This is a genomic window from Mesorhizobium sp. M1169, from assembly GCF_040318345.1.
Taxonomy (GTDB): Bacteria; Pseudomonadota; Alphaproteobacteria; order Rhizobiales; family Rhizobiaceae; genus Mesorhizobium.
The window spans coordinates 1-54436 of sequence record NZ_JAMYME010000033.1; the positions used below are offsets into that span (position 1 = coordinate 1).

Consider the following 54436-nt stretch of genomic DNA (forward strand, 5'->3'; position numbering starts at 1 on the left):
CGTCTTGAATTCGCTCTATCTGAACTACGGTTCGGAGAAGGAGACGTTGGTCGCCACGAAATCGGTGAACTCGTTTGTGACCGATATCGTCAAGATCGCGGTATTCACCGGACTCGGCGCGCTCGGTGGTCAGGCGGTCATGTACGGCGCAGCCGCGGGTTTGGGCGCTGCGCTTGCCAATCTGCTGGCCAAGCGCTGGCTCGAACGCCTAAGTGGACGACAGTTCCGCGGCCTTGTGGTCGCGCTCATGGCTGTGAGTGGAGCGCTGATGATCTGGAACCAGCACAGCTTCGTTGTGCAGGCCTGGCGCGCGGCCACAGGAATGTCTTAACAATGTCGATGTTGGCTGGAGCGCTGCGCCGTAGCTTGGTTGACCGGTCGCGCGATACGCAGAAGCTGGCAAAAGGCCTGCGCGCAGCCCTCGACAAGGTCGCCGTCAAAAAGAGCTAGCGCTTCCCGTCCGCGCGCATCATACAGGGCTCTTCGAACCAGCCGACCTAACCAGCTCAGCTTCGAGAAGCTTCGTGAGATTAGATCGCGCTCAGGGTCACGGCGGCAAGAACCAGATAGCGGCCGACCTTGGCGGCAGTGACCAGCAAAAGGAAAACCCGAAAAGGCTCGCGCGCAGGACGCCCGCGACGACAGTCAGCGGATCACCGACAACCGGCAGCCAACTCAGCAGGAGCGACCACTTTCCATAGCGGCGATACCACACTTGCGCGCGGTCCAGTTGCGCTTGGTTCATCGGAAACCACCGTTGGCCCCGAAAGCGCTCGATGCCTCGCCCGAGCCGCCAGTTGATCACCGATCCAAGCACGTTGCCGACGCTCGCGACTCCGATGAGCAGCCAGGGCGAGTAATCCGCAAGCACGAGCTCGACCAGCACTGCTTCCGATTGCATCGGCAGGATCGTAGCGGCGAGCAAGGCCGCCAGGAACAGACCAGCACAGGCCGCGAGATCGGTCATTGAACCGCATATCCGCCAGTCGACCTAATGATGGTGACCTTCGGGTTCGACCATCTTGAACGGCAGCACCTGTTCGCGGTCTTTCGCGGTCAGCACCAGACCTGCCTGGAACTCATGCGGTTCGGCAGGGGCGACGGTGCTCTCAAGGCGGTGATGGTTGTCGCCGACAGGTTCGAGGCGAAGCGTCTCCGGCCCGCCGGGCCGGTCGATGATCACCGTCGCTGCCAGATCGTCGGCCTGGCGATCGATGGTCAGCCGCGTCCGCTCGCCGGCCGGTGTGTCGACGATTTCCAACGTCCCCGCAGCCAGACCGCAGGCGACCTTAAAGGGCTCCGGCGCAGCGTCAGTTGCGATACCGATCCGTGGCCAGCGCAGCGCATCATAATTCTGCTGTTCCTTCAGCCTGCAAAGTCTCCGCGAGAATCGTGAGGGTCGCGCCGGTGAAAGCGGCCAAGGAACCTGCCGCCGATCAGATCGTTTCGCGGTATCTGGCTAAGGCCAACCGGAGCGGAGGCAGACATGCCGCATGCCCGCAATCGCATGGAACCGAACATCGGCAAAGTCTGCCGTGGATTCGGGCCTTGGCGCGATGCTGCGTGACGTCGATTATGTCCTGCAAAAACTCGACTGGATGCGCGGCGAAGGCATCTGGCCCAACGGCTTGCGGTATCTGTGGACCGATGCATTCGGGGTCGTGCTCTACGTCTCGCTTTATGCGGAAACTGGCGAAGAGCGCTGGCTGGACGAGGCCGAGCGGCTGGTCGCCGATGTCGAGCGTGTGCTCGGCCGCCGGCGCGGACTGAGGATCGGCGAAGCGGCCGATCGCGACGGCCAGTATTTCCACTATCTGGCGATGTGGCTGTTCGCCCTGGCGCGTCTCGGCGATCTGAAGCCGGAATACCGCAAGCGCGGCATTGCGCTGGCGAGGGACATTCACCCGGCGTTTGTGGTCCCTGGCCGCGGCGTGATCTGGAAGATGCAGGAGGATTTGAGCGGTCCTTACCCCGGCTACGGCCTCGGCAGCATGGATGCCTATGACGGCTACGTCTCTTACCGAATGCTCGACGACGAGGAACTGGCGCCCGAGATCGCGCAGATGCGTGCCCTGATGGAGCGCGATTGGCGCAGCCTCGACATCGACCAGGACCTCGGCCTCGGCATGATGCTGTGGCTCGCCCATTTCTCTCCCGACGAGCCGTGGGCCGAGGCCCAGACGAGGCGTTCGCTGCGAACCCTGGAAACGATGTGGGTCGACCCGCCCGGTTATTTCAGCCGCGCGCCATGGCTGCGCGATACCAAGTTCGCCTTCACCAATTACGGCGTTTCGCTCGGCCTGCAGGCCGCCGGTATCTGGCCGGGGCGTGTCGATAGGCTGAACGCCTTCTTCGAGGACTGGCGCTCCGGCGACGAATACGACCGCGAGGCGATCACCTGAGTGATGGCCTGCACCTCGCACCTTCCCGGCGCTTTTCTGACCCGGGGTGGCGAGACAATGATTGAAAGCGACCAAGCTCGGGAACGTTCTTCCGCCGGCGCGGTTGTCGATGGAAGTGCATGGAGACGCAAGGGGCGCGGTTGAAATGGCCATTCTCTTGGGAAAACCGGGAAGCTGTTGGGTGGCGGCAGCCGCCTCCACGAACTATCCCCAGCTCGAAGGTTCGATCCGTGCGGACGCCGTTGTCGTGGGTGCTGGAATTGTCGGGCTGACGACGGCGCTTCGGCTTTGCGAGGCGGGCCGGTCGGTGGTCGTCCTCGAAGGCCTGCGCACAGGCGGCCAGGTGACCGGCCGCTCGACGGCCAAGATCACCACGCAGCATGCGCTGATCTATCGTCATCTCATCGACAGCGTTGGCCGGGACCTGGCGCAGACCTATGCCGATGCGAATTCCGCCGGCGCGCGCCAAATCCGCGATTGGGTTAACAACTGCGCCATCGCCTGCGATTTCGAGAGCAAGGACGCCTATACCTACACCTGCAGTGAAAGCCGCTGCGCGGAGATTGCGGCCGAGGCGGAGGCCGCGCGCCAGGTCGGGCTGGAGGCCGAGATCTTCGACCGCGCGCCGCTGCCTTTCGTAACGGCCGCCGCGCTACGGTTCCCCGACCAGGCGCAGTTCAATCCGGCGATGTATCTGGTTGGCCTGGCGGAAGCGGTGACGGCCCGTGGCGGTCGGATCTTCGAAAACAGCCGCGCCACCTCGATCGACGAGGCAAGTCGCTGGCGCGTCGTCACCGATGGCGGCGCCGTTGATGCCGGGCACGTCGTCGTCGCCACCAACATGACGGTGAAGAGCCCCGTCGGCATGGCGAACCGGACGCAACCGCGCTGCCACACCGCCATGGCCTTTCGGATCGACGATCCCCTCCCTGTCGACGGCATGTTCATCGGCATCGACGACCCGACGCATTCCATCCGCACGGGCCGTGATGCCGAAGGGCCACTGCTGGTCACGCTCGGCCCCAAGTTCAACACCGGCTGGGACGGCGACGTGGCCAAGCGGTTTGTCGAACTGGAAAACTGGGCAAGAAAGAACCTTCCGGTCGGCGACGTCGCCTGGCGCTGGTGCAATGAGGACTATGATACGGCCGACAGGATCCCATATGCCGGCGAACCCTATCCCGCCAAGGCCGCCGGCTTCCACATTGCCACGGGCTTCAACGCCTGGGGCATCACCAACGGGACGGCCGTGGGCGAGATGATCGCCGACCTGATCTGCGGCCGCCCGAGCCCATGGCAAAAACTCTACGATCCGGCCCGGCCCTATCCTGAGGACTTCCACAAGAACGGCCGCAGTCAATCGATCGTCTCGAGCACCCACGACATTGCGCCTGGTATGGGCGGCGTGATCGTCAGGGGAGACGAAAAGATTGCGGCGTGGAGAGACACCGAAGGCGCACTCCAGGCGGTTTCGGCGATTTGCACCCACAAGGGCTGCACCGTAACCTGGAACAATGCGGACCACACCTGGGATTGTCCCTGCCACGGCTCGATCTTCGCCGCCGACGGTTCGGTCATCCACGGCCCTGCCCGAAAACCGCTTGCCCAGATTACATTGTGAAGGCGGCGACCGACACGGCCCGCGTCACGCCGGCCGTTCGTAGGTTCCGACCAGCTCCGTCTCCTCCAATGCGTGTTTCTGGGCTTGCTTCCAGACCTGATGCACGCCCGCCTGTCCTGGTACGCTGAGGCTCGGCACATCGAGCGCGGCCAGCAGGAAGTGGTAATGGTGGACGCCGTGCCCTGCAGGCGGCTGCGGACCATCGTAATACGCATTGCCGAAATCGTTGGTGCCTTGCCTGAGTGCCGACGGGCCGGGCTTGCCGTCTTCGGCCTCGGCTAGTCCCCCGGCATCCGGCGGGATGTTGAACACCGCCCAGTGCCCGAAAATCCCGCTTGGTGCATCGGGATCCCGCACGACAAGAACAAGGCTCTTGGTACCATCCGGGACACCGGACCACTTCAGCGGCGGCGAGACGTTCTGGCCGTCACGCGCATATTTTTCGGGAATTCTTCCGCCTGCCCGGAACGCCGGGCTGATAAGGGTGAGTGGCATTGCTATTTCCCCAAGGAGGTTGCGACCGAGAAGCCCGCGCCTGCGCCGTTCACGCCGCTTGCTGAGCTTCGGCGACGCGTCTTATCTCGCCCGGCAGGGATTCCCAGACCTTGTGCATCTGTCCTTCTCCGACGTGATGGGCGAGTACCTTGGACACGACCCTGAATGCATCCTTGGAATCGACCGGGCGGGTAAATTCCAGCTCCGCCTTGATCTTGGCCAGAAACTCGTCGAGCGACCGCATCTTCTCGGGAGCTTTGGAAGGCTGATATTGGTCATAGAAGGCGCCGCGCACCAGGATCGGCAGCTGCGAGCCGAGGTGGGCTGCAAGATCCGGCTGCATACGGTCGCGAAGGGCGTGCAGCACCGCTCCGAGAACGTGCCAGGCGACCTGCCGATCCGGTCCAATCTCGTCCATGATCTCGTCGAGCCAGATGTTCGTGGTCTGCAGTGTCTTGTCGAATACGTCGAGTCCGGTGGCATTCATCGAAATCCTCCTTCCGTTCAAATCCGACTAGGTGATGTGACCAAACAGCCGTACCTGCCCGTTGTTCCCCCATGCGCATGTCCTGATGCGCATTTATTGTCGGAGGTCCCGTCTGTTGTCGGAGGTCCCGTCATGAGGGAATTCGGGCCGGCTTTTTTGCCGCTGTTTTTCGACCACCTTTCTTGGCCGGCACCGGAACATCCTCATGGGTGGACGAGTTTTGTTTGCCGTCGCCGATCACATGGCGACGAGTGATGCAGACACAAAAAACAGGAGAAGAACCATGGCACATCACGATTTGGCGCCCCGGACGCCATCGCGCAGCCTCTACCCATCCGCGCGCGACCCGCTCACGTCATTCCACCGGCAGATTGACCGCCTGTTCGACGACTTCTTCGCGCCGATGGCCGAAGCGACTACGGCCGGCGATCTTTGGCCGAGCGTCGACGTACATGAAACAGACCAAGCCTATAAGGTCACCGCCGAATTGCCGGGGCTCGAGCAGAAGGACGTTGAGCTCAAGCTGCGCGAAAACACCCTCTTTATTACGGGCGAGAAGCGTTCGGAGCACAAGGAAGGCGAAGGCGGCCGCACCTACAGCGAACGCAGTTATGGCCGGTTTCAGCGGACCATCCCGCTGGAAGCGGAGATCGATGCCGACAAGGTGCAGGCCACTTTCAGAAACGGCATTTTGGCTGTCGAGCTTCCGAAGAACCCCGCTGCAAAGGACAAGACACGCCGCATAGAAGTGAAAGCGCGATAGTTGCCAAACTGAAGGCTGCCTGAGCAGGCGGCGTTCAGCCCAGATGGAGAAGAACGGCGAGCACGGCGGCAACCGCCCAGCGAGCGTCTAGCGCCGGGGATCGTCCGTTGCCTCGGAAACGCCTTCGAGAGCGATTTTGGCGGCTTCCTCATCGGTCCGCCCGAGGTCGGCCAGGGCGATGACGCCGACGAGGCGCTTGTCGTGATTGATCACCGGAAGACGACGCACCTGATGCTTGGCCATGATCTTCGCCGCATCGGTGATATCGGCGTCATCGAAGCACCAATAGACATGCTCGGACATGACCTCGCGAACGGTCGTGTTGCCGGCTGAGCGCTCCTCGGCGACGCCGCGCATCACGATGTCGCGGTCCGTCACCATGCCGACCAGCCTGTCATTCTCGCCGACCGGAAGGGCGCCGAGATTGTCGGCCCGCATTTTCCGGGCGGCATCCCTGATTGTCGTGTTCGGGCCGACCAGTTCGGTCCGACGGCTCATGATCTCCTGAACTTGCATGGGATCTTCCTTTCCCTGATTGCTGAGGCAACAAGTCGCCAGACGGACCTGTTGCGACGCATCGCTAGATTGCCAGCTGGCCGGACGAGGCATGTACGGATCACTATCTTCGATCTTCCCGATCCGCGCTGAGGCGCGTGCCGGTGCCGGCACCTCGCGATCGAAACTATTCTTGGAACGTCCAGGCAGCGAGCGAGTTCCAAAATGGTACCGGTGCCGCAGCCATCCCACGGAATGTGGACGCAGGCTGGTGAAAAAACATCCACCGGGAAAACAGATGCACGCGGATTGAAGGTCATGGCTATCATCTTTTCAGATCGCCGCGAGGCCGGGCGGCAACTCGCCGGGGAACTCGTTCGCTTTGCCGGCCGCGACGATGTGATCGTATTGGCGCTGCCCCGAGGCGGCGTGCCGGTCGGCTACGAGGTCGCGCAGGCACTCAAGGCACCGCTCGACGTCTTCGTCGTGCGCAAGCTCGGCGTCCCCGGCCACGAGGAACTGGCCATGGGGGCGATCGCGCCCTCAGGCGTACGTGTCCTGAACGACGAAATCGTCAACGGTCTCGCGATCCCGCCACATGTCATCGACGCGGTCGCTGCAAGGGAGGAAAAAGAGCTTCTGCGCCGCGAGCACCTCTATAGGGACGGGCGACCCCCACCGCAGTTGAATGGACGAACCATTATCCTCGTGGATGACGGGCTTGCGACCGGATCGACCATGCGGGCCGGGATCAAGGCGCTGCGAAAAAACCACGCCGCCCATATTGTCGCGGCCGTTCCCGTCGGTAGCCCCGACACTTGCGACGCGATGCGGGCGGACGCCGACGAGGTCGTTTGCGCGACGACACCAGAGCCGTTGCTGGGTGTCGGGCGCTGGTACGTGGATTTCTCGCAGACGAGCGATGAAGAGGTCCGCGCGCTCCTCGCCAGGTCCGGGCCCAAGCCCGCCGCTTCCGAAGAGGAATTGGCTGGGCGCGCGGGCGCGGGTCCGGCGCCTGGCACCAGATCGACATAGCGGAGATGGATATGGACCGGGATAGCGAGCACGTCGTGCATGTTCCCGCGGGACCTGTCACGCTTGAGGGCAATGTTTCGTTGCCCTCGGATGCTCGTGGCCTTGTGCTCTTTGCCCATGGCAGCGGAAGCAGCCGCCACAGCCCGCGCAACCGCTACGTGGCAGGAAGGCTGAACGAGGCGAACCTCGCCGCCTTCCTCATCGACCTGTTAACGGCCGAAGAGGAGCGGATCGACCAGGTCACGGCCGAGTTGCGCTTCAATATCGGACTGCTCGCCGACCGGCTGGTCGGCGTCACGGATTGGCTCGGCGCCTCGCCGGAAACATCGGGGTTGCGTCTTGGCTATTTCGGCGCGAGCACGGGCGCCGGTGCCGCCCTGGTGGCGGCGGCCGAGCGGCCCGACCAGGCCGCGGCCGTGGTTTCGCGTGGTGGCCGGCCCGATCTTGCAGCGCACGCCCTGCCGCGCGTCCGGGCGCCGACCTTGCTCGTCGTCGGAGGCGCGGACAAGCAGGTGATCGCGCTCAACCGCTCGGCGCTGGCGGCGCTCCACTGCGAGAAGGAGCTCGCCATCGTCCCTGGCGCGACGCACCTGTTCGAGGAGCCCGGCGCCCTGGACGAAGTCGCGGGCCTGGCGAGCCGATGGTTCTTGCGCCATCTGATTTCGGACAGATCGGCGTCGACGTCCTGACAGCTGGGGCTTGGATCACCAGTCCCGGGATCATTTGCGTCCTCAACGCGTTATGATCCTCATAAGACCGCGCGCAGCTGCAACCCGAATGGCTGTCGCAACCCGTATGAGGGAGAAAGACAATGCCGGACAAGAAAACCATCGAGAAGGCCCGAAAGGACAAGCGCGAGGGCAAATCGCCGAGCACACAGGCCGGCGAGTTCGTGCACGAGGAGATCGATAAAATCCGCCGCGGCGAGCACGGCGCGCGCTCGACGCAGCAGGCCATCGCCATCGGGCTTTCCGAGGCAAGACGCGCAGGCGTAGACCTGCCCCCGCCCAAAAAGGGCAAGGTGAAGGAGAGCACGCGCAAAAGCGCCGAATACGCCTATGAGGCCGGCCAGGGTGAACGCACGCCGAAACGCCGCCCGCGGGTGTCGAAAGCCGTCTCCAAGGTGCTCGAGCACGAGCCGAAGAGCACGGCTTCGCACGAGGCGCTGGCGCAGCAGGCGAAGCGTGCGGCCTCGCGCCGGACGGCTGAGGAGCGCTCGGCCGCCGCCAAGAAGGCCGCCGAGACGAAAGGCGCCAGCGGAAGGAAGGCGGCGGCGCAGAAGGCCGCCAGAACGCGCGCGCACCACGCATAGTTCAAAGACGGCAGTTCGCCTCCTGGAAATCCGATATGGCCCAAGCGACCGGTATCGAGATCTGCCCCGGCAGCGCGGGACAACGCCGCTGCCCAAGGCGAGCCTGCATCCGCGGGACAACATCGACTTCGAAATCACCGCTGACGAAACGGTGGCGCTGAGCGAGCAATACGCGTCGCTCGCGATGCTGCCTGACGCGTGACACCGACCGGAGGTACACGGCGGCAAGGGCAGCGGGAGACCGGTCAGGAAAGCGCAGCCTGTTTCTTGAGCATGATGCGTATCGCCCATAACGCGGAGAACTCTGATCATGACCTCAGCTGCCAGCACGACAATGCCGCGAGACACCATTCAGACGAGGCATATCGCTTTGCTCGGCGCGCCCTCTAATCTTGGGCTGATGCCGCAGCAGGGTGAGCCGGAGCTCGGCGTGTGGAAGGCGCCGGAGGCACTTCAATCGCTTGGTCTCGCCGACCGTTTGGGCGCCGGTCCGTTGCGCTCGGTTCGGGCTCCGCCTTATCGGCCTGAGGTGGATCCTGCGACGGGCGTGCGCAATGCCCAGGCCCTGCGCCAGTATTCCAAGACGCTTGCCGAAGCGGTCGACGAGGAGCTGAACTCGGGAGGGTTCCTGCTCATGCTCGGCGGCGATTGCAGTGTGTTGCTTGGCCCTGCGCTCGCGCTACGGCGTCGTGGCCGCTACGGCCTTATCTTCTTCGATGGGCACACCGATTTCAAATTGCCGGATACCTCGCCGTCAAAGGGAGCCGCGGGCATGGATTTGGCCTTCGTGACCGGCCATGGCCCGACGCTCCTGATCGATTTCGGCGAGCACACTCCTTTGGTCCGTGAGGCCGACGTAGTCGCGTTTGGCTATCGCGATGTGCAGGACCCCGCGACTTACACGTCCAAGGCCGTCTTCGACACCGATGTTCACCGGATGGATTTGGCTGAAGTGCGGCGGCGCGGCATCGCCGATGCGGCACGCATAGCGCTTGACGCGGTCGCAGGGCAGGACGTCGAGGGTGTATTCGTTGACTTCGATGTCGACGTGCTGGACAGCGAGATCATGTCGGCTGTCGATACGCCGGAGGCCGGCGGTGTCTTGCCCGACGAAGCTGTCGAAGCCCTTCGCACATGGTGCAACGATCCACGCGTGATTGGGATGGAGGTGACGATCTATGATCCCGACCGCGATCCGGATCGTCGCTGCGGCGAGCTGCTGATCGACATTCTGGTCGCTTCCCTTTGCGGCCGGTAGACCAATGGGAGTCCTGCACTTGTGCACAAATGCAATCCGCCGGCACGAATGGCCGTCGGTCTGACGGATCGCCGCGCGCACCCATTCTGTGGTGCTACCTCATCGGGAACCGTTCTCAACGAACATGGTTCGGAGTGTGCGACCGAAGCATTCGGCTTCTTCTACCCGGCTATCGCCAAGGAGATTCGCCATGACCGGCAAAACCCGTCCCACCGTCCTGATCACAGGCAGCAGCGGGTTTCTGGGCCAGGCCATCGCTCGCGGCTTGATGGAGCGCTACGACATCATCGGCCTTGATGTTGCCAGACGATCCTTGCCCAGCGTCGAGACGATCGAGATCGACCTTACCTCGGACGCGAGCGTGGCGAAGGCACTGGCCGAGGTGCGCGAGCGGAGCGGCGGCCGCGTTGCCTCGGTGATCCATCTCGCGGCTTATTACGACACGACCGGCGAGGATAATCCGAAATACGGCGCGGTGACCGTCGAGGGAACGCGCCGGCTGCTGAACGCCCTGAGGGGGTTCGAGACGGAGCAGTTCGTGTTTTCGAGCACGCTGCTGGTGCATGCGCCGAGCCCGGCAAAGGGCGCCAGGATCGACGAGCGATCGCCGATCGATCCGGCCTGGGCCTATCCGAGATCGAAGGCCGAGACCGAGACGCTGATCCAGAAGGAGCACGGCGACGTCAAGGTTGCGATCCTGCGACTGGCGGGTGTCTATGACGAGGATTGTCACGCGGCCTTCATCGCCCAGCAGATCGCCCGCATTTTCGAGCGCATGCCGACCGCCTATCTTTTCACCGGCGACATCACCACCGGCCAGCCCTACCTGCATCTGGACGATCTCGTCGACGCCGTGGTGCGCACTGTCGACCGGCGCAGCGCGCTTCCCGACGAGACCGTACTGCTGATCGGCGAAGAAGAGACGCCGTCCTACGACGAGATGCAGAAGCAGATCGGGCAGCTCCTGCATGGCGAGACCTGGCGGACCCTGTCCCTGCCGAAAGAGGTGACGAAGCTCGGCGCCTGGATGCAGGAGAAGGTTCTCGACCAGGAGACCGACATCAAACCATGGATGATCGAGAACGCCGACGATCACTACGAGATCGACATCTCCCGCGCCAGGCGCCTGCTTGGCTGGAACCCGCGGCACCGCCTGACCGCTACCTTGCCGGAAATGATCCGGCGGCTGAAGGCGGATCCTACCGACTGGTACAAGAAGAACAAGCTTGAACCGTCGGCGGCCGCCGCTTCCGCGCCCGAGCTCGACCAGGCCGCCGAACGGCTGCAGCGCCCGCTCGAGCGCTCGGACGACGAGGTCGAGGCGGAAACCGAACGCCACCGGGCCGCAACGCTCTGGGCGCCGCTGACCAACGTTGCGATCGGGCTGTTGCTCGTGGCGTCGCCCTTCACGCTCGGCCTGTTCGATCCCGCTTCAGCACCGATTCCGCCGGCGCTCGGACATGAGATCTCCTCGCCGGAGACGCGCGACGGCAGGCTCGGCATCAGTGAGATTGTATCCGGCCTCGCCATCCTGTCGCTGGCGCTCGTCGGCATGCGCCGGCGCTGGCACGGGCTGCAATGGATCACCGCCTCGATCGGGGTTTGGGTGATGTTCGCGCCGCTGCTGTTCTGGACCACCAGCGCCGGAGCCTACGCGACCGACACGTTGGCCGGCATGCTGATCGTCGCGTTCGCGGTGATGATCCCGCCGACGCCGGGTATCAGCCGGCGTGCCCTTGCCGCCGATGACGACCGCCCGCTCGGCTGGAGCTATTCGCCCTCCCTCTTCACCCAGCGCATTCCCATAATCGGCCTCGCCTTTGTCGGCCTGTTCGTCTCGCGCTATCTCGCTGCCTATCAGCTAGGGCACATCGACAGTCTTTGGGATCCGTTCTTCGGCCCGGGCGAAACACCGGCCGGCAATGGCAGCGAGGCGGTGGTCACCTCCTGGGTCTCCAAGGGTTTTCCGATCGCCGATGCCGGGCTGGGCGCCTTCGCCTATGCGCTGGATATCCTCGCGGGCGCGATCGGCGATCGCCGCCGCTGGCGCACCATGCCGTGGATGGTGCTTTTGTTCGGCTTGCTGGTCGTTCCGCTCGGTGTGGTCAGCGTCGGCTTCATCATCATCCAGCCACCGCTCATCGGGGCGCTGTGCACGCTCTGCATCGTCCAGGCTGCCGTCACCGTCGTCCTCATCCCTTATTCGGTCGACGAGGTGCTGGCGAGCTGCCAGTATCTTTGGCACGCGAAACAAGCGGGAGAGCCGTTCTGGCGCACATTCTGGTGCGGAGGTCCGGCACTTTCGGAGGACCAGACGCCGACGCCGGATCTCGACCGGCCGCTATCGGCAGTGGCGCGGGACTTCGTCACTGGCGGTGTGAATTTCCCCCGGACCCTTGTCGCCAGCACACTCGCCGGCGCCCTGCTGATGATCACGCCGCTTGTCTTCGGCACCAGCCCGCCGCTCTACTTCAGTGACCATGTCACCGGCTGCCTGGTCATCATGATCGCCGTTACGGCGATGGCCGAGGTGGCGCGCGCCGTCCGCTTTGTGAACATAGCGCTTGGAGCCTGGATCGCCCTCTCTCCGTTCATGCTCGCCGGCGGCGCGGCGGCGAGCCTCGCCAATCTGGCGATCGGAGCGCTGCTGGTCGGGCTCAGCCTGCCGCGCGGCACGCGCAGCGCTGCGCATTATGGCGGCTGGGACCGGGCCATCGTCTGAGAATGTTCGGCGGCGCAGGACGGTCGGCCAGGTGGCTGCAAAGATTGATCCGCATCAACCTGTCGAACACATCGAGCGGGAAGTCGGCGAAAGGCGCAAAGGCGGCCGTACCCTTCCAACTTGAATTTTCCGCGTATCTGCATTTCATAAGTCGGCAAATAAATTAGGGAGGAATTTCAACATGATAAAAGGGCAATTCTCTGCGCCGGCATCCTCGCCGCCGGTATGTGGGCCGCGTCGTCATCGGCGTCCGCCGAAAGCCTGACCATGTCTTGCGGCGTTGACGAGGTCTGGTGCCAGCAGACGGCGCGGGCGTTCGAGGAGAAGACCGGCATCACGTCAATATGACCCGCAAGAGCGCTGGCGAAATCTATGCGCAATTGCGCGCCGAGGCCGCCAACCCAAAGGGAGACATCTGGTGGGGCGGAGCCGGCGATCCGCATCTGCAGGCAGCCGAGGAGGGCCTGACAGTGGAATACAAATCGCCGCTGCTCATGCGGACCGGTTCTGATCAAAGCTTGAAGGATTGCACGCAGAGCTGGCGGACCTGGGCGAACACGCCGCTGCCGGCGCAAATCACCAGCGCGCCGTTTTCCAGCACCGTCTTTGGGTCGGGCTTGACTATAGTGCCGCCGGCTTCTTCCACCAGCAGCATGCCTGCCAGGCAGTCCCAGGCGTTCATATGCTCTTCGACATAGCCGAGCAGCCTGCCGGCGGCCGCATAGGCGAGCATCAACGCGCCGGATGCGTTACGGAAAAACACGCCGCCCTTTGAAAACAGCAAGCCGATGAGCGTTGCGACGTTCTGAATTTCGGCGCGGTTGGAAAAGCCGGTGCCCAACGAGCCGTCGGTCAGGCTGGTGGCCGCGCTTGCCCTGATCGGCTTGCCGTTGAGAAAAGCGCCGCCGCCCTTGCGGCAATGGAACGTTTCGCCGGTAGAGGGCTCGTGGATGACACCCACGACAGTGTCGCCGTCCTTGGCGCAGGCGATGACCACACACCAGGCCGGAATGCCCCGCACGAAATTCGCGGTGCCGTCGATCGGATCTATCACCCAGACATGCCCGCTCGATCCGGTGACCGAGGCATGCTCCTCGCCGACAATTCCATCGGTCGGGTAAGCGGCTTTCATTGCCGCACGGATGAACAGCTCGACCTCGCGGTCAGCCTGCGAGACCATGTCCTGATGACCTTTGCTCTCGATGGCGAGGCTGTCGAGGTCGCGAAAATACTCCAGGCCGAGCGCGCCGGCGCGCCGCGCGAGATCGATGGCGAACTGTTCGCGCGTTGCTGTGTCGGGTGTCATGAGATCCTTGGGATGGCGAATGTGATCTGAGGAAAATACCCCAGCCAAAGAAGCTTAGCGGTGAAGCTAAGAGCGTGCAAATGACGAGCCCTGCCTTTTGCGGGGCGGCCCCGAGGCCGACCGGTCTTCCATGCGCCCGACAGCGACAGTCGCGCTCATACGGGTCCGGGTCATGTCGCCTTCGATATAGATGATCTGGCCGGTCATGAAGCTCGACGCGTCGGAAACCAGGAAGATCGCAGCACCGCCCAGTTCATCGACCTCGCCCACCTTGCCAGCGGCCGACCAATGCCACGGCTTGCCGGCGATAAACGCCTATCCCCGCCAGACATCTTCGCGGCGCAGATCGTCCATCGCGCGCGAAATGCCTTCGCGCAGGATCGACACCATATCGTCGATCTACTGGCGCTTGATGATTAATGGCGGCGACATCACGCACATGTTGATCAGTAGCCGGACCAACAGGCCGAGCTCGTGGCAATGCGCGTCGATGCAGGTCGGCACCTCGATCCGCCTCGCTTATGACCCTGAGGCTCTGCTGGCGATAACCGACTGAATAATTTTTTGCGCAGCAGTGCGACCGGCGACGATCGCGCCCTCGACATAGCCCGGAAATGACGGCGACAGCTCCGACGAGGCAAAATGCACCGGCGGGGCGCCCGCCCGGATAATGCGTTCGGCATCCGTTGCCGTCGCATCGACGATCGAATCGCTGTAACCCCCGCCGCTCCAGTGATCCCCGGTCCAGTCGCGATGGCTGAGATCGGTGACGCCGGCGGCCTCGATACCGAGCGCATCTTGCAGCTTTGATGTCACCGTTGCGCGTAGCGCCGCGCTGTCCATATCCCGCCAGCGCTGCGCCAGCGGCCCGCCGATGAAGACGACAAGTGCTGCATGATCCTCATCCTTGCTGGCATCGCAGGCAAAAAGTCCGTGCGGCTCCCGCCACATCACCATGCCGCTCAAGCCCCTGTCGCGCCAGAAAGCCTTGGGATAGCGCACCAGCATTTTGATCACCGCGCCGCTTTGCCAGACGCCGAGGGCTCTCTCCAGCGCAGCCGGCAGCGGCGGCACGAAATCCACTCTCGAGGCCATCATCGGCGGTAGCGCGACCAGTACCGCTCGTGCCTCGGTCACGCCGGCGGGCGAAACGACGCGAACCCCTCCCGGCCCGTGCTCAATAGCCTCGACAGCTGTATTCAGCCGCAGTCGATCGCCGAGATCCCGCGCAAGATCATCCGCCAGCGAATGCATGGTTTCGCCCACGAAATACTGCAGCTCCGACACCTCGTTGGTGATGCGGCGATCATTGTCGATCAAGTACCACAGCGGCAGCCTTTCCATTGCCAGGCACCACAGGCCCTCGATCATCGACCGAAAGGCGGCCTTGGCATCGTCGGGATCGTTCTGGCGATCGAGCCATGCCGCGACTGTCAAGCCGGCGATGGCCGGGTCGGTCGGTGCGATCGCGTTCATCCGCTCGCGAATTCGCATCGCGGTGCCGTAAGTGCGCCCGGCTTGCGCCTCGCTCATTCGCGGCTGCGTGACGAATTCGCCTGCGACATGGGTCTCGACCAATGTCTTGCCGCGCGCTCGCACCAGCGCCATTAATTCCGGCATGTCTTCGCACAAGAACTGGCCGCCGCTGTCGATCCGCTCGCCGAGCCCGTTCTGCACGGCTTCGACGCGGCCGCCGACACGGTCGCGGGCTTCGAGCAGCACGGCATCGATGCCGGCGTGGTTCAATTCACGCGCGGCCGACAGGCCGGTGAAGCCGGCGCCGACGATGGCCACATCGGCTCGTTCGATCTTGAACTTCATTAGCCGGCCTTGATCTTCTCGAATGTCAGGCGCCGGATCATTGTCTTCATTGCTGGTCCACCCTCTTTTTGATGGTTCATGCCGGCCTGGCACCGCGGGCTGCTGAGTTCGGATAGTGCTTGGGGAATGCCGCAGACAGGAACTCGTTCGCGGCCTGCAGCGCCGTCTCGCGTGTGGCGTCCTCGGTGCCCATCATCAAATGCAGCCACAGACCATCCAGCATGGCGCTGAGCGCCAGCGCCATGACTTGCGGCTCATAGGCATAGAAGCCGCTCTGCTTGAGCGCCGCGCAAAGATCGATGAATATGTTCTGGTAGACGGCATCGCGTGCGCTGCTCAGCGCCTGATATTTCGGTCGCGATTTGGCCTCGCCCCAGAAGGCACACCAAGCAGCCAGCTTGCGCTTGTTGCAGATCGAGCGGTTGAAATCGGCTGCCACCAATGCCTGCAGCTGGCGGGCGGGATCATCGCCGGCCCTTTGCAAGGCGCTGCGCCAATGCGCCGAATACTCGTCATGCATGTACTGCAAAGTGGCGACGAGCAGCTTCTCCTTGCTCTCGAAATGGAAATTGACGATGCCGCGCGACAGGCCGGCGCCGTCGGCGACGTCGGCCATAGTCGTTTCCGAATAACCGCGCTTGGCCAATGAATCGATAGTCGCTTCGATCAGTTGAACCTGCCTTGTCTCTTTCGACGCTTTGCGGCCGCGCTTTTCGGAATCGCTTTTTCGCGCCGGTTCGAGGAGGGCTTCGCGCGCCTCTGTTGTCTTCATCGGGGTGATGGTCTCCAGCATCGCCGGCTAGCCGACCGGCATCGGCCGCGAAGATCAGTGGGACGGTGTTTGCCACTGTCAAGCACCTTCTGCATGGCTGCCCATATTCGAATGTTCTCGTCGAGATTGCATCCTTGGAGAAAACGTCGTCGAAGGCACCGTCGGCGAAGGGCAGCAGTCCCGGCGATGCAAACCAGATCAGCGCCGCCGAGCCCGCCTGCAGCGGACCTTGGCTCGAGATCCACGCCAGGCGCGAGCTGCAATATCAAAAGCTGCTGAAGCGTGCCAAACTGGTGCCGCGGCTGGTCGTCAGGCTCGGCCGCCGCACTGCCAATCCGCCTGCGGATTTCTAAATATGGCCGACGACACCGACAGTCCCAAACTCGACGCCGAAGCCGCCGAACAGTGGCAGCTGATCAACACACCGCTCGGCGAAAAATGGTCGGGCCGCACCCGCTATGCTGCGGCCATGTTCTTCTACAAACGCGGTGAGATGAGCGCTGAAACGCTGGAGGCCTACCGTATTTGTGCCAGGCTGGATTCGACCGATCCGCTGCCGATCATCCGCGACCGCGGCATTGGCCAGGACTGGCTTAAACGCATGGGTTTCGAATAGTCGGCCTCCAAATCGCATTCCGGTCAAGCCGGCATCACCCGCTTAGCCGATGGTCTTTTCCAGCATGCCGAGCCAGTTGCGATAGGCGATCTTCTCGATCAGCGCGCGCCCGAAGCCGCGAGCCGCGAAAGCGTCGAGCAATCTTGGCAGGCCGGCAACGTCGCCTATCACGGCCGGGATCATGGCGCCGTCCAAATCCGAGCCCAGGCCGACGCCGTCTTCGCCCAGCGCCTGCAGCAGCGAATCGACATGGCGCACCATGATGTCGAGACTGGTGTCGGCGTTCATCCTGCCGTCCTCACGCAGGAACCCGGTGGCGAAATTCAGCCCGACCATGCCGCCGGAGTCGCGGATCGCGCCGAGCTGCCATTCGGTGAGGTTGCGCGAATGGCCGCAGATCGCGTGCACGTTGGAATGGGTCGCGACCAGCGGTGCGTCGCTGATCTCGACGACGTCGCGGAAACCTTTTTCGTTGAGATGCGAAAGATCGATCATGATCTTCAGCTGGTTGCAGGCTTTCACCAGCGCCTTGCCGGCATCGGTCAGCCCCGGCCCTGTATCGGGCGACGACGGGAAACGGAACGGCACGCCGTGGCCGAAGGCATTGGGACGGCTCCAGACGATACCGAGCGAGCGCAGGCCGGCTGCGTGGAGGACATCGAGCAGGGTGAGCTCAGGGTCGATCGCCTCGACCCCTTCGATGTGGAAGACCGCCGCGATCGAGCCTTGCGCCATCGCCTTCCTCACATCGCCGGCGGTGCGGCAGACAGTGAGCGCCGAAGCCCGCTCCAGCCTGAACAGGATCGAGGCCATCGCTATGGTGGAGTTGAGCGCATCGGCGCGCGGAACCTCGGGCGGCATGGGCTCGCTGTCGCTCGGCGCCAGCGGCACCGCGCCGCGCTTGGATTTCTCGACAGGCGGCGGGAAGATCGCGAACATGCCGCCGGCAAATCCGCCTTTCTTCGCGCGCGGCAGGTCGATATGGCCACTCGGCGTCCCCTCGACGAACAGCTTTTCGACGTCCGCATCCTTCGACTGGTAGAGCCTGAGCAGCGTGTCGTTGTGGCCGTCGAAGACGGGAATGAGATCGGATTCGGTCATGGAGGGCCATTCGGTTGAAGTGGTCGGGCCGCGGAGGGCGAGCCGGTTGTTGCCAATACTTAGGCAAGGCGAGCGCTCTGCGCAAATCCCGCATGTTTGCCTTATGTTTGTACGCCGCCAATGGTCGAAGCGGCACGCGGTAAAGCCGCGCACCCTTTGTCCTGTCATTCATCGAGGGGCAGTCTCTTACCGCTTCAGCACGTCCGCCCATTCCGGATGGCGGCGGAACTGAGCATTGGCGAACGGGCAAAGCGGGATGATCGTCTTGCCCGCCGCACGTGCATCCTCGACGGCACGGGTGACGAGGCGAAGTCCCGCGCCCTGGCCGCGAAATGCATCCGGCACTTCGGTATGGTCGATGATGATCTGGTGCTCGCCGACCTTGGTGAAGGTCATCTCCGCCTCGGCGCCGCTCGGCCCACGCAGGAAGTAGCGGCCCTTCGAGCCGCGGTCCTCCAGCTCGATCTCCGGCAATAGGTCAGACATGGCTTGCGGTCCTTTCATCCGGCGCTACGGCGAACAACTGCCGCGCCGCCTCGATCTCGCTCGGCCGCACCTCATGGCCGCCGTCATGCCACTCGACTGTGACATCGGCACCATCGGCGCGCAAATAGGCTTCAAGCCGCGCCGTCAAATCAGGCGGACAGATCGGGTCTCGCCTGCCGGCGGTGACCAGGATGCGGCTGCCGTCAAGGCTGCCCTTGACCTCCGGCTCGAACGGGATCAGCGGATGCATCAGCACCGTTGCGTCGAACAGCGAGGGTTCGGCAAACAGCACCGAGGCCAGGATGTTGGCGCCGTTGGAATAACCGAGGCCTAGCACCAAAGATGGCTTTGCCGCCTCGACATGTGCCTTGACGAAGCCGGCCATCTTGTCCGTCGCTCGCGTGAGATCGCCCATGTCGTAAACGCCCTCGCCGGTACGGCGAAAGAAGCGTGCGGCGCCTTGTTCCGAGACATCGCCGCGCGGGCCGACGATCGTCGCTTGCGGCGCAAGATCGCGCCCAAGCGACAGAAGCTGATCCTCGTCGCCGCCAGTGCCATGGAAGACGAAGAGCAACGGTCCGCCCAGCGAACCGGGCAGCACCTTGTGAATATACGAATCCTTGCTCATAACCCTGCCCTCAGTCTTCCAGTTTCTGCAGATGCTGCTCGAGATAGGGCCGCAAATGCTGGTGTTGCGACGGCAGTTTCAGCGCCTCGCCGAGATGGGCGGTATCCTCGTCGCGGTCGAAGCCCGGCTCGTTGGTGGCGACTTCGAACAGCACGCCCCCCGGTGTGCGGAAGTAGATCGCCCAGAAATAATCGCGGTCGATCACCGGCGTCACCTGATAACCTGTGTCGAGGAGTGCCTTGCGCACTTCGAGCTGCTTGGTGCGGTTCTCGACGGCGAAAGCAACATGGTGGACCGAGCCGGCGCCGAGATTGGCGAAGCCGGCCCCTGGCAGCGATTCGATATCGACGACGTCGGCGCCGTTGCCGTTCTTCACCGCCAGCCGCCTGATGTTGCCTGACTTGTCGACCTCCTCATAACCCATGAATTTCAGCAGCTCTTCGGTGGCGCCGCCATCTTTCAGCCTGAGCGACACCGAGTGAAAGCCGCGGATCGCCACGTCGGTGGGAATGCCACCCTTGGCCCATGGCGCACGGTTGTCCGCTCTGTCTTCGACCAGCGCAAACCCGTCGCCGTCGGGACCGGCGAACGCAAGACGCTTCTCGCCGAACGTCTCCTCGCGGGACAGCCCGGTGACGCCTTGCTCGGCAAACCGTTTCTCCCAATAGCCGAGCGTGCCCTCAGGCACCGAGTAAGCGGTGGTGCCGACCTCGCCAACGCCATGGCGGCCCTTGCCGATGTTGGGAAACGGGAAATAGGTCATCACCGAGCCGGGTGTGCCGACCTCGTCGCCGTAATAGAGGTGGTAGACATCGGGTGCGTCGAAATTGACGGTTTTCTTGACCCGCCGCAGACCGAGCGTCCCGGTGAAGAATTCATTGTTCTGGCGCGCATCGCTGGCCATCGAGGTGACGTGATGCAGGCCCTTGACCTGGTCGAGCATGTTTCTGCTCCTTTCCTTGTGCCGGTGCGGCCCTTGCCGCTGTCCACGCAAATATGAGCATCCGCCTCCTGGCCGCAAAGGCGGCAAACACAGAATGGACTGTGCTGTTAAAGTGAACGACGAAGCAGGTTTTGTTCACCATTCGGCAAACTGGACCGGCTTGCATACTCGCCGAAATTGCGCTCCATGAGCGACGCATGTAGCCAGCATGAGGATACAGCGGTTGAGTGGAAAACGCCCCAATATTCTCCTGATCACCTGCGACCAGTGGCGGGGCGACTGCCTGTCAGCTGCTGGCCACAAGGTGGTAAGGACACCGAATGCCGACGCGCTGGCTGCCGAGGGCGTTTTGTTCCAGAAGCACTATGGCGGCGCCGCACCTTGCTCGCCGGCGCGCGCCTGCCTCTACACCGGCCTCTACCAGATGAACAATCGTGTCTGCCGCAACGGCACACCGCTCGACGCCCGCCACGGCAACATAGCCCTCTGGGCACGCGCCCTCGGCTATGATCCGACGCTGTTCGGTTATACCGACATGGCGCGCGACCCGCGCACGCTGGCGCCTGGCGATCCGCAGCTGAAAAGCTATGAAGGCGTGCTGCCCGGCTTCACCGTGCGCCAGCTTCTGCCCGAGCACCAGAAGCCCTGGCTGTCATGGCTCAAGGCGCGCGGCGTCGATGCCGGCGCCGGCTCCCCCGCCATTCACCGCCCGGCGGGCGAAATCCTGGAAAACGACGGCGCGATCAGCAACGGTCCGCCAATCTATTCGAAGGACGAGACGCCGTCGGCCTTCCTGGCCGGCGAATTCATCCGCTGGCTCGGCGAGCAGGAGCGCGATGCCCCGTGGTTCGCGCATCTTTCCTTCATCAGCCCCCACCCGCCCTTCATCGTGCCGGCGCCTTACAACGCCATGTACGATCCGGCCATCGGTCCAGCTTTTGACCGCGCGGAAAGCTGGCAGGCCGAAGCAGCAAGCCACCCTTATCTCGCCTATGAACTTAACCGGCAGGAACGGTCGAAATTCCGTCCCGGCTCGGAGGGCAAGGTGCGCGACTGGGGCGACGACAATTTTCGCCGCATCCGGGCGCTCTATTACGGCATGATCTCGGAGGTCGACGCGCAGCTTGGCCGTGTCTGGCAAGCGGTCAAGGCGGCCGATGCATGGGACGACACCGTCATCGTGCTGACCTCCGATCACGCCGAGATGATGGGCGATCATTTCATGCTGGGCAAGGGCGGCTTCTTCGACGGCAGCTTCCATATTCCGCTGGTCATTCGCGATCCGCGCCGCCACAAGGCGGCCGGCAGCAGTGTCGACCGCTTCACCGAGGCGGTCGATTTGGCACCGACCTTGCTCGAGCTCACTGGGCTCGAGCTCACTGGCGGCGAAGTGCTGCCGCATCTCGACGGCCGCTCGCTGGCACCTTTCCTGGACGCAACGGAGCCGGACAATTGGCGCGATGCGGCGCATTGGGAGTTCGATTTCCGCTCGATTGCGGATGGTGATGCAGAACGCTATTTCGGCATCGGTCCGCGTCAGTGCAATCTCGCCGTCATCCGCACGCAAAAGTTCAAATATGTGAATTTCGGCGGCGGCCTGCCGCCCTTGCTCTTCGACCTGGAAAAAGATGCCGGCGAGCTGACCAACGTCGCTGACGACCCAGCCTATCTGCCGGCGCGGTTGGAATTTGCCGAGAAGTTGCTCGCCTGGCGGGCCGAGCATCTCGACCAATCTCTGGCGCTCGCCGAATTGACGGACAATGGCGTTGCCGGCCATGTCGCGGGCTTCCCCTCGAGATAAGCAAAGCCCGCGCCGTTGCCGGCGCGGGCTTCTCTGTCGGCCTGTGTGCTGCTTAGCGCATGATCATGCGCTGTTTGTCGCGATTTTGCGCATAGCTGGCCTTGTCGTAGGGAGCCTGCGCCTCAAGCTGCTCCTTGGTGAAGTTCGTGTAGAGATAGCGCTTGCCGTTCTTGTCGGTCATGAATTTCAGGTTGTCCATGCCGACCGCCACCTCCTTCTCGCCGACGCCAAGGAAGCCGCCAACGTCGATGATGACTGCGTCGACCTTTTTGTCGCTGCCCAGCACGATATCGCCGATCTCGCCGACGTTGACATCGTTGGCGCCATAAACGGTGGTTCCAACCAGATCCTCGGCCCGGATTTCGCCCATCGGCATTTCGGTTAGCGTCGACTTGTCGATCGACCCGGTCTTGGTCTGGTCGGCCGTGGAATTAGCCGGAGGCGCCGCTGCCGGAGCGTTTTGAGCCGTCTTGCCGGCTTGGTCAGCGTTGTTGGTCGTTGCGGTGTTGTCGTTCGGCGCAGTGTTGCTGGCCATCACGGTGGGCGTGACGGTAGCAGGCGCATTGGCATCGTTCGACGCAGTGGTTGCCGGCGCCGGATCATAGGCCTTGCGGTTGAAGTCTGGCTGCGCCTGCAGCTCTTCCTTGGTCGTTTGCGCGACCAGCCAGCGATCGCCGTTCCTCTCGGCCCACTGCGCCTTATCGAACTCATAGGCGACGTTCTTTTCGCCGATGCCGAGGAAGCCGCCGACACCGATGATCAGCGATTGCGCCTTGGCTTCCTTGTTGATGACGATGTCGTTCACGTCACCGATGTTTTGGGCGTCGTCGCCGGTGCCGTTATAGACGGTCTCGCCGATGATATTGGTGGCGAGATTGCCTTCGGCGCGCTTCACTGGCTCAGCCGGCGCGGCAGGCGCCGGGGTTGTATTTTGCGCGCTGGTGGAAGGGGCGGCAGGCGCCGCATTATCCGCCGAAGCTGGTGGCGGAGTCGGATCGTAAGGCCTCCGGTCGAAATCCGGCTGAGCCGTCAACTCATCCTTCGTCGTTTGCGCTATCAGCCAACGGTCGCCATTTCTTTCGGCCCATTGCATCTTCTTGTAGTCGAAAACGACGTTCTTGGTTCCTATGCCAAGAAAACCGCCAACGCCGATGACGACGGATTTTACCTCGCCGCGCTCGTCGAAGACGACATCGGTGATCTTGCCGATATTCTCTGCATTGTCGCCGGTGCCGTTATAGACCGACTCGCCGATGATATTGGTGACAAGGCTGCCCTCGGCGCGTTGCACCGGAGCGGCTGGAGCGGAATTCTCTACGGCGGGTGGTTGCGCCGGCGCCGGGGTCGTCGCCGACTGCGCAAATGCACCCGTCGCAATCAATGTTGCGACTGCTGTCGTGGTTAAAAGGGTGCGGATCATCTTAGTGTCTCCTCGTCGGTGATTTCGTGCACGCCGTACCCGCCTGGCGTCACTGCGGGCGCAGCGTCTTCTGCATGTTCACAACGTTGTGACCACACTGTTGTTCCGAAAAAAGCCGTGGTGCACCCGGTGCGATGTCAATGGTTCTCGGATTCGCCGCGTTGGTCGAAAGGAACATTTTCTCGGCCGCCCCGTTCCACTCCCGGCTGGGGCTCCGTCCCGGCCCGATAGGTGCTGGAAAATGGAACGGCCATGCGGTTTGCAGCGGTGCTGAACAAGGACGGGGGCACCCTGCGCACCATCGATCTTGAGGCCTTCGCCAGTCGGATGCGCAGCACCCTTGAGAGTGCCGGCCACTCGATTGATATCGAAATCGTCGCCGGCAAGGATATCGTCGCCACGCTGGACGGCGTAGCTTCCAGGCGCGGCATCGACGTCCTGCTGGCTGGCGGCGGCGACGGCACCATTTCGGCCGCGGCAGCCCGTTTGATGAATGGGGAGAAGGCGCTGGCAATTCTGCCGGCTGGCACAATGAACCTTTTTGCGCGCGGCCTCGGTATCCCGCAGACCCTCGATGCGGCACTGAAATCGTTTGCCGACGGCGAGGTGATGGCGATTGACATTGCAACAGCCAACGGCCGGCCCTTCGTGCATCAATTCTCGATCGGCATGCACGCCAGGATGGTGCAACTTCGCCAGAAGATGGAATTCGGCTCGCGGTTGGGGAAGATGCGCGCCTCGGTGCGAGCCGCTTGGGCGACGATCAACAATCCACCGGCGATGAACGTAACGCTGATGATCGGCGAGGCCGAGATCAGAACCCGGATCACCGGTATCGGCATCACCAACAATCTGTTTGGCGAGGGCCACCTGCCCTATGCCGATAATCCGGCAGGCGGCGTGCTGGGCATCTATGTCACCGTGGCGCGGCGGCGCGGCGAATTGATCAGGTTCCTCTTTGACGTCGCCCGTGGGAAATGGCGCGGCAACGAGCATGTCGAAATCCATCAGGCAAACCGCGCCGTTTTGAAAATCCATTCGACTAACAGGAAAGTTCAGGCCGTCATGGACGGCGAACTGGTAAAGCTCGATCGCGAGACGACCGTCGAAATCCATCCGCGCGCGTTGAATGTTCTCGTCCCGGCGCGCGCTGTCGAGGCAAAGGTTGCCTGACGTGGGATGCGTGATGTGGGGTTGCGTGATGCAAACTGGCGCGAGCGATGGAGAGAACCTAGCCGCTGGGCGTGTTGCCCTGTTCGGTCTTCGGCGTCTCGATCATCCAGCCGTAGATTTCGGCGACGCCCCAGGCGATAAAAGCCAGCAACAGCGCGGCGATCAGGATACGAAGGACATGCCGACCCCGCCGCCCTTGACGGGCTTTGTTTTCAGGAATGGTTTTTGGCATTGTCTGGCTCCATATTTGGCGCCGGCAGGCGTAACTCGCGGGGCGTTGGCTGGTAACGGTCCCCCGCCGCGAAAGTTCCGGCACTGCAAGGCGGCAGACGGGCCGGTTGGCCTGACCAATCAGCGGAGCCGGCCTCCGGGGGCATAGTGGACGACAATAGCCAGAACACGCCGGGCCTGCCGGCCGATATTCGCCGTGTGGTGGGCGCCGCGGACCGTCTTGCCGTGCTGCACGGCCTCGACACGCTGGACGGGGCTGCCGACCCTGATTTCGATCGTATCGGCGGTCTTGCCGCTTCGGCTATGCAGACGACTGTCGCACTGATCACGCTGGTCGATGCCGAGCGGCAGTGGTTCAAGTCCTGTATCGGCCTCGACGAGACCGAAATCGCAACCGAGACATCGTTCTGCGCCTATACCATCGCAGCCGGCGACGTGCCGATGGTGGTGGCCGACGCGGCGGCGGATCCGCGGTTCAAAGCCAATCCGCTGGTCACCGGCGAGCATCATATCCGCTTTTACGCAGGCGTGCCCATCGTAGTCGACGGCGCGCTGATCGGCACGCTGTGCGTGCTCGACCGGAAGCCGCACGCACGTCCCTCCTCTGTCCAGCTCGACCAGCTGTCGGCGCTGGCCGGCCTCGCCGCCAGCCTGTTCACGCTGAAGGATGCAACCCGCAGTGCGGCGATTGCCAAGGCAGCACTGGTTCGAGAGGAAAAGCGGCGCGCTATCGCGCTCGACGCGGCTTCGCTTGCCAGCTGGGCATGGGATATCCGCAGCGATATGATCGACTGCGATGTCCTGCTGTCCGAATTGTTCAACCTGCCGAAGTCGAACAGGCTGAGGGCGCGCGACATCCTGACCGCCATCGACCCGCGCGACGTTCACCAGACCGAAACACGCTTTCGCGACGCGCTGACCGGCAGCGACGATTATTTTGGCGAATACCGTGTCAAAGGCCTCGATCCGCCGCGATGGATCGCAACACGCGGCCGCGTCATAGAACGCGACGGCGATGGCAAGCCGACGCTGATCTTCGGCGTCAACTACGACATTACCGAACGCAAGCTTGGCGACGAACGTCAACGACTGTTGCTGCGCGAGCTCAATCACCGCGTCAAGAACACTTTGGCAACCGTACAGGCGCTGGCGACGCAGACCGTTCGCCATGCCCGCCAGCCAAGCGAATTCCTCGAAGCCTTCAGCGCCAGGCTGCAGGCACTGGGCGTTGCGCACAGCCTGCTGTCGGACCGCGAGTGGCGCGGCATCGGCATCCGCGAGCTGGTGGAGATCGAGCTAAAGCCGTTCCAAGCCGCCGGACAATCGCGCATGGCGATCTCCGGCGCCGATGTCCTGCTCTCACCCGACCAGGCAGTCGGGCTCGGGCTGATCCTGCATGAACTGGCAAGCAATGCACTGCAATACGGGTCGCTCTCGGTTTCCTCCGGAAAGGTCGATCTCGATTGGAGGGTACAAGGCAGGAAGGGCGCACGCCGTCTGTTGCTGGCCTGGCGCGAAAGCGGCGGCCCGCGGGTTGCGCCGCCCGAACGCCATGGCTTCGGCTCGATCCTGATCCGCCGCAGCCTGGCCAAGGTCATTTCCAGCGAGGTGATCCATGAATTCCGGCCGGACGGCGTGGTCGCGGAAATATCGATTCCGCTCGAAGATTTGTGATTTTGCGACCGGCGCCAGAATCGTTTGCCCCGAACTATCCCCTCCGAACTATTCACGTTTGCCGGTATCCGGATCATCGGAGCCGCGCTTCACGTTCTCGCGGTAGATGGCGTAGGCAGCGAGTGCTATCGCCGGGCCGAGAATCGCGCTCAGTCTGGCCTTTCCCGGGCCATCTTTGCCCTTGAGCAGCGCCGGCAGCACGGCGAGTGCCGCAGTGATGCCGATAGCCTTCATGTCAGCGTTGCGTCGCTTCGCCCGGCGCCTGGCGCGCGAGCCGGCCGACATCCGGTAGACGAGCAGGATGAGACCGGCGATTGCGAGAAAGCCGATCCCGAAGCTCAGGGAAGCTGCCATCGGCCCATAGCGGGCCGCCGTCCAGATATAGGCCGCCCCGACCAGGAAGCCGAGGCCGCACAGCGCTACGACCGCTGCGACCGAATAGACAATTGCAGCCACACGCGCGCGTTGCACCGCCGCAATGGTTTCGCCCGAGGCGAGGCCCGAGATCAGCGATGCAAGCATTCCCATGCGTGCAGAACTAGCGGCGCGCGAGAAGCGCGAAGAGGAACCCGACACCGGCGGCGATCGCCAGCGACGTCACCGGCTTCTCGCGCATATGCGCTATCATCTGCGCCTCAATGTCCCTGGCGTTGCTGCGCAGGCTGTCGAAGGCTGCCTCGCCCTGGGTTCGCAACTGCTCGACGCTTTCGGCGGCGGCTCGCCGCGCTGCCCCGTAGCCATGTTCGCCAGTTTTGGCCAACAGCTTGGTAAGTTGGTCGATGTCGGCCTTCAGTTGTGCGATGTCGGCCTCAATATCGGAATTCGTGCGGGCTTCGTTCGCGGCCTTTCCTGCGGCAGTCGCCATTGCTTCACTCTCCATGCTTTTGCTCGGTCGAAACGCCCGACAGACCCCAAGGTTCCGGCACGAACCTCTTCTAACCCTATCTCCGGCAGCGCGCGTTGCAAATGCCTTGCATGGGCCGAGGCCGACGCATCCGCGCCAGCGCGTCTTTTTTAAATGACAGCATGCCAAATAACGATCATGACTTCCCCCGTTTCACGATCGAGACGAATTTAAGGAGATATTGCTGCGTGCGCGCATCACTTGACGGTTTGCGGATTCTTATCCTGGAAGATGAGTTCCTGATTGCCATGGATATCGAGCAGCTTTGCCGCGACTACGGCGCGCTCAATGTGGTCATCGCCCGTGATCTGACTGAGATCGAACAGCAAGACGTTGCCGCGCAGTTCGATGTGGCCATCGTCGACCTCATGCTGAGCGGCGTTTCGACGCTCCAATTTGCTTCGCGGCTGCGTGAAGCGGGCATCCCGTTCGTCTTTGCCTCGGGCTATTCGGATACGGACGAGATCAAGAGATCCTTTCCCAGCGTCAGACTGGTCACCAAGCCCTATTCGGGAGACGATCTCGTCGAGGCAGTGGCGGCGGCCTGCAGGCGAACGCATCTCCGCTGAGGCGCGGAGCGGTTCGAACACGCCGCGCTTCACGCAGCCGTCGACCCGGTTACCTGAGCCGAAATTGCGTCCGGGCCATACTCGTCTTCACCGGAGATCTTCAGAATTTCCTGCAGCCGTGTGCGGGCGCGGCTGACGCGGCTCTTGATCGTTCCGACGGCGCAGCCGCAGATCTCGGCCGCTTCCTCGTAGGAGAAGCCCGACGCGCCGATGAGGATAATGGCTTCGCGCTGGTCTTCTGGCAGCAATTCGAGCGCGCCGCGAAAGTCCTCGAGGTCAAGTTGGCCGTGCTGGGCCGGGTGAACGGCAAGCCTGGCCGTCATGACGCCATCGCTGTCCTGCACCTCGCGGCCGCGCTTGCGCATCTGCGAATAGAATTCGTTGCGCAAGATCGTGAACAGCCATGCCTTCAGATTGGTGCCGGGCTGGAAGCTTTCATGCTTGTCCCATGCCTTGACCAATGTTTCCTGCACCAGGTCGTCGGCCTTGTCGGCGTTTTGCGTCAGCGACACGGCAAAAGCCCGCAGGCTCGGGATCGAGCCGAGCAAGTCGGTCTTGAAGCCCTGGGAGACGGCCGCCATGCCTCAGTCCTTCTTTTGTACAGGTTCGGCTTTTTCCAACTGGCTGAGCAGTTGGGCGAAGCGATCCGGCACATTGTCGGAGACCAGCTCGTCGTAGTATTGTTTGAGTTTGCGGCCGATTTCCGAGTTCGGCCCAAGCGGGTCGCGGGAAGCAGCCCGGCGCCCGTTGCCAACGCCACCCATGGTAGCTTTCGTCATGTTCTTCATTTCGCCCTTTTGTCCCAGCCTTAAGCCGCCCTTCAACACATAACGCAAGGCAAGCGGCAGCCTCGTCTGGTTGCCCAACCCGCCCTTAAACGCCAGCCCATATATTTAGTTCCGCATGATCGGAACTTTTTCGCAGAACCCGCGTTTTCAACTCTGGGCTTGCGAACCGTTTTTTAGCTGTAACATGCAATCACGTCATATGAGGGAGACGTCCAATATGAGCCTATCAGCAACCATCGCTCCGCACCTGCCGTTCCTGCGTCGCTTCTCGCGCGCAGTATCCGGATCGCAGGAGAGCGGCGACGCGCTGGTCGCCGCAATGCTCGAGGCCATCATTGCCGATGTCGACATCTTTCCGAACGCATCGAACGACCGCATCGCGCTCTACAAGGTCTTTGCCAAGCTCTTCACCTCAGTGGCCATTCGCGTTCCGCAGGAGCATGCCCAGTCGGCATGGGAACAGCGTGCCGCGGCCAATCTGAATGCAATTGCGCCTCGCCCCCGCCAAGCCTTTCTGCTGGTGGCGGTCGAAGGCTTCAGCGAAGACGAGGCGGCGGAGATTCTCGACGTCGACGAACAGGAATTCTCCGAACTCCTCGCGCAGGCGAGCAACGAGATCTCCCGTCAGGTGGCAACCGACGTGCTGATCATCGAGGATGAGCCGCTGATCGCCATGGACATCGAGGAAATGGTCGAAAGCCTCGGCCACCGCGTCGTCGGAACGGCGCGCACCCACGCCGAGGCGGTGGCGATGTTCGGCAAGGCGCGGCCAAAGATGGTGCTTGCCGATATCCAGCTTGCCGACGGAAGTTCGGGCATAGCGGCCGTGAATGAGATCCTGTCGTCGACCTCGGTACCGGTGATCTTCATCACCGCCTTTCCCGAGCGCCTGCTCACCGGCGAGCGGCCGGAACCGGCATTCCTGGTTACCAAGCCGTTCAATCCGGACATGGTCAAGGCTCTTATCAGCCAGGCCCTGTTCTTTGACCGGCACGCGAAAGCCGCGGCATGAAACAGCGGGCGGCCGAACTGCGGCCGCCGAGACAGCCGCTCCCCAGGATCAGAGGGGAGTGACGCCGGCTCAATTCACTGGCAACCAACTGGGGCAACCAACTGGACCTTTCCACACACCGCGGCAATTCGGGCCCTGAAGATTTTCAGCATCGTCTTTTTCGGAAAATGGTGGAACAAACGGAGGCGAATCACGTTTTCACCGCAGCATTGGAAGGAGATCGATCATGCTTTACTGGGCGCTCGTATTTCTCGTCGTGGCGATCATCGCCGGTGCGCTTGGTTTCGGCGGCATCGCTGGCACCTCGGCCGGCATAGCGCAAATATTGTTCTTCATCTTTCTCGCCTTCCTGATCATATCGCTTATTGCCGGCCTGATCAGACGAGCGTGAATGCCAAGCGGCCATTCAAGCGAACACTGGAAGCCGCACCCCTCAAACGGTTTCCAGCCACCGCCGGGCAGTGTCCTCCAACGGGATGCCGCTCGGCGGACCGCTTTTTAAGGTTTGATACGAACCTCCTCCTTTTGGAACCCATTTTTCCGCGAACCGTTCAGCCCGACATGGGTTGAGCAAATTGACCGATGCGTTCCAGAGTCGGAAAAATGAAAGACCGCGGCCAGAGTGATGAGATCATCGCTTTGCATCCCGCCGAAAGCGGGATGCAGCTTGGTCGGGCCCTTCTCCATGCACTGCACAATGCCGGGATTTCCGTCCTGTACCAGGATCGCGAGATGAAGACGGTGTGGGCGCGCAACATGCGCGCGCCCTGGACTTCCGATGCCTCCGACAACAACGGCATCTTGCCGCCGGCGCAGGCGGAGCGTATCGGCGCCGCCAAGCACGACGTCATCGTCTCCGGCAATCCTCAACATCTTGAGCTCAGCGTGCCGGCCGATGACGGCGCCCGCTGGTTTCAGGTGTGGATAGACGCCGACCGCAGCGAGACCGGCGCGGTGCAGGGCGTCGTGACCACCATGGTCGAAACAACCGAGCAGAAACGCCGGGAGCAGACGTTGAAGGCGCTGCTGCGCGAAGTCAGTCATCGCTCCAAGAACCTTTTGGCCATCATCCAGAGCATCGCCACCCAGACGGGCCGTTACTCCGGCAGCATTGACGATTTCCTGACGCGCTTCCGGGGCCGATTGCAGTCGCTGGCCTCGTCGCAGGATTTGGTTACGTCATCCAACTGGCGGGGAGCGGCGCTGCGCGAGCTGGTTTCCGGTCAGGTCGGCAGGTACGGCGCGGATCCCGTGCACAGCCTACGCTTCCGCGGCGCAAATCCATATCTCAACCCCAATGCCGCCTTGCACATCGGCTTGGCCATGCATGAGCTCGCCGTCAATTCGGTCAGCTATGGCGCACTGTCGCGCAGCGACGGTTTCGTCGAGGTGACGGCCGATCTGACGGCAGCTTCCGCTGGCGAGCCTGCGCTGTCGCTGACATGGGCCGAAGTGATCGGAGCCAACGACAATCAGCGCAGCGAGAAGCGTTTTGGCAGCGTCGCGCTCGAACGCGTCGTGCCCACTTCATTGAATGGAACGGCGACACTTGAGATCACCGGGAACCGCCTCGAATACCGCCTTGTCGTTCCTCACGGCAATTTCGAGACGGATTGAGGAGCGGCGGTCGCCGCGCGAAGGCTTGCTGCGCATCGCCGACTTTAACCGACCGTTCACCATAAAGTCCGATCCTGTCCGAACGTGCCGATCCACCGGATTGAGTTTGGCACAAAATGAAGGGAATGGGCCTTGACGGCTGCCGACTTGGACAGACTGGAACAGGCCGCTCGCGTCTCGATGGGCGGTTTTCAGGATCCCGACGCGCCCGCAACGCCCGCGCCTCGTGCTTCGCCCCTCCGCTTCGCCGTCGTCGCGCTTATGGCCGCAATCGTCCTGACCGCCGCGTCCCAACTGATCTGAATCGAACTCACCTCTGCGTGATCGCTTTGAAACGACTGCCCGAGTGCTCGGCCGTGCCCGTTCGCGGTCACCGACCTGCAGGGCAGGCCCAACATGTCGTCGCCAGATGCCTTGCCGTCGACCGGCGCTCGGGGACGACTATGACAGGATCGTCTGGAACGTGCGTCCCAGCGGCACGCTCGATGCGTCCTTGGAGATTTCCGGGTTCGTGGTAGCATCAAACGGCGCACGCCCCGAAAAAGACTATCTTAATCAACAATGAAATCGTGCAGGCAAAGGCCGTACTTTCATGCTAAATGGCGGCTGGAGCTTATTAAAGTGAGGACAAAAGTGAGGATGACTCCATGCGGAAGATGATTATTGCCATGGTTGCCGTGGTTGCGGTCAGCGGCTGCACCACCACGGAAGAGAACGTGGGTATCGGCACTGTGGGCGGCGCGCTCATTGGTGGCGCTGTCGGCGGCGGCAAGGGCGCTTTGATCGGCGCCGGCGCTGGTGCGATTGGCGGTCTGCTCGTTCGCCGGCTGCAAAATGGCTACTGCCAGTACAGAGATCGTCACGGCCGGATCTACACAGCTCGCTGCAACTAGTTTCGAGCTCCAGGCGAACAGCAAACGCGGAGGCAGGCCACCTGCCTCCGCGTTTGCCCTTTAAAGCGCTGTTGCGACGCGGCCCACGAGACGGGGCTTCAGGCCGGCAGCGGAACCCTGATTTCCACGTTCAAGCCATCTTCGCGAAAATCGCGCCTGATTGTGCCACGCAATTCGCGCGTGACGTTGAGATCGATCAGTCTGGTGCCAAAACCGCTCTTTGCCGGTGTCTCGAGCTTCTTCTGACCGGCCTCGCGCCAGTTGAGAGCCAATGTCCGGGTGCCGCTACGGGCTTCGAGCGACCAGTCGACCTTCAGCGCGCCGACTGAATTGCCGGCTTCGCCATGCTTCAGCGCATTCGTCGCCAGTTCGTGAAAGACGAGGCCGAGTGCCTGCGTCGTCTTTTCATCGAGAAGAACCTGCGGTCCCGACAGCAGCCCTTCAGGAAGCTCGCTGCCGAACACCTGGCCTAGCTCGATGCGCAGCAGGTCGCCGAGATCGGCTTTCTGCCAGCGTGAGCGCGTCAGCATGTCCTGGGAAGCCGCCATCGCCTGCAGCCGGGCCGAGAAAGAAGCCGAGAATTCCTGGACGTCGGTGGTGTGCGATGCTGTCTGGCGCGCGATTGCCAGCACCCGCGTGATCGAGTTCTTGATGCGATGCTTCATCTCCTGCAGCATCAGGTCTTTTTCCAGCAGGCTCTTTTCGGTCGTTTCGTGAAGCAGCGAGACCGCCTCATAGGCCCGCTCCTGATAGCGGGCCACCAGCGCGATGGCGCCCGCAAGCAGCAGTCCGAACAATCCGAGCATCACCGGGATGGCGCGCGAGGAAGGTTGCGAGAAAGCACTTGTCGGCCTGAACAGGACGACCCACGGCCGGCCGGCGACGGTGACCTTGCGGGTGACCAGCAGCCTGTCGCCGAGGCTCGAAACAGGCGGCGTTTCCGATTGGAACAGCAGGTTGTCGCTGTCCACCGTGCCGTCATAGATCTCGGTGTTGACCGGCAGCAATGGTGCCCGGCTGAGCGCAGCCTGGAACAGATCACGGGCGCGGAAGGCCGCATAAAGGAAGCCGGCAGTCGAGGATCTCGTCGCGTTCACGGCGTCCGGCGCGGTTTCGACATTGAGCCGGACGAAGACGAGGAACCCGGTAAAGGTCTGCGCGGCACCCGTATCCTTGCCGAACTGCACGAGCCCGCTGGCGTGCTGCTGGTCGTCGGCCATCGCCTTTTCGATTGCCTCGCGCCGCGCCGGCCCGGTGAACATGTCGTAGCCGATGCTGGATTTGTTGGACGGATCCAGCGGTTCGAACAGCACGATGGGCGTACGCCACGGTAAGTTCGTGTCGGGATAGATCGGATGGCTTGCGCCGTGATCGTGCAGGATGTCGCGCTCGACCGCCGCCTCGTTGCCAGTTTTCGCCAGGCGGAGGAAACCGATGCCGCGCAGGCCGGCGAAATTATTGTCGACGTCGAGCGCGTTGAAGAAAGCCTTGAACTCGCCCTGCGAGATACCGCCATTGCGTGCGTCGAACAGCGCCCGGGTCGAACGCAGCAGCGACAGGTCCAGGTCGATGCGGCTTTCGATCCGGTTAAGCGCGTCGTCTGCCGTCGCCTCGAATTTAATGCGGGCCGCCTCCTGGGTGGCAAAATAGGCAAAACCCGCCATCGTCAGGCTGATCAGCGCGACGGCGATAAAAGCGACGGTCGGAAAAAGCTTCTTCAATTGCTGATACGTCCCATGGACGGTTCGGCATCTTTATGGGCAAGTCCTGACGCCAACACAATGGCGAGGCCAAAGCATGGTGACGGCTGGCACATTTTGGCGGCGTGTGATTAGCCGGCTAATTCTCGTTCATGCGGCGATCTTCAGCGCGCCCGGCCCCGGAATGGCGCCGGGTGGGCACTTGCCGAGGATGATCATGCCGAGCACCTCGTCCTGGGTGACGTCGGTTGTGCGCGCCGTTCCGACAACCCGACCGTTCTTCATGACGCAGACACGGTCGGCAAGCTCGAACACGTCGTGAATATCATGGCTGATCAGGAAGATGCCGATGCCGTCGGCCTTGAGCTGCCTGACCAGTTCGCCGACCTGCGCCGTCTCTTGCGGCCCGAGTGCCGCCGTCGGCTCGTCCATGATCAGGATGCGAGCATTGAACAGGATGGCGCGGGCGATCGCCACCGACTGCCGCTGGCCGCCCGAAAGCTTTACCACCGGCTCCTTGAAGCGTTGGAAACGCGGATTGAGCCTGCCCATCACTTTGCGCGCCTCGGCCTCCATGGCGACATCGTCGAGCGTCCCCCAGCCGGTCATCAGCTCGCGGCCGAGAAACAGGTTGGCGGCCGCATCGACATTGTCGGCCAGCGCCAGCGTCTGGTAGATCGTCTCGATGCCGTACTTCTTGGCGTCGCGGGGATTGGAGATCGAAGCCTCCTCGCCGTTGACGAAAATCTGGCCCGCATCGCGCTTGTAGGCGCCGGACAGGATTTTTATCAACGTCGATTTGCCGGCACCGTTGTGACCGAGCAAAGCCATCACCTCGCCCGGGAAAAGGTCGACAGAGGCATCGTCGACGGCGCGAATGCCGCCGAAAGCGATGGAGATGTTGCGCATGTCGATCAGCGGCGTGCCCGTGGGAGCGGTTTTGTCTGCCATGATCGTTCCTCCTCCCTAAACGCGTTTGCGATAGACGGTATCGAGCCACACCGCGAGCACCAGCACGGAGCCGACAACGATGCTCTGCAGCGGTGAATCGATGCCGAGCAGCACCATGCCGGACTGCAGCGACTGCATCAAAAGCGCGCCGAGCATGGCGCCGAGCACTGTGCCGGAGCCGCCGGCGAGCGACGTGCCGCCGATCACCGCCGCCGCGATGACCAGCAGCTCGTCCAACGTGCCCAGCGCATTGGTCGACGAGTTCTGCCTGGCTGACGAGATCGCCGCGGCGATCGTCGCCAGCACGCCCATGATCATGAACACCTTCATGGTCACCCAGCGCGTGTTGATACCGGCAAGGTTGGCTGCTTCCGGATTGCCGCCGATGGCGAAGACATAGCGGCCGAAACGGGTACGCTTGGCGATGAAGGTCATGATCAGCCCTACGGCTACAGCCATCAGCACGGGTATGGCGATGCCATGGGCGATGAACAGCCCGCCTTCGGGAACCGTTATATTGTTGGCCGCCGCATATCTGTTCACGATGCCGACCGGCCAAGGATAGGAATTGGCAAGCCATATGGCGCCCATGATGACAGCGCAGGTGAGGACACCGAGGAACGTCTCGGCCCAGATCGGGCGCAACGGAAAGCGGAACCGCTTGCGCTGCACCCGCCCGTTGAGCAGCATGAACACAACCGCTAGGCACGCGACAATTCCGACGATCCAGCTCCATCGCGCGCCGATCGAACCCGCCGGCCCGCCCCCCATCAGCTGGAAAGTGGCATCAAGCGGCGCAATCGTCTGACCGCTGGCGACCCACCATGCGGCACCCCGCCAGACCAGAAGGCCGCCCAGCGTCACGATGAAGGCCGGCACCTCGAGATAAGCGATGATGTATCCCTGGAACGCTCCGATCAGAAGGCCAAGCGCCAGGCCGATGGCCAGTGCCAGGATCCAGATCCAGGGATTGCCTAATTGCAGACCGATCATTCGCACCAGGAAATGCACCTGCGCAAAGCCCATGACCACGCCGATCAGACCTTCGGCGGAACCGACCGACAGGTCGATATTGCGCATGACGATAACCAGCACCATTCCGGCGGCCATTATGGCCACGGCGGAAGTCTGCACCGACAGGTTCCAGAGATTGCGTGGCGTCAGGAAGGTCCGGCTGTCGAAGTCGAACGGATTGACGCCGAGCCGTACGCTGGAAATGACATGCAGACCGACCCAGATGACCAGCAGCGCGCCGACCATGCCGAGCATGCGCGTGTCGAGTTCGGTTGCCTTGAGAAATCGGGCAACGATGCCGAGCTCGGATTCCCGTGCCCGGTCTGCCGTGCTGTCGACCGGCGTGTTGGACGTCGTGTCGGTCATGATGTTTCTCCCGCCGGGTTGCCGTCTGCCGCGGATGCCGGAAGCAGCCTAGAAGTTATCCGCCGGAAGCGGAAAAACAACTCTTGTTGAAAAACGCCGCGGCGAGCGGCCGCGGCGTTCGGACTTCTCGGAAACGTCGGCTCAGTTGCAGACTGCAACAGTGCCAGCCGTCACGCCGGCGCAGACCTCTTCTTTCTTGATCCAGCCGGCGTCGATGACGACGTTGAGGTTGTCCTTGGTGATGGCGACCGGGGTCAGGAACAGCGACTTGACGGTATTGCCGCCGGGCGTGGTGAAATCCTTCACGCCGGCAATGTCGGTCATCTGCTTGCCGTCGGCGAGCTGCGAGGCGATCTCGGCGGCATTCTTGCCGAGCTCGCGCGCATCCTTCCACACCGACACGGTCTGTGTGCCGAGCGCGATGCGGTTCAGCGCGGCGTGGTCGCCGTCCTGGCCCGAAACCGGAACCGATCCGGCCAGCCCTTGCGCTGTCAGCGCGGCGACGACGCCGCCGGCAGTGCCGTCATTGGCCGCGACCACGGCATCGACCTTGTTGTCGTTGGCGGTCAGGAACTGTTCCATGTTCTTCTGAGCGTTGGCCGGCAGCCAGCCGTCGGTATAGGCCTCGCCGACATTCTTGATCTTGCCGCTGTCTATTGCCGCCTTCAGCACCTCCATCGAACCGGCAAACAGGAAATCGGCATTCGGATCGGAACCCGAACCCTTGATGAAGACATAGTTGCCTTCCGGCTTCACCTTGAAGACTTCCCGGGCCTGCATGCGGCCGACTTCCTTGTTGTCGAAGGTCAGGTAAAAGACGTCCTTGTTCTCGATCAGCCGGTCGTAGCCGACAACCGGAATACCTTCGTCCAGCGCCTTTTGCACGGCCGGCCCGATGGCCGAGGCGTCCTGCGCCAGGATGATCAGTGCGGTGGCGCCCTGCGAGATCAGGCTCTCGACGTCGGTGAGCTGCTTGCCGGGGTTGGACTGTGCGTCGGCGGAAATATACTTGTCGCCTGCGGCCTCGATGGCCGCCTTCATTGCGGCCTCGTCGGTCTTCCAGCGCTCTTCCTGGAAGTTCGACCAGGAAACGCCGATGACCTTGTCTTTAGCCTGCGCCACCGACGCCAGCGCCAGCGTCATGGCGACACCCGCCAGAATGGCGGTCGTGAATTTCTTCATCATATCCTCCCTGCGCCGCGTACGGCGTGACCAATTGGCTCAAAGACCAGCTTAGAAGCTCTAATTTTTTCGAGCCTCGAAAAAATACTGGCCCGATCTCCGGCTGCTGTCAACATCGATTCTGATGGATTTTGATGACTCTGCGAGTTTTTTCGAGCGTCGGAATAAACGATGACAGCGCCACCTGCATCTGACACTATTTGCCTCATCCGACACTATTTGTCGGACATTACCGACGGCTTCCGGTTCATGAGCGGCCGCGGCAACCGGGAGGAAAGCAAAACAATGTCGGTCGGAATCCGCCATGACGATTTGCGCCGGCGCAACCGGGCGATCGTGATCTCGGCGGTGCGCCGGGCCGGCCAGCCATCGCGTACTGAGATCGCAGCTACCACCGGCCTCAGTCATTCGACCATATCGGCGATTTCTTCCGACCTGATACGGGAAGGCATCCTCGCCGAGAGCAAGCCAAGTGAGCCCGTTTCGTTGAAACGCGGTCGTCCGCAAGTCGGCCTCGCCCTCAACCCGGAAGCGGCGGCGGTGCTGACCGTGGTGTTGTCGCTGAATTTCCTTTCGGCCGCCATTATCGACTATACGGGACAGGTGGTCGCCGAGGAACAGCGCCGGCTGGACACGCTGACTATGCCGCGCGACGAGCTGATCCGTGAATGCATGGCCATCGTCCGGCGCCGGCTGCAGGATCCAGATCTTGACGTCCGCAGTGTCGCCCGCATCGCCCTGGCGATTCAGGGCATTACCGACTCCCCTGCACGCGCCATGCTGTGGTCGCCGATCACGCCGCAGACCGACATCGCCTTTGCCGACATGCTGGAGGACGAATTCGGCATCCCGGCAACGGTGGAGAACGACTGCAACATGATGGCGGTGGCTTTGCGCTGGCGCAATCCGGATCGCTATCGCGATGACTTCATCGCCATCCTGCTTTCGCATGGCATCGGCATGGGGCTGGTGCTGAAGGGCGAACTGTTCACCGGGACGCATTCCTCGGGCGGCGAATTTGGCCACATGATCCATCGTCCGGGCGGCGCGCTCTGCCGTTGCGGGCGGCGCGGCTGCATCGAGGCGTATGCCGGCAACTACGCCATCTGGCGCAACGCCAGGCAGATGAGCGAAGACAGCGAACCGGTCGCCGACGTCAGCGACGCCGACATGCGCGCACTGGCGGCCCGGGCGCGCGAGAAAGATGGGCCGGAACGCGAGGCCTACCGCAAGGCCGGCGAAGCGCTGGGTTTCGGTCTCGGCTCGCTGTTCGCGCTGATCGATCCGGCACCGGTCGCGATGGTCGGCGCCAGTGCCGCCGCCTTCGATCTGATCGAGCCGGCCTTGCGGAAGGCAATCGCCCAGACCGCCGGCGGCCAGCATTCAGGCTCGATCTCCTTCGATACAGAGCCGAACGAATTGCCTCTGATCCGCGAAGGCTGCGCGATGCGGGCGTTAAGCTTCGTCGACCAGGAGATTTTCGCGCCGGGCGCGCAAATGAGGCCCAGCGTCAGAAAGAACGTAGCCTGACCAGGCGGGTCAATCTTCCCTGATCGCATAGCCGGCGCCGCGGATGGTGCGGATGACATCCGGCATCCGGCCGTTGTTGACGGCTTTGCGCAGCCGCCCGACATGCACGTCGACGGTGCGTTCGTCGATGTAGATTGTCTCCCCCCAGACATTATCGAGTAACTGGCTGCGCGAGAAGACACGGCCCGGATGCCGCATCATGAACTCGAGCAGCCGGAATTCGGTCGGCCCGAGCCTGATTTCGCTCTTCTTGCGATAGACCCTGTGCGATTCGCGATCGAGCACGATGTCGCCGACCTTCAGCACGCTGGACAGCACTTCCGGCTTGGCGCGCCGCAGCAGCGCCTTGACCCTGGCCATGAATTCCGGTGTCGAAAACGGCTTGACCAGATAGTCGTCGGCGCCGGTCGAAAGACCGCGCACCCGGTCGCTCTCCTCGCCGCGCGCGGTCAGCATGATGATCGGCAGCCGCTCGGTTTCGGGGCGCACCCGCAACCGACGACAGAGCTCGATGCCGGAAACCGCTGGTATCATCCAGTCGAGCACCAAAAGGTCGGGCACATTCTCCTGCAAACGGATCTCGGCTTCGTCGCCGCGTGTCACCACCTCGACCTGGTAGCCTTCGGATTCGAGATTGTAGCGGAGCAGCACACCCAACGGCTCCTCGTCCTCCACCACCATTATGCGTGGTGCGATCATCGGCTGGGCACCCCCATCATGTCACCGGTGCGGACATTGTCGTTTCGTCCTGCTTCGGACGATTGACCGGCAATTGCTCGCCGGTCAGCACATAATACGCATTTTCGGCGATGTTGGTGACATGGTCGCCGATCCGCTCCAGATTCTTGGCGCAGAACAGCAGGTGCGTGCAAGCGGTGATGTTGCGCGGATCTTCCATCATGTAGGTCAACAGCTCGCGGAACACGGACGTGTATTTGACGTCGATGCGCTCGTCGGCGGCACGCAGCTTGGCCAACGCGGCCGCATCGCCTGCAGCATATTCCTCGATGACACCCTGCACCTGGATGAGAACCAGCTGCGCCATCGCGTCGATGGAATGCGACAGGTCCCGCGGCGTGGCGCTGAGGCCGACCGCACTCACGCGCTTGGCGATATTCTTGGCAAGGTCGCCGATGCGTTCGAGGTCGCCCGCCATGCGGATCGCTCCGACCACATGGCGAAGATCGTGGGCCATCGGCTGGCGTTTGGCGATCAGGGTGATGGCGCGGTCGTCCAGTTCGCGTTGACGCGCATCCATGATGGCGTCGTCGGAAACGACGCGTTGCGCCAGCACGTTGTCGGAATTCAACAGCGCCTTGGTCGCCCCGCCGACCATCGAACCGGCGAGGTCGGCCATGTCGCGGATCAGCTTGCTGATCTGCTCGAGATCCTCGTCGAAAGAAGCGACTGTGTGTTCGCCCATGGTCCTGTCCTCATATGCATGATCGGAACGGCTCAGCCGAAGCGGCCAGTGATGTAGTCCTGCGTGCGCTTCTCGCGGGGCGACGTGAATATCTTCTCGGTCCGGTCGAACTCGACCAGTTCACCCAGATACATGAAGGCCGTCTGGCGCGACACGCGCGCCGCTTGCTGCATGTTGTGGGTGACGATGACGATCGTGTAGTCGGCTTGCAATTCGTCGATCAGTTCCTCGATCTTGGCAGTCGACAGCGGGTCGAGCGCCGAAGCCGGTTCGTCGAGCAGAATGACTTCCGGCTTCACCGCCACGGTGCGGGCGATACAGAGCCGCTGCTGCTGGCCGCCGGACAGGCTCAAGCCGCTGGCGTTGAGCTTGTCCTTGACCTCGCTCCACAGCGCGGCGCGCTTCAACGCCTGTTCGACGCGGCCGTCCATCTCGGACTTGCCGAGGTTCTCGTAGAGCCTGACGCCGAAGGCGATGTTCTCGTAGATCGACATCGGGAACGGCGTCGGCTTCTGGAACACCATGCCGATCTTGGTCCTGAGGAGGTTGAGATCCTGCGACCGGTCGAGAATGTTCTTGCCGTCGAGCAGCACCTGGCCCTCGGCCGTCTGTTTTGGGTAGAGCTCATAGATGCGGTTGAACACACGCAGCAGCGTCGATTTCCCGCAGCCCGAAGGGCCGATGAAGGCCGTGACACTGCGCTCAGGCAGCGACAGGCTGATGTCCTTCAGCGCCTTGCTCTGGCCGTAGTAGAAGTTGAGGTTCTTGACCTCGATCTTCGTCTTCTCGGCGACCGTTTCGGCCATCGTCATGTCTGGGGACAACATCTGTGTCATCTGTCCTCTCTGCGTCCGGTAAGGCTGCGGGCGAGGATGCTCAAGCCCAGAACCGTCAGGGTGATTATGAGTGCGCCGGTCCACGCCAGTTGCTGCCATTCCTCGTAAGGGCTGAGAGCGAACTGGAAGATGGTCACCGGCAGGCTGGCCATCGGCGCGTTGATATTGCTGCTCCAGAACTGGTTGTTGAGCGCGGTGAAGAGCAGCGGCGCCGTCTCGCCGGAAATGCGTGCTATCGCCAGCAATATGCCGGTGACGATGCCGGACAATGCGGCGCGGTAGGCGACCGAACGGATCACCACCCAGCGCGGCGCGCCGATCGCGGCACCGGCTTCACGCAACGCGTTCGGCACCAGGTTGAGCATGTCTTCAGTGGTGCGCACGACCACCGGAATGACCAGGATGGCAAGCGCAACGGCGCCGGCAATGGCCGAGAAATGCCCCATTGGCCGTACCATCAGCTCATAGACAAACAAGCCGATGATGATCGACGGCGCCGACAACAGGATGTCGTTGATGAAGCGGACGACGGTGGTGATGCGCGAAAAGCGTCCATACTCGGCCATGTAGGTTCCCGCCAGCACGCCGACCGGCGTGCCGACGACAACGGCGATGATCGTCATCAGCAGGCTGCCCGCGATGGCATTGAGCAGGCCGCCGGCCTCGCCCGGTGGTGGCGTCATCTCGGTGAAGACCGCGAGCGAAAGCCCGGCTGTGCCCTTATAGACCAACGCGCCGAGAATGAGCGCCAGCCAGGCAAGCCCGATGCCGGCGGCGACGACGCAAAGCGCCATCATCACCGAATTCCTGGCTTTGCGGCGGCTGTGGAGCGATGAGGATGTCGACATCGGTCAGGCTCCCGTACGGGCGTCGATCCGCATCAGCATATAGCGGGCGGCGGCGAGGATCAGGAAGGTGATGACGAAGAGGATCAGGCCGAGCGAAACCAGCGAGGAGGTGTAGAGGTCGCCGTCGGCCTCGGTGAATTCATTGGCGATGGTCGCCGAGATCGTCGTGCCCGGCGCGAACAGGGAGGCACTGATGCGATGTGCGTTGCCGATGACGAAAGTCACCGCCATGGTTTCGCCGAGTGCCCGGCCGAGGCCAAGCATGACGCCGCCCATGATACCGATGCGGGTATAGGGAATGACCACGCGCCGGGTCACTTCCCAGGTCGTGCAACCGATGCCATAGGCCGATTCCTTCAGCACCGCCGGCACCGTATCGAAGACGTCCTTGGTGATCGAGGTGATGAAGGGCAGCACCATGATGGCGAGGATCAGCGCCGAGGTCAGAAGGCCGATGCCGTAAGGAGGGCCGGCGAAAAGGCTGGATAGTCCCGGCACGCCGTGGAAGATGTTGATGATGAAGGGCTGTATCGTCGTCTGCAGGAACGGCGCGAACACGAACAGGCCCCAGATGCCGTAGATGATCGAAGGAATGCCGGCCAACAGCTCGACCGCTATGCCGATAGGACGCCTGAGCGGGCGCGGGCAGAGCTCGGTGAGAAAGATTGCAATGCCGATGCCGATCGGAACCGCGATCAGGATGGCAATGGCCGCCGTCACCAGCGTGCCGTAGATCGGCGCCAGTGCGCCAAATTTTTCCGTAACGGGATTCCAGCTCTCAGTCGTCAGGAAAGAAAAACCGAACGACGACAGCGCCTGCCATGAGCCGGCAAACAGCGAGATGGCGACACCGCCGAGGATGACCAGCACAAGAATTGCGGAAGCGCGGGTGAGTCCGCGGAATATGGCATCTGTGAGCGCGAAGCGCCGCACAGTAGCTTCCCTGGCCCGGGCTGCTGCAGCTGATGGCACGGCATCGGAAGCGATGGTCATTGGGTCCTCGCGATTAAAGGCAACAGGGAGGGCGCCGTCGACGCCCTCCCTGGAGGAGATTACATAGCCGAGTAGAGCGGCTTGCCGTCGTCGCCGACGACTTCCTTGGCCCACATGGCCTTGACGCTCTCAACCACCTTGTCGGGCATCGGAACGTAGTCCAGCTCGCCGGCCATCTCGTCGCCCTTGTCGTATGCCCAGGCGAAGAATTTGAGCGCTTCGCCGGTGGTCGCGGCATCATCCGGCTTCTTGTAGAGCAGGATCCACGTTGCCGCCGTCATCGGCCAGGACTCGGCGCCCGGCTCGTTGGCGAGGATGACGCCATAGCCCGGCTGCGAGCTCCAGTCGGCATTGGCCGCTGCCGCCGAGAACCCCGCCGCGGTGGGCTCGACCTTCTTGCCGTCCTTGTTGATCATATCGGTGTGGGTGAGCTTGTTCTGCTTGGCGTAGGCATATTCGACATAACCGATCGCGCCGCCGGTCTGGGAGACATTGTTGGCAACGCCCTCATTGCCCTTGGCGCCGATGCCGACCGGCCATTCCACGGCCTTGTCGACGCCGACCTTTTCTTTCCAGTCCGCGCTGACGTCGCCGAGGTAATAGGTGAAGTTGAACGTCGTGCCCGAACCATCCGAACGGTGAACGACCGCGATCGCCTGCGAAGGCAGTTTGACGTCGGGATTGAGCTTCTTGATCGCCTCGTCATCCCAGCTCGTGATCTTGCCGAGGAAGATGTCGGCCAGCGTCGGGCCGTCGAGAACCAACTCGCCCGGCTTGATGCCCTCGAGATTGACGACGGGAACGATGCCGCCCATCACCATCGGGAACTGAGCCAGTCCGGACGCTTCAAGCTCGTCGCCCTTGAGCGGCGCATCCGAAGCGCCGAAGGTAACGGTCTTGGCCTTGATCTGCTTGATGCCGCCGCCGGAACCGATCGACTGGTAGTTAAGGCCAACGCCGGTGTCTTTCTTGTAGGTGTCGGCCCACTTCGCATAGATCGGGTAGGGGAAGGTGGCGCCGGCGCCGGAGATGTCCGCGGCGAGCGCGGCGGACAGGGTGAGGGTGGTCGTCGCCGCAGCCATTGCAATCGCAACGGCCGCCGAGCGGATGAAATGTCTCATGTGGCCTGCTCCTGTTCGGAATATGGTCTCTCGGCGCCATTCCTCCGGCGCCCGCTGAGGCCAATAGCCCCCGATTATTACAGTCGCATGACAGTTTCATGTCGCTCCGGTAACGACGTCCAGCCGGGTTAAGAAGGAGCGGCCGCGGGCTTTTGTCGGCATGGGCCGCGGTTTGCCGCTGGAATCAGCAGCTTGCGTGAATTCCGGCCGGCATCGTCTGCTCGGCGATCGCAGCCACCGGCTTTAAAAGAAAAAAGCCGGACGGGAGCGCGTTGCATGCAGCCAGAACGTGTCATGGCCGCGCCATCGCCGAAACAGGTCCGTTGGGGTAAATCTGACCCTGTTTCTTGCCGGCGGTCGCTGCTCCCGCCCGTAACTGGAGGAGCGGAACTTCGAATATCCCATTGTCGCCACTGAGCGCGGCTTTGGTATGGTGCGATCGCACCATGGCCTTACGCTGGAAGCGTTGACGAATCGCAAGGTTCTAACTCGCGCTGGACCTCCATCCGCGCCCGACCCGGCGCTCGATCTTCGAGCAACGCCTTCCACTGGAAGTGCGACGACTTCTACTTCACGGTATCTACTCCCTTCGCCCTATTCCGCCGGTTGTCGGTTAGGCCGAAGCAGCGTTATAAGCTTGCAGGGGTATTGCTGATGTCTCGACGGATTCTGCCTGTCTTCCTGTGCCTGGCGCTGCCTCTGGGAAGCGGCTGCGCGCGCAGCTATGACGGCACCGTCATCATTCCCAAGCCGCTCGATGTTCGCCGTTTCTGGGACAGGCCTTCGCCGCAGGCGCAAGCCGAACAGTCGCAACTGGAGACCGACGTCTTTCCAGTGGCGCCGCAAACGCCGAAAAGGCCGGCGGTGCGCAGGAGCGCGGCTTCCGTTGCAACGCCTCGGAGGAGGGTCACCAACAACCCGCCCATGCTGTCGCCGGAGCCGACGAAGCCGCTAACTTGCAAGAATGTCAGCGAGCCCGGTAAACGGGCCCGCATGGTCTGCGAATAACCAGCCGACGTCGGTCGATGCGCACGGCTCCAGGCCTTGAAGCGGCTATCCGGCCAGCCCTCTCGGAACATCGCCCGCCCTGGTCAGTCCGCCGGGAAAAAGGCCGGCCCGACCACTCTCACCGGCCGCGCGCCGATCGCTCTTTCGATCGACTGATGCTGGGCAGCCCCCTGCACTTCGGCAGCCTGCGTTTTTGCCTCTGCCGGAGCGGCACCGGCGGTTTCGATCCCGGATTCAGGAATTTCCGCGACGACGCCAAGATCCGGCTTTGCCGTCGGCAACGGTATGATGGCGTTGGTCATGTTGGCCGGTGTCACGGTTCGTGCCCTGAGCTCGGCGACGCGCCGGTAATAGCGCTTGACGTCGCAGGCCTTGAAGTTCGCGTCGTCGCGGTACCGGAACGCGGCAGGTAGCTCCACATAGGGTTTTCCCGACTCGAGCGCGACCATCTCCTCGGTCTCGCGAGTGGCGTCGCTCAGCGTATAGAGGTCGACGCCGGCATCGTCGCAGATGTAGCGACACTGATCGACCGTTTCCTTCTGATCGTCGCTCTTGGCGAACTGCGATTTTGGCGCGGGGAAGAAATATCCGTCCGACAAGCGAACGCAAAACAGCATCCGATTGCCGCCAATTGTTGTGCCTGCGGACTGGGCCTTGGGTGCCGTGCGTTGCTGCGCCGGCTGTTTCTTGGCAGCGGGGGCGGCGCAGCCCAGCGCGACAAACCTGGCCTTCAGTCCGGACGTGTCCCTGCTCGAATTCGACAGTCTGGCGATCTGCCGTTGCACCTCCGCCTTGCTGCTGACCAGGTCGGCGCAGGGATTGAAGAAGAAGCCGGCGGTTTTCGCTGCGCATCTGCGTTGTCTCTCAAGCTTTTGAATCGCGGCGAGTTGCCGGCGCAGTTGGGCAAGCTCGGGGCTGGTCCCGCCGCTGCGCCCCGCCGAAAGCAATTGGCTCCTGATGGCACCGCAGCTATCCGCGTAGGAGAAGGATGTGCCGAGCGCAACGGCTATTGCCGACACCAGCATCAGAATCGTGAGGGGCCAGAAGCGTGTCATTGGAACGACCATCATCCTTGTTGCACCGAGAACAGGATTTCTTTGTCGACTATGGATAAGTACTAGCTAAATCAGTTTTTCCTAATTGAAGTAGATCAAACCGCCACCATAGACTTTAGCTCTAGTGTATTAGATCGACTCGTGTAAATTCAATATTACATTTTTATTTCAAGATTGAGACGAACCGGCAGCAACGCCGGCGGACGCCCGCCACGGCGAAGTTTGATGCGCGCGGCGGGTTCGGCATCGCGATCAATCCGGCGTTACCGGCCGGCCGTCGCTGAAACCTTAGCCCTGGGATCGGCGTTGAGCGGCCAAAGGAGGAGACCGCAAATGTCGATCCACTTCACTGTCGCGGACCTGACCAGGAATCTGTTCCATTCACTTTGGTTGGACCATGAACGCGCACCGAGGCCACTCGACCACGAGCAGAGGCTTTTGCTGGAGTGCTATCTCGCCGGCCAGATACCGGAATCGGCTTGGAGCGACTATGTCTTCGAGGTGCCGGAACTGGCGCGACATGTCGAGGCGAGACGAAGGCGCCACTAAAGCGCATCGCGGTCGACCGGGCGTCATGCGACGCGCTTAGGTTCTTGTCTAATGCATGTCGTTGTCGCAAAACCGCTGCACGCTTTTGCGCGACATGCATTAGGTCCCGAAAAGTGGAATCCGGTTGTCGGAAAAGATCAAGGCGAAGCCTTCACTCGCGGTGCAGCCTGTTCTTGTTTGGGCGAGTTGAATTGCAGAGTGAACACCTTGCCCGGGATGCCTTCAGCCAGCGCCGGTGAAAAGCTCAACGGCAGGCAATGGTCCACGGCCGCGACCGCGGCGTCGACAAAAGCTTGGCGCATCTTCTCCTCGCCGGCGACGCGGATGGCGGTCGGCTTGGGCCGGCCGATCAGCGTGCCATCGCGCCTGAAGCTGAAGCTCAGGGTGACGGTGGAATTCCCGGCATTCGCCGGAGGGGTCCAGCACGCCTGGATGGCAGCCCCGACCTCGGGCATGGTGTTGAGCGTCGCTGCATTCGATTGACCGGTTGCGCCCACCAGCATGGCGCCTGCGATCACGATCATTCCAGCAATGCTTTTCATGGCAGGGCCTCTGTCCTTGAACCGCCCTCGAGGACGGGACGAACTTCGATGGTAGGGCCGACAGCGGCGATGACAAGATGGCGGCGACGCGTTTCATCAGCCATGCAGGCGTCGTGAAACGCCGTCTGGCGCAACTTCGGCAGGGGCTGAAATAAGCAAAAGGCCGGCGCGCAGCCGACCTTTGCTTCCCATCCGCGCCAGTACATCCGTGGTCGCGGGCTGGAGGTGGATTCAGTAGAAAGGGTTTAGGTTAACGAAACCTTAAGCTCCCGACATCGTGCAAACAGGGGAGATTAAAAAAATCCCCAGTTCATTACCGGCTCCTGCAGACGTGCGGACGACCGCTATTGGCATGTGACTCAGGCGTTGGCCTGCGACCTCACATAGGCGATATAGCCGCGCACGTCGCCGGCCGGCTCGGCATAGGCCTTGCCGAGCTTCTTCTCGATCGCCGCCATATAGTCTTTTGCCCATTGGGGCAGCGCATAGTCGATGACGGCGAGGAATTCGAGCGTCGCCGCCAGACGGATGTCGGCGATCGACGGGTTCTTGCCACCGATGAACGGCTTGCCGTTCCTGAAGAAGCTGTGAAACACCTCCAGCGGCTCGGCTATCGCTTCTATAGCGGCCTTCTGGGCTTCCGACTTCTTGTCGGGATGAGCGTCGCTGTGGCCGACCTCGCCGGCATATTGCGGGAAATTCAGCACAGGATATGTGGCGCGCGCCACATAGGGGTAGAGCGTCCCGATCAGGTAGAACATGGCACTGTCGATCATTGCCCGCTTGGCCGGCGCCTTGGGATATAGTTTCTCCAGCCCGTGCTTGTTGGCGAGGTACTGCATAATGGCGCAGCTTTCCCACAAGACACCTCTCGGCAGGCCCTTGTCCTCGATCATCGGCGTAAGATGGGCCGGGTTTCGCGCCATGTATTCCGGCGAGCGCGTGAGACCCCATACGTCGGTCTCGGAATGGTCGAGCCCGGCGGCGCGTGCAAACACCCGAACGCTCATATTGTTGACGCTGGGCTTCAGCATGCTGAGCGAGAGCGCGGGCTTTTTCGCCGGTTTCGCCTTGGCCTTCGGCGCCAGCTTCTTGGCGGAGACCTTGGCCGCCGGCTTTGCCACTTTCGCCGCTGACTTGGCGGCGGCTTTGGCCGCCGGCTTCGCTCCTGGCCTGGCTGCCTTGGCGGCGGGCTTCGTGGCACTCTTGGTTGCTGTCTTCGCCATTGTATCCTCCCTTTGTTCGGCGTGTCGTCAGTATGGATTTTTCGGTGCGCGATCCTCCGACAAGGTCGTGCGCGAGCGCTCGACAAGCGCCTGGATCGCATCGGCAAGGTGCACTTCGGCGATGTTGTAGTCGCCGCGCGCGACGCGGATCTTGTGCGCCTGCATCAGCACGTCGGCATGGGTGAAGCCCGCCGGCGGTTCGAAACGGTAGGAGGCGAGTTCGATCAGCAGGCCGAGCGGATCCTCGAAATAGATCGAGTCCATGAAGCCGCGATCCTTGACGCCGCTGTGCTTGATGGCGCGCTCGTCGAGCCGGGCAACCGCCTGCAGAAAGGTGACGCGCGACACCGCGAAAGCGATATGATGGACGCAGCCGGTGTCGGTCGGCGTGCGCCGCTTGACCGGCGTGCGGCTTTCGTCGGTGAAGACGGTGATCAGCCGGCCGTCGCCCGGATCGAAATAGAGATGGCTTTCGCTCGCCTTATCGAGATTGGGCTGCTCGAAGATGAAAGGCATGCCAAGCACGCCCTCCCAGAAATCGATGGAAGTCTGGCGCCCGGCCCCGACCAGCGTGATGTGATGAACACCTTGCGATTGCAGCTTTTGCATCTGACTCCTCCCGGCCACGCCGTCTTGCCGCCGAACGGAAGTTCGGATGCCCAGTCGCGCTTGGCATGTGACCGCGCCCGGCCTCGCTCGCCTGCGCTCCGCATTCCGCATCCTGCAGGAGTGCGGCCGGAGCTTTGATGAACGGATGCTAATTCAATCCGAGGCGTTGCGCCAGAAGCGCTGAGTTTCAAGAACTCCACGCAGGCGCCAAGAGCGGCACCGAGATCGCGGACGCCTTCGCCGAGCTCGCTGAAACGACCCGTCGCCGGCAGCTGTAATGGTGCGGCGGCCCGCAGGTCGCTGGGTTTCCCGAGCGGCCGGTTTGGCGACGGCAGGTCAAAGGGGGCCTCGTTGACGCATGCCGCGCCTGGTTCGGATTACGGGCATCCGCGGCCCTTAGATGAAAATCACATATTCTTCATCGGCACGTCGGGATCGACATGTCCCCCATCGGCAGTGATCTTGAGCCTTGAGAGGTAGTGCTCCCATCCCCTTCGGTGGCTGTCACGCTCCTTTGCGTTCGGCAGTCCGCTGTGCGTGAAGCGGATCAGTGTCCCCGCATCCCTCGCGATCAGGTCGATCTCGACATGACTGGAGCCGGGCGGCACGGTCTCGTTGTCTTCCCAGCCAAAACTGTAGGCAAGACGGTGGACCGGGATCACCTCGGTGAACTCACCGCGCGCCATATGGCGACCACCGACATTGACGAGGAACAGACCGCCCGGCGTTGCATCCAAATTCGCTTCGGTCCCGATCCATCGCACAATCTGGTCCGGATCCGTCAAAAGCGCGAACACGGTCGCTTGTGGCGCCGCGACCTCAATCTCTGTGTAAACCGATTCCGCCATCGCTCACTCCAGGTCACATCCGCAGCGAATACCTGCATGATTGAAGCGAATGTGGGGAGTTGCAAGAAGATGTTCGAGGCGTAAGCATAAGCCGGTGCTGAGTGACCTTCTACCCATGCTTCTCGCAAAGTCGCTTTCATTCCTTCTGGACGACGCCGCGCATATTGGCGACGGTGGGCGACTTCTATTGCAGCTCTCAACGCATTTGATTGAAGACGGCTTGCCGATCATCGCCGGCGCGCTGGCGCAGGATGCTCCCGACCCGATTATCTCACGCCGCATCTGGCTCTGGCGAGCGCCTGGGGGTGAAGTGGTCGAGGCTTTGGGGATAGGCGCCGACCGCCAGAATGCCGATCCCCGGCTCGTGCTGCGGGAGTGGCTTGGCACGACGCGGGCGATCGTGTTCGACGAGCGAGCGGGCGGTGTCGCACCGACTTTGGTGTGGGCGTTCGATCATACTCCGGATGAGGCGCAGTCAGAGCTGCTGCGGCAAATCTCCCGGTTTGCTGCGGCTCCGATGACCGCACTCGCAGAACGGTCCGCGAAACGCGCATTGCTCGAGGCATATTTGGGAAAGCGCAGTGCAGCACATGTGCTCAACGGTCATTCTCGTCGAGTAAAGGGAGAGACGATACGGGCTGCGCTTCTGTGCGCGGACCTTCGAGGTTTCACCGATCTATCCGAGGTTCATGATGCAGACGAGATCGTATTGGTACTTGATGCCTGGTTCGATTGCGTCGCCGGCGCGGTGCACGCATTTGGTGGTGAGGTTCTCAAGTTTATAGGTGATGGCGTCCTCGCGATTTTCCCGATTGGCGAGCGCGATGCAAATGCCGCATGTGACGCGGCGGTACGCGCCGTGAAGGCCACGCGCGCCGGGATAGATCATCTCAACCAAACTCGGCGCCGCAATGGCGGCCCTGAGCTCGGATATGGCATTGGCCTGCATGTCGGCGAGATACTCTGGGGGAATATCGGCACTGCCGGCAGGTTGGACTTCACCGCGATCGGCAAGGCTGTAAATCTTGTCAGCCGCATCGAGGGGCTGTGCAAGCCGTTGGGACGGACGGTGCTCGCGTCGACAGTGTTCGAGGCAGAAACTACCGAGCGGATGATCGCCATGGGCAGTCATCCGCTCGGAGGAATAGCAGGCGCGCAAACACTTTTCGGCTTGCCGGAATAGATCGAATGGTTGAGCCCGCCGTGGATGTGTCGTTCGCAGCATATCTTGGTATCGTGCGAAGCCATGACTGAGAGAAATTCGAACGGCAAAGAAGCTACGATACTGCAACTGGAGTATGGCGCGTTTAGAGCCCAGCCATGTGCGTCGCGCGCAGCTTTCGCTGGCCGGTGCTAAGGGCCTTCCCGGCATCCACCCTTCGAGGGAGAGGCGCCTTCGCCGAGCTCGCCAAAACGATCCGCCGCCGGCAGCTGTAGCTCAGGTCGGCTCCAGGCAGTGCCGACCAGCGTGATGGACGCCTTGCGATTGTAGTTTCTGTATCTGGCTCCTCCCCGCGTGGCATCGACTGCCCTGTTCAGCGCGACGTTCTGCGCGCCGCTAACGCTGTGCCTCAAGACCCACGATGCAATGCTAATGCAATCGGCTCCGCTGCGCCAGAAGCGGCAATGAGCCAAACCCGCCGCGACCCAAGGCGATGGATCGGATTGATGGTTTGCCGAGAGCTGGGAGAGACTTGGTACGCCCAAGGGGAATCGAACCCCTGTTCCCGCCGTGAGAGGGCGGTGTCCTGACCGCTAGACGATGGGCGCGTTCAAGAACCGGCGATATAGGCTGACGGCTGGCAAAAAGCAACTAGGCTTAAGGCTGCCGATCGCGCCGGTGAAGTATCCGCTGCAAGCCTAGCGTTTTGGCTCGATCAGGTCCCAGAGATTTCCATAGAGATCTGCGAAAACCGCCACAGTGCCATAGGTCTCGTGCCGGGGCGCCTCACGGAACTCAACGCCCTTTTCGAGCATCAGCGCATAGTCGCGGGCAAAATCGTCGGTTTCGAGGAACAAAAAGACCCGGCCGCCGGTCTGGCTGCCGATGGCGTGCCTTTGCGCATCGCCGGATGCCTCGGCGAGAAGCAGGCGCGCACCCTGCCCGTTGCGCGGCGTGATCGTGACCCAGCGTTTGCCGCCGCCGAGATCGACATCTTCGGTGAGGACAAAACCCAGCTGGTCGACATACCACGAGATCGCCTCGTCATAATTTGCGACGACAAGCGCGACCGTGGCAATGCTGCGGTGTTCGGCAAAACCGGTCATTTGTTCCTGATCGAAAAATGGCCAACGATGCGGCGCTCGGTGATGTCATAGACGAAGATGGCGCGGCTGCCGTCGGGCAGCTCTGCGTCGATCGACAGGTGATTGCCGGACAGCGATTGGCTGATCACCCTGGCGCCGACCGGCAGCACGATGTCGCCGTTGACCGTCTCGCCGATCGGCACCTGGATGTCGCTGCTTAGCGGAGGGGCGGCAGGCGGCGCGTTGCGCGCTTTGTAGACAAGTGCCGCGATCACCACCATAAGGGCGAGGAACAGCAGGCCGAGATTGATGGCGACGAAGCGGACGAGCTTCCTCCGCACCTTTTCGACCTCGGGGTCGAGCGGCTTTTCCTCGTCTTCGTCGGCAAGCGGCCGGGCCATGGCAGCAGATTCCGGAACTGTTTTCGATGAGCGCTCATAACGAAGTGGTCAGACAATTAATAGGGGCCGGACCGATCGTCCTGGAGGCGGGCGCTGATGCGGCCGGCCAGCGGCTCGACCAATGGCTGGCGGCCAGGCTCGGCCCCGACATGTCGCGCAGCCGGGTACAGATGCTGATAAAGCAGGGCGCCGTCAGGATCGGCGGCAAGCCAGCCAGCGAAACGAAGCGCAAGATGGCGCAAGGTGACAGCGTGTCGGTTGATATGCCGGAGCCGGAACCAGCGGCGCCGCAAGGCGAAGATATTGCGCTGGACGTCCTCTACGAGGACAGCGAGCTGATCGTCATCAACAAGCCGGCCGGGCTGGTCGTGCATCCCGGCGCCGGCAACTGGACCGGCACGCTGGTCAACGCGCTGATCCATCATTGCGGCGACAGCCTGTCTGGCATCGGCGGGGTGAGACGGCCGGGCATCGTCCATCGCCTCGACAAGGAGACCAGCGGCGTCATGGTCGTCGCCAAGACCGATCGCGCCCACAAGGCGTTGTCGGAGGCCTTTGCCGACCACGGCCTGACCGGCGATCTCGAGCGGGCCTATCTGGCGTTGGTCTGGGGCATACCGGCAAGGCCGACCGGGACGGTCGACGCGCCGCTCGGCCGCGCCGCCGACCGGGTACGCCGCGCCGTGGTGCCGCAAGGCCGCGACGATGCCCGCCACGCCGTCACGCATTTCATCGTCGTTGAGCGCTTTGGCGAGCAGCAGCAGGAATTCGCCACGGCGAGCCTGGTCGAATGCCGGCTGGAAACCGGTCGCACTCACCAGATACGCGTCCACATGGCCCATATCGGCCATCCGGTGATTGGCGACCCCGAATACGGCCAGGCTTTCCGCACCAAGGCCAATCGGTTGCCCGAGCCGCTAAGAAGCAAGGTAAAGGCGTTTCCGCGACAAGCTTTGCACGCCCGCCTCCTTGCATTTCGGCATCCCGATACCCATCTAACGATGAGGTTCGAAGCACCGATACCGTGGGAGATGGAGGAACTCGTCGACGGCTTCCGCAAGCTCTGAACCAACCACCTGAAAACCTGACCGGCGTTGTTCACTTCAACGTGACACACTGTTTCGTGTTGAACAAATGCCTGTCTTTCTGGTTTTGTTCCTATATATGTCGGTTGGCGCGAATGTGCCTTTGGCATTCGCGCCACATGCCCGCCGCGTTTCGGGGGCATCACTCCAATAGAGAGGGGGCGCTATCATGGCCCAGTCATTACCCAGTATCGTTTCCGGCGAAGGCGGTCTCAGCCGCTACCTGGAAGAAATCCGCCGCTTTCCGATGCTTCAGCCGCAGGAAGAGTACATGCTCGCCAAGCGCTATGCCGAGCATGAGGACACCACAGCTGCGCACAAGCTCGTCACCAGCCACCTTCGGCTCGTCGCCAAGATCGCCATGGGCTATCGCGGCTATGGCCTGCCGATCGGCGAGGTGATCTCGGAAGGCAATGTCGGCCTGATGCAGGCCGTCAAGAAATTCGAACCGGAGCGCGGCTTCCGTCTGGCCACCTATGCGATGTGGTGGATCAAGGCCTCGATCCAGGAATACATCCTGCGCTCGTGGAGCCTGGTCAAGATGGGCACCACCGCCA

The 54436-nt window shown here is 62.5% G+C and carries 60 protein-coding genes, 1 tRNA gene and 4 pseudogenes (1 of these 65 cut by a window edge); 27 read left to right on the top strand and 38 right to left on the bottom strand.

The features are described 5' to 3' along the window. Positions 1–331: pseudogene (locus NKH41_RS25265) on the top strand (sulfite exporter TauE/SafE family protein); the annotation flags it as partial. A 199-nt stretch (positions 332–530) separates the two neighbouring features. Here NKH41_RS25265 and NKH41_RS25270 read toward each other — a convergent pair. Both NKH41_RS25270 and NKH41_RS25275 read right to left on the bottom strand, forming a co-directional pair. Beyond that, positions 531–967: pseudogene (locus tag NKH41_RS25270) on the bottom strand (YqaA family protein). Positions 968–991: 24 nt separating this feature from the next. After that, positions 992–1261: a hypothetical protein gene (locus tag NKH41_RS25275; RefSeq protein ID WP_352471467.1), complete on the bottom strand. Its 270-nt coding sequence runs from the start codon at positions 1259–1261 to the stop codon at positions 992–994. Positions 1262–1493: 232 nt separating this feature from the next. On the opposite strand from NKH41_RS25275, the gene NKH41_RS25280 reads away from it, so the two are divergent. After that, positions 1494–2402 (top strand): hypothetical protein, encoded by a 909-nt coding sequence (locus NKH41_RS25280; protein ID WP_352771947.1) that lies wholly within the window; start codon positions 1494–1496, stop codon positions 2400–2402. Between the two features lie 145 nt (positions 2403–2547). Continuing rightward, positions 2548–4023, top strand: coding sequence for an FAD-dependent oxidoreductase (locus NKH41_RS25285; protein ID WP_352471469.1), 1476 nt, complete (start codon positions 2548–2550; stop codon positions 4021–4023). 24 nt (positions 4024–4047) lie between these two features. On the opposite strand, the gene NKH41_RS25290 is transcribed toward NKH41_RS25285, so the two are convergent. Beyond that, positions 4048–4518 (bottom strand): YbhB/YbcL family Raf kinase inhibitor-like protein, encoded by a 471-nt coding sequence (locus NKH41_RS25290; RefSeq protein ID WP_352471470.1) that lies wholly within the window; start codon positions 4516–4518, stop codon positions 4048–4050. 49 nt (positions 4519–4567) lie between these two features. Continuing rightward, positions 4568–5005 (bottom strand): DUF2267 domain-containing protein, encoded by a 438-nt coding sequence (locus tag NKH41_RS25295; protein WP_023677864.1) that lies wholly within the window; start codon positions 5003–5005, stop codon positions 4568–4570. Positions 5006–5288: 283 nt separating this feature from the next. On the opposite strand from NKH41_RS25295, the gene NKH41_RS25300 reads away from it, so the two are divergent. Beyond that, positions 5289–5768, top strand: a complete 480-nt coding sequence (locus tag NKH41_RS25300) for an Hsp20/alpha crystallin family protein (protein ID WP_352471471.1) — start codon at positions 5289–5291, stop codon at positions 5766–5768. Positions 5769–5855: 87 nt separating this feature from the next. On the opposite strand, the gene NKH41_RS25305 is transcribed toward NKH41_RS25300, so the two are convergent. Continuing rightward, positions 5856–6284, bottom strand: coding sequence for a CBS domain-containing protein (locus tag NKH41_RS25305; RefSeq protein ID WP_023677862.1), 429 nt, complete (start codon positions 6282–6284; stop codon positions 5856–5858). Positions 6285–6581: 297 nt separating this feature from the next. On the opposite strand from NKH41_RS25305, the gene NKH41_RS25310 reads away from it, so the two are divergent. From NKH41_RS25310 to NKH41_RS25335, 6 genes and pseudogenes are all read left to right on the top strand, one after another. Further along, positions 6582–7298, top strand: a complete 717-nt coding sequence (locus tag NKH41_RS25310; protein ID WP_352471473.1) for a phosphoribosyltransferase — start codon at positions 6582–6584, stop codon at positions 7296–7298. 11 nt (positions 7299–7309) lie between these two features. Beyond that, entirely contained in the window at positions 7310–7987 is a 678-nt protein-coding gene (locus NKH41_RS25315) for a dienelactone hydrolase family protein (protein WP_352934523.1), read from the top strand. 122 nt (positions 7988–8109) lie between these two features. Continuing rightward, the gene (locus NKH41_RS25320; protein WP_023678569.1) at positions 8110–8610 is read left to right on the top strand and encodes a DUF6496 domain-containing protein; all 501 of its coding nucleotides are present in this window, start codon (positions 8110–8112) and stop codon (positions 8608–8610) included. A gap of 310 nt (positions 8611–8920) precedes the next feature. After that, positions 8921–9868, top strand: coding sequence for an arginase family protein (locus tag NKH41_RS25325; RefSeq protein ID WP_352934526.1), 948 nt, complete (start codon positions 8921–8923; stop codon positions 9866–9868). Positions 9869–10058: 190 nt separating this feature from the next. Further along, complete coding sequence (locus tag NKH41_RS25330; RefSeq protein WP_352777414.1) at positions 10059–12590, top strand: NAD-dependent epimerase/dehydratase family protein; 2532 nt, start codon at positions 10059–10061, stop codon at positions 12588–12590. A 225-nt stretch (positions 12591–12815) separates the two neighbouring features. Further along, a pseudogene (locus NKH41_RS25335) lies at positions 12816–13081 on the top strand (substrate-binding domain-containing protein); the annotation flags it as partial. Between the two features lie 20 nt (positions 13082–13101). On the opposite strand, the gene NKH41_RS25340 reads toward NKH41_RS25335, so the two are convergent. The 5 genes and pseudogenes from NKH41_RS25340 to betI form a co-directional block, all read right to left on the bottom strand. Continuing rightward, complete coding sequence (locus tag NKH41_RS25340) at positions 13102–13896, bottom strand: inositol monophosphatase family protein (protein ID WP_352686700.1); 795 nt, start codon at positions 13894–13896, stop codon at positions 13102–13104. Positions 13897–13962: 66 nt separating this feature from the next. After that, positions 13963–14166, bottom strand: coding sequence for an SDR family oxidoreductase (locus tag NKH41_RS25345; RefSeq protein ID WP_352771940.1), 204 nt, complete (start codon positions 14164–14166; stop codon positions 13963–13965). Between the two features lie 45 nt (positions 14167–14211). Next, positions 14212–14388, bottom strand: a pseudogene (locus tag NKH41_RS25350) (aspartate aminotransferase family protein); the annotation flags it as partial. A 27-nt stretch (positions 14389–14415) separates the two neighbouring features. Next, positions 14416–15717 carry a flavin monoamine oxidase family protein gene (locus NKH41_RS25355; protein WP_352771938.1) on the bottom strand — a complete coding sequence of 434 codons (1302 nt, stop codon included), beginning with the start codon at positions 15715–15717 and terminating at the stop codon, positions 14416–14418. Between the two features lie 76 nt (positions 15718–15793). Continuing rightward, positions 15794–16510 (bottom strand): transcriptional regulator BetI, encoded by a 717-nt coding sequence (gene betI / locus NKH41_RS25360; RefSeq protein ID WP_502895733.1) that lies wholly within the window; start codon positions 16508–16510, stop codon positions 15794–15796. A gap of 113 nt (positions 16511–16623) precedes the next feature. Here betI and NKH41_RS25365 point away from each other — a divergent pair, with 113 nt between their 5' ends. Together NKH41_RS25365 and NKH41_RS25370 are read left to right on the top strand one after the other, a co-directional pair. Next, entirely contained in the window at positions 16624–16842 is a 219-nt protein-coding gene (locus NKH41_RS25365; protein WP_352451221.1) for a hypothetical protein, read from the top strand. 2 nt (positions 16843–16844) lie between these two features. Then, the gene (locus tag NKH41_RS25370) at positions 16845–17105 is read left to right on the top strand and encodes a hypothetical protein (protein ID WP_352471481.1); all 261 of its coding nucleotides are present in this window, start codon (positions 16845–16847) and stop codon (positions 17103–17105) included. 42 nt (positions 17106–17147) lie between these two features. Here NKH41_RS25370 and NKH41_RS25375 read toward each other — a convergent pair whose 3' ends face one another. From NKH41_RS25375 to NKH41_RS25390, 4 genes are all read right to left on the bottom strand, one after another. Next, positions 17148–18206 (bottom strand): dipeptidase, encoded by a 1059-nt coding sequence (locus NKH41_RS25375; protein WP_352771936.1) that lies wholly within the window; start codon positions 18204–18206, stop codon positions 17148–17150. A gap of 186 nt (positions 18207–18392) precedes the next feature. After that, a complete protein-coding gene (locus NKH41_RS25380; RefSeq protein WP_352451160.1) occupies positions 18393–18692 on the bottom strand; it encodes a GNAT family N-acetyltransferase in 300 nt (99 codons plus the stop codon). Continuing rightward, a complete protein-coding gene (locus tag NKH41_RS25385; protein WP_352451159.1) occupies positions 18685–19320 on the bottom strand; it encodes an alpha/beta hydrolase in 636 nt (211 codons plus the stop codon). Before NKH41_RS25385 ends, NKH41_RS25380 begins: the two co-directional genes overlap by 8 nt. A 10-nt stretch (positions 19321–19330) precedes the next feature. Next, positions 19331–20263 carry a VOC family protein gene (locus tag NKH41_RS25390; RefSeq protein ID WP_352540230.1) on the bottom strand — a complete coding sequence of 311 codons (933 nt, stop codon included), beginning with the start codon at positions 20261–20263 and terminating at the stop codon, positions 19331–19333. A gap of 208 nt (positions 20264–20471) precedes the next feature. On the opposite strand from NKH41_RS25390, the gene NKH41_RS25395 reads away from it, so the two are divergent. Continuing rightward, a complete protein-coding gene (locus NKH41_RS25395; protein WP_352771934.1) occupies positions 20472–22064 on the top strand; it encodes an alkaline phosphatase family protein in 1593 nt (530 codons plus the stop codon). Positions 22065–22116: 52 nt separating this feature from the next. Here the strand turns inward: NKH41_RS25395 and NKH41_RS25400 are convergent, their stop codons facing one another. Further along, on the bottom strand, positions 22117–23484 hold the full coding sequence (locus tag NKH41_RS25400) for a PRC-barrel domain-containing protein (protein WP_352771932.1): 1368 nt from the start codon (positions 23482–23484) through the stop codon (positions 22117–22119). Between the two features lie 252 nt (positions 23485–23736). Between NKH41_RS25400 and NKH41_RS25405 the strand changes: the two genes are divergently transcribed. Then, complete coding sequence (locus tag NKH41_RS25405; RefSeq protein ID WP_352771930.1) at positions 23737–24657, top strand: diacylglycerol/lipid kinase family protein; 921 nt, start codon at positions 23737–23739, stop codon at positions 24655–24657. 58 nt (positions 24658–24715) lie between these two features. On the opposite strand, the gene NKH41_RS25410 is transcribed toward NKH41_RS25405, so the two are convergent. Next, complete coding sequence (locus NKH41_RS25410) at positions 24716–24889, bottom strand: hypothetical protein (protein WP_292659198.1); 174 nt, start codon at positions 24887–24889, stop codon at positions 24716–24718. Positions 24890–25035: 146 nt separating this feature from the next. Between NKH41_RS25410 and NKH41_RS25415 the strand changes: the two genes are divergently transcribed. Continuing rightward, on the top strand, positions 25036–26562 hold the full coding sequence (locus NKH41_RS25415) for a sensor histidine kinase (RefSeq protein WP_352471120.1): 1527 nt from the start codon (positions 25036–25038) through the stop codon (positions 26560–26562). A 48-nt stretch (positions 26563–26610) separates the two neighbouring features. On the opposite strand, the gene NKH41_RS25420 is transcribed toward NKH41_RS25415, so the two are convergent. Together NKH41_RS25420 and NKH41_RS25425 are read right to left on the bottom strand one after the other, a co-directional pair. After that, positions 26611–27090 carry a hypothetical protein gene (locus tag NKH41_RS25420; RefSeq protein WP_352540234.1) on the bottom strand — a complete coding sequence of 160 codons (480 nt, stop codon included), beginning with the start codon at positions 27088–27090 and terminating at the stop codon, positions 26611–26613. Between the two features lie 10 nt (positions 27091–27100). Beyond that, positions 27101–27427, bottom strand: coding sequence for an ElaB/YgaM/YqjD family protein (locus tag NKH41_RS25425; protein WP_023678546.1), 327 nt, complete (start codon positions 27425–27427; stop codon positions 27101–27103). A 110-nt stretch (positions 27428–27537) separates the two neighbouring features. Between NKH41_RS25425 and NKH41_RS25430 the strand changes: the two genes are divergently transcribed. After that, positions 27538–28035, top strand: a complete 498-nt coding sequence (locus NKH41_RS25430) for a response regulator (RefSeq protein ID WP_352771928.1) — start codon at positions 27538–27540, stop codon at positions 28033–28035. 29 nt (positions 28036–28064) lie between these two features. On the opposite strand, the gene NKH41_RS25435 is transcribed toward NKH41_RS25430, so the two are convergent. Beyond that, positions 28065–28616 carry a sigma-70 family RNA polymerase sigma factor gene (locus NKH41_RS25435; RefSeq protein WP_023678544.1) on the bottom strand — a complete coding sequence of 184 codons (552 nt, stop codon included), beginning with the start codon at positions 28614–28616 and terminating at the stop codon, positions 28065–28067. Positions 28617–28619: 3 nt separating this feature from the next. Next, entirely contained in the window at positions 28620–28823 is a 204-nt protein-coding gene (locus NKH41_RS25440) for a NepR family anti-sigma factor (protein ID WP_023678543.1), read from the bottom strand. Between the two features lie 217 nt (positions 28824–29040). Between NKH41_RS25440 and NKH41_RS25445 the strand changes: the two genes are divergently transcribed. The 5 genes from NKH41_RS25445 to NKH41_RS25470 all read left to right on the top strand — a co-directional run bounded on the left by NKH41_RS25445 (position 29041) and on the right by NKH41_RS25470 (position 32345). Next, positions 29041–29835 carry a response regulator gene (locus NKH41_RS25445; RefSeq protein ID WP_352471123.1) on the top strand — a complete coding sequence of 265 codons (795 nt, stop codon included), beginning with the start codon at positions 29041–29043 and terminating at the stop codon, positions 29833–29835. A gap of 226 nt (positions 29836–30061) precedes the next feature. Next, on the top strand, positions 30062–30226 hold the full coding sequence (locus NKH41_RS25450; protein WP_023678541.1) for a DUF1328 domain-containing protein: 165 nt from the start codon (positions 30062–30064) through the stop codon (positions 30224–30226). A gap of 191 nt (positions 30227–30417) precedes the next feature. Then, entirely contained in the window at positions 30418–31452 is a 1035-nt protein-coding gene (locus tag NKH41_RS25455; RefSeq protein WP_352771926.1) for a sensor histidine kinase, read from the top strand. Positions 31453–31584: 132 nt separating this feature from the next. After that, positions 31585–31755, top strand: coding sequence for a hypothetical protein (locus tag NKH41_RS25460; protein ID WP_352771924.1), 171 nt, complete (start codon positions 31585–31587; stop codon positions 31753–31755). 344 nt (positions 31756–32099) lie between these two features. Next, positions 32100–32345, top strand: coding sequence for a YMGG-like glycine zipper-containing protein (locus NKH41_RS25470; protein WP_006328050.1), 246 nt, complete (start codon positions 32100–32102; stop codon positions 32343–32345). Positions 32346–32443: 98 nt separating this feature from the next. On the opposite strand, the gene NKH41_RS25475 is transcribed toward NKH41_RS25470, so the two are convergent. From NKH41_RS25475 to xylF, 4 genes are all read right to left on the bottom strand, one after another. Next, positions 32444–34066: a CHASE domain-containing protein gene (locus tag NKH41_RS25475; RefSeq protein WP_352771922.1), complete on the bottom strand. Its 1623-nt coding sequence runs from the start codon at positions 34064–34066 to the stop codon at positions 32444–32446. A gap of 129 nt (positions 34067–34195) precedes the next feature. Further along, entirely contained in the window at positions 34196–34996 is an 801-nt protein-coding gene (locus tag NKH41_RS25480) for an ATP-binding cassette domain-containing protein (protein WP_352471126.1), read from the bottom strand. A 15-nt stretch (positions 34997–35011) separates the two neighbouring features. Next, positions 35012–36376, bottom strand: coding sequence for a sugar ABC transporter permease (locus tag NKH41_RS25485; protein ID WP_352771920.1), 1365 nt, complete (start codon positions 36374–36376; stop codon positions 35012–35014). 141 nt (positions 36377–36517) lie between these two features. Further along, positions 36518–37558 carry a D-xylose ABC transporter substrate-binding protein gene (gene xylF / locus NKH41_RS25490; protein WP_352540238.1) on the bottom strand — a complete coding sequence of 347 codons (1041 nt, stop codon included), beginning with the start codon at positions 37556–37558 and terminating at the stop codon, positions 36518–36520. Between the two features lie 285 nt (positions 37559–37843). Between xylF and NKH41_RS25495 the strand changes: the two genes are divergently transcribed. Beyond that, entirely contained in the window at positions 37844–39088 is a 1245-nt protein-coding gene (locus tag NKH41_RS25495) for an ROK family protein (RefSeq protein WP_352540239.1), read from the top strand. 9 nt (positions 39089–39097) lie between these two features. Here NKH41_RS25495 and phoB read toward each other — a convergent pair whose 3' ends face one another. Genes phoB through pstS form a run of 6 tightly spaced genes read right to left on the bottom strand, consistent with a single transcriptional unit; the run spans position 39098 to position 44309 of the window. Further along, positions 39098–39787, bottom strand: coding sequence for a phosphate regulon transcriptional regulator PhoB (phoB, locus tag NKH41_RS25500; RefSeq protein WP_031212149.1), 690 nt, complete (start codon positions 39785–39787; stop codon positions 39098–39100). A gap of 16 nt (positions 39788–39803) precedes the next feature. Further along, positions 39804–40511: a phosphate signaling complex protein PhoU gene (phoU, locus tag NKH41_RS25505; RefSeq protein WP_023678534.1), complete on the bottom strand. Its 708-nt coding sequence runs from the start codon at positions 40509–40511 to the stop codon at positions 39804–39806. A gap of 32 nt (positions 40512–40543) precedes the next feature. After that, positions 40544–41347, bottom strand: a complete 804-nt coding sequence (pstB, locus tag NKH41_RS25510; protein WP_352451144.1) for a phosphate ABC transporter ATP-binding protein PstB — start codon at positions 41345–41347, stop codon at positions 40544–40546. Then, entirely contained in the window at positions 41344–42195 is an 852-nt protein-coding gene (gene pstA / locus NKH41_RS25515; RefSeq protein ID WP_352471130.1) for a phosphate ABC transporter permease PstA, read from the bottom strand. The genes pstB and pstA overlap by 4 nt, the downstream gene beginning before the upstream one ends. 3 nt (positions 42196–42198) lie before the next feature. Further along, the gene (gene pstC / locus NKH41_RS25520; protein ID WP_352771915.1) at positions 42199–43188 is read right to left on the bottom strand and encodes a phosphate ABC transporter permease subunit PstC; all 990 of its coding nucleotides are present in this window, start codon (positions 43186–43188) and stop codon (positions 42199–42201) included. A gap of 59 nt (positions 43189–43247) precedes the next feature. Next, on the bottom strand, positions 43248–44309 hold the full coding sequence (gene pstS / locus NKH41_RS25525; RefSeq protein WP_352771913.1) for a phosphate ABC transporter substrate-binding protein PstS: 1062 nt from the start codon (positions 44307–44309) through the stop codon (positions 43248–43250). A gap of 654 nt (positions 44310–44963) precedes the next feature. Between pstS and NKH41_RS25530 the strand changes: the two genes are divergently transcribed. Next, positions 44964–45317, top strand: a complete 354-nt coding sequence (locus NKH41_RS25530; RefSeq protein WP_352451139.1) for a hypothetical protein — start codon at positions 44964–44966, stop codon at positions 45315–45317. An 83-nt stretch (positions 45318–45400) separates the two neighbouring features. Here the strand turns inward: NKH41_RS25530 and NKH41_RS25535 are convergent, their stop codons facing one another. Next, positions 45401–46372, bottom strand: a complete 972-nt coding sequence (locus NKH41_RS25535) for a DUF2865 domain-containing protein (protein ID WP_352771911.1) — start codon at positions 46370–46372, stop codon at positions 45401–45403. 333 nt (positions 46373–46705) lie between these two features. Between NKH41_RS25535 and NKH41_RS25540 the strand changes: the two genes are divergently transcribed. Beyond that, positions 46706–46921: a hypothetical protein gene (locus NKH41_RS25540; RefSeq protein WP_352768213.1), complete on the top strand. Its 216-nt coding sequence runs from the start codon at positions 46706–46708 to the stop codon at positions 46919–46921. A 137-nt stretch (positions 46922–47058) separates the two neighbouring features. On the opposite strand, the gene tolA is transcribed toward NKH41_RS25540, so the two are convergent. The 4 genes from tolA to NKH41_RS25560 form a co-directional block, all read right to left on the bottom strand. Further along, positions 47059–47463 (bottom strand): cell envelope integrity protein TolA, encoded by a 405-nt coding sequence (gene tolA / locus NKH41_RS25545; RefSeq protein WP_352934542.1) that lies wholly within the window; start codon positions 47461–47463, stop codon positions 47059–47061. A 359-nt stretch (positions 47464–47822) separates the two neighbouring features. Beyond that, entirely contained in the window at positions 47823–48689 is an 867-nt protein-coding gene (locus NKH41_RS25550) for a glutathione S-transferase family protein (RefSeq protein ID WP_352771909.1), read from the bottom strand. 27 nt (positions 48690–48716) lie between these two features. Further along, positions 48717–49298, bottom strand: coding sequence for a VOC family protein (locus NKH41_RS25555; protein WP_352540244.1), 582 nt, complete (start codon positions 49296–49298; stop codon positions 48717–48719). 407 nt (positions 49299–49705) lie between these two features. Continuing rightward, positions 49706–50146 (bottom strand): SRPBCC family protein, encoded by a 441-nt coding sequence (locus NKH41_RS25560; RefSeq protein WP_008873905.1) that lies wholly within the window; start codon positions 50144–50146, stop codon positions 49706–49708. A 115-nt stretch (positions 50147–50261) separates the two neighbouring features. Between NKH41_RS25560 and NKH41_RS25565 the strand changes: the two genes are divergently transcribed. Then, positions 50262–51329, top strand: a complete 1068-nt coding sequence (locus tag NKH41_RS25565) for an adenylate/guanylate cyclase domain-containing protein (RefSeq protein WP_352703759.1) — start codon at positions 50262–50264, stop codon at positions 51327–51329. Positions 51330–51841: 512 nt separating this feature from the next. Here the strand turns inward: NKH41_RS25565 and NKH41_RS25570 are convergent. The 3 genes from NKH41_RS25570 to NKH41_RS25580 all read right to left on the bottom strand — a co-directional run bounded on the left by NKH41_RS25570 (position 51842) and on the right by NKH41_RS25580 (position 52794). Then, positions 51842–51916, bottom strand: a tRNA-Glu gene (locus NKH41_RS25570). 90 nt (positions 51917–52006) lie between these two features. Next, positions 52007–52414 (bottom strand): VOC family protein, encoded by a 408-nt coding sequence (locus tag NKH41_RS25575; protein WP_352768220.1) that lies wholly within the window; start codon positions 52412–52414, stop codon positions 52007–52009. Beyond that, positions 52411–52794 (bottom strand): fimbrial protein, encoded by a 384-nt coding sequence (locus NKH41_RS25580; RefSeq protein ID WP_352540246.1) that lies wholly within the window; start codon positions 52792–52794, stop codon positions 52411–52413. The genes NKH41_RS25575 and NKH41_RS25580 overlap by 4 nt, the downstream gene beginning before the upstream one ends. A 26-nt stretch (positions 52795–52820) precedes the next feature. On the opposite strand from NKH41_RS25580, the gene NKH41_RS25585 reads away from it, so the two are divergent. After that, positions 52821–53861 carry an RluA family pseudouridine synthase gene (locus NKH41_RS25585; protein ID WP_352771907.1) on the top strand — a complete coding sequence of 347 codons (1041 nt, stop codon included), beginning with the start codon at positions 52821–52823 and terminating at the stop codon, positions 53859–53861. A 187-nt stretch (positions 53862–54048) separates the two neighbouring features. Continuing rightward, positions 54049–54436 carry the 5' portion of an RNA polymerase sigma factor RpoH gene (rpoH, locus tag NKH41_RS25590; RefSeq protein WP_023678514.1) on the top strand. The gene runs 524 nt beyond the window's last position, so only the first 388 of its 912 coding nucleotides appear in the window; its start codon is at positions 54049–54051; the stop codon falls past the right edge of the window.

Bases quoted from the DNA above. Each gene is read 5' to 3' on its own strand.
- NKH41_RS25435 (WP_023678544.1), bottom strand. From the start codon at position 28,616: ATGGCGGCCGTCTCCCAGGGCTTCAAGACCGACTTGCTCGGCTCGATC.
- NKH41_RS25585 (WP_352771907.1), top strand. From the start codon at position 52,821: ATGAGCGCTCATAACGAAGTGGTCAGACAATTAATAGGGGCCGGACCG.
- pstC (WP_352771915.1), bottom strand. From the start codon at position 43,188: ATGACCATCGCTTCCGATGCCGTGCCATCAGCTGCAGCAGCCCGGGCC.
- NKH41_RS25405 (WP_352771930.1), top strand. From the start codon at position 23,737: ATGCGGTTTGCAGCGGTGCTGAACAAGGACGGGGGCACCCTGCGCACC.
- NKH41_RS25280 (WP_352771947.1), top strand. From the start codon at position 1,494: ATGCCCGCAATCGCATGGAACCGAACATCGGCAAAGTCTGCCGTGGAT.
- NKH41_RS25285 (WP_352471469.1), top strand. From the start codon at position 2,548: ATGGCCATTCTCTTGGGAAAACCGGGAAGCTGTTGGGTGGCGGCAGCC.
- NKH41_RS25385 (WP_352451159.1), bottom strand. From the start codon at position 19,320: ATGAGCAAGGATTCGTATATTCACAAGGTGCTGCCCGGTTCGCTGGGC.
- NKH41_RS25575 (WP_352768220.1), bottom strand. From the start codon at position 52,414: ATGACCGGTTTTGCCGAACACCGCAGCATTGCCACGGTCGCGCTTGTC.
- NKH41_RS25355 (WP_352771938.1), bottom strand. From the start codon at position 15,717: ATGAAGTTCAAGATCGAACGAGCCGATGTGGCCATCGTCGGCGCCGGC.
- NKH41_RS25565 (WP_352703759.1), top strand. From the start codon at position 50,262: ATGCTTCTCGCAAAGTCGCTTTCATTCCTTCTGGACGACGCCGCGCAT.
- NKH41_RS25410 (WP_292659198.1), bottom strand. From the start codon at position 24,889: ATGCCAAAAACCATTCCTGAAAACAAAGCCCGTCAAGGGCGGCGGGGT.
- NKH41_RS25420 (WP_352540234.1), bottom strand. From the start codon at position 27,090: ATGGGAATGCTTGCATCGCTGATCTCGGGCCTCGCCTCGGGCGAAACC.
- NKH41_RS25395 (WP_352771934.1), top strand. From the start codon at position 20,472: ATGAGGATACAGCGGTTGAGTGGAAAACGCCCCAATATTCTCCTGATC.
- NKH41_RS25535 (WP_352771911.1), bottom strand. From the start codon at position 46,372: ATGACACGCTTCTGGCCCCTCACGATTCTGATGCTGGTGTCGGCAATA.
- NKH41_RS25445 (WP_352471123.1), top strand. From the start codon at position 29,041: ATGAGCCTATCAGCAACCATCGCTCCGCACCTGCCGTTCCTGCGTCGC.
- NKH41_RS25425 (WP_023678546.1), bottom strand. From the start codon at position 27,427: ATGGCGACTGCCGCAGGAAAGGCCGCGAACGAAGCCCGCACGAATTCC.
- NKH41_RS25440 (WP_023678543.1), bottom strand. From the start codon at position 28,823: ATGAAGAACATGACGAAAGCTACCATGGGTGGCGTTGGCAACGGGCGC.
- NKH41_RS25485 (WP_352771920.1), bottom strand. From the start codon at position 36,376: ATGACCGACACGACGTCCAACACGCCGGTCGACAGCACGGCAGACCGG.
- xylF (WP_352540238.1), bottom strand. From the start codon at position 37,558: ATGAAGAAATTCACGACCGCCATTCTGGCGGGTGTCGCCATGACGCTG.
- NKH41_RS25330 (WP_352777414.1), top strand. From the start codon at position 10,059: ATGACCGGCAAAACCCGTCCCACCGTCCTGATCACAGGCAGCAGCGGG.
- NKH41_RS25430 (WP_352771928.1), top strand. From the start codon at position 27,538: ATGGGCCGAGGCCGACGCATCCGCGCCAGCGCGTCTTTTTTAAATGAC.
- NKH41_RS25550 (WP_352771909.1), bottom strand. From the start codon at position 48,689: ATGGCGAAGACAGCAACCAAGAGTGCCACGAAGCCCGCCGCCAAGGCA.
- NKH41_RS25390 (WP_352540230.1), bottom strand. From the start codon at position 20,263: ATGCTCGACCAGGTCAAGGGCCTGCATCACGTCACCTCGATGGCCAGC.
- NKH41_RS25540 (WP_352768213.1), top strand. From the start codon at position 46,706: ATGTCGATCCACTTCACTGTCGCGGACCTGACCAGGAATCTGTTCCAT.
- pstB (WP_352451144.1), bottom strand. From the start codon at position 41,347: ATGACACAGATGTTGTCCCCAGACATGACGATGGCCGAAACGGTCGCC.
- NKH41_RS25560 (WP_008873905.1), bottom strand. From the start codon at position 50,146: ATGGCGGAATCGGTTTACACAGAGATTGAGGTCGCGGCGCCACAAGCG.
- NKH41_RS25305 (WP_023677862.1), bottom strand. From the start codon at position 6,284: ATGCAAGTTCAGGAGATCATGAGCCGTCGGACCGAACTGGTCGGCCCG.
- betI (WP_502895733.1), bottom strand. From the start codon at position 16,510: ATGCTGGAGACCATCACCCCGATGAAGACAACAGAGGCGCGCGAAGCC.
- NKH41_RS25580 (WP_352540246.1), bottom strand. From the start codon at position 52,794: ATGGCCCGGCCGCTTGCCGACGAAGACGAGGAAAAGCCGCTCGACCCC.
- NKH41_RS25555 (WP_352540244.1), bottom strand. From the start codon at position 49,298: ATGCAAAAGCTGCAATCGCAAGGTGTTCATCACATCACGCTGGTCGGG.
- pstA (WP_352471130.1), bottom strand. From the start codon at position 42,195: ATGTCGACATCCTCATCGCTCCACAGCCGCCGCAAAGCCAGGAATTCG.
- tolA (WP_352934542.1), bottom strand. From the start codon at position 47,463: ATGAAAAGCATTGCTGGAATGATCGTGATCGCAGGCGCCATGCTGGTG.
- NKH41_RS25480 (WP_352471126.1), bottom strand. From the start codon at position 34,996: ATGGCAGACAAAACCGCTCCCACGGGCACGCCGCTGATCGACATGCGC.
- pstS (WP_352771913.1), bottom strand. From the start codon at position 44,309: ATGAGACATTTCATCCGCTCGGCGGCCGTTGCGATTGCAATGGCTGCG.
- NKH41_RS25530 (WP_352451139.1), top strand. From the start codon at position 44,964: ATGTCTCGACGGATTCTGCCTGTCTTCCTGTGCCTGGCGCTGCCTCTG.
- NKH41_RS25290 (WP_352471470.1), bottom strand. From the start codon at position 4,518: ATGCCACTCACCCTTATCAGCCCGGCGTTCCGGGCAGGCGGAAGAATT.
- NKH41_RS25315 (WP_352934523.1), top strand. From the start codon at position 7,310: ATGGACCGGGATAGCGAGCACGTCGTGCATGTTCCCGCGGGACCTGTC.
- NKH41_RS25295 (WP_023677864.1), bottom strand. From the start codon at position 5,005: ATGAATGCCACCGGACTCGACGTATTCGACAAGACACTGCAGACCACG.
- NKH41_RS25400 (WP_352771932.1), bottom strand. From the start codon at position 23,484: ATGATCCGCACCCTTTTAACCACGACAGCAGTCGCAACATTGATTGCG.
- phoB (WP_031212149.1), bottom strand. From the start codon at position 39,787: ATGATCGCACCACGCATAATGGTGGTGGAGGACGAGGAGCCGTTGGGT.
- NKH41_RS25450 (WP_023678541.1), top strand. From the start codon at position 30,062: ATGCTTTACTGGGCGCTCGTATTTCTCGTCGTGGCGATCATCGCCGGT.
- NKH41_RS25380 (WP_352451160.1), bottom strand. From the start codon at position 18,692: ATGTCTGACCTATTGCCGGAGATCGAGCTGGAGGACCGCGGCTCGAAG.
- NKH41_RS25325 (WP_352934526.1), top strand. From the start codon at position 8,921: ATGACCTCAGCTGCCAGCACGACAATGCCGCGAGACACCATTCAGACG.
- NKH41_RS25455 (WP_352771926.1), top strand. From the start codon at position 30,418: ATGCGTTCCAGAGTCGGAAAAATGAAAGACCGCGGCCAGAGTGATGAG.
- NKH41_RS25470 (WP_006328050.1), top strand. From the start codon at position 32,100: ATGCGGAAGATGATTATTGCCATGGTTGCCGTGGTTGCGGTCAGCGGC.
- NKH41_RS25310 (WP_352471473.1), top strand. From the start codon at position 6,582: ATGGCTATCATCTTTTCAGATCGCCGCGAGGCCGGGCGGCAACTCGCC.
- NKH41_RS25375 (WP_352771936.1), bottom strand. From the start codon at position 18,206: ATGACCGAATCCGATCTCATTCCCGTCTTCGACGGCCACAACGACACG.
- NKH41_RS25320 (WP_023678569.1), top strand. From the start codon at position 8,110: ATGCCGGACAAGAAAACCATCGAGAAGGCCCGAAAGGACAAGCGCGAG.
- phoU (WP_023678534.1), bottom strand. From the start codon at position 40,511: ATGGGCGAACACACAGTCGCTTCTTTCGACGAGGATCTCGAGCAGATC.
- NKH41_RS25370 (WP_352471481.1), top strand. From the start codon at position 16,845: ATGGCCGACGACACCGACAGTCCCAAACTCGACGCCGAAGCCGCCGAA.
- NKH41_RS25340 (WP_352686700.1), bottom strand. From the start codon at position 13,896: ATGACACCCGACACAGCAACGCGCGAACAGTTCGCCATCGATCTCGCG.
- NKH41_RS25495 (WP_352540239.1), top strand. From the start codon at position 37,844: ATGTCGGTCGGAATCCGCCATGACGATTTGCGCCGGCGCAACCGGGCG.
- NKH41_RS25300 (WP_352471471.1), top strand. From the start codon at position 5,289: ATGGCACATCACGATTTGGCGCCCCGGACGCCATCGCGCAGCCTCTAC.